At 60.4% G+C, this 55915-nt stretch carries 55 protein-coding genes, 1 tRNA gene and 3 pseudogenes (2 of these 59 cut by a window edge); 16 read left to right on the top strand and 43 right to left on the bottom strand.

All coding sequences use genetic code 11. From position 1 onward, the window contains the following. Nucleotides 1–256 carry the 3' portion of an HlyU family transcriptional regulator gene (locus NKH50_RS12015; RefSeq protein ID WP_023678291.1) on the top strand. The gene continues 35 nt to the left of window position 1, outside the view, so the window shows 256 of its 291 coding nt (coding positions 36–291); the start codon falls outside the window, past its left edge; it ends in the stop codon at nucleotides 254–256. 5 nt (nucleotides 257–261) lie between these two features. Here the strand turns inward: NKH50_RS12015 and NKH50_RS12010 are convergent, their stop codons facing one another. Together NKH50_RS12010 and NKH50_RS12005 are read right to left on the bottom strand one after the other, a co-directional pair. After that, a complete protein-coding gene (locus tag NKH50_RS12010; protein ID WP_352704224.1) occupies nucleotides 262–483 on the bottom strand; it encodes a hypothetical protein in 222 nt (73 codons plus the stop codon). A 166-nt stretch (nucleotides 484–649) separates the two neighbouring features. Further along, nucleotides 650–1294, bottom strand: coding sequence for an FMN-dependent NADH-azoreductase (locus NKH50_RS12005; protein ID WP_254820355.1), 645 nt, complete (start codon nucleotides 1292–1294; stop codon nucleotides 650–652). A 110-nt stretch (nucleotides 1295–1404) separates the two neighbouring features. Here NKH50_RS12005 and NKH50_RS12000 point away from each other — a divergent pair, with 110 nt between their 5' ends. Further along, nucleotides 1405–2361 carry a LysR family transcriptional regulator gene (locus NKH50_RS12000; protein ID WP_352738983.1) on the top strand — a complete coding sequence of 319 codons (957 nt, stop codon included), beginning with the start codon at nucleotides 1405–1407 and terminating at the stop codon, nucleotides 2359–2361. Here the strand turns inward: NKH50_RS12000 and NKH50_RS11995 are convergent. After that, nucleotides 2294–2920: a TetR/AcrR family transcriptional regulator gene (locus NKH50_RS11995; protein WP_352704228.1), complete on the bottom strand. Its 627-nt coding sequence runs from the start codon at nucleotides 2918–2920 to the stop codon at nucleotides 2294–2296. The genes NKH50_RS12000 and NKH50_RS11995 overlap by 68 nt on opposite strands. 66 nt (nucleotides 2921–2986) lie before the next feature. Here NKH50_RS11995 and NKH50_RS11990 point away from each other — a divergent pair, with 66 nt between their 5' ends. Together NKH50_RS11990 and NKH50_RS11985 are read left to right on the top strand one after the other, a co-directional pair. Further along, nucleotides 2987–3409 (top strand): VOC family protein, encoded by a 423-nt coding sequence (locus NKH50_RS11990; protein WP_352704230.1) that lies wholly within the window; start codon nucleotides 2987–2989, stop codon nucleotides 3407–3409. Nucleotides 3410–3527: 118 nt separating this feature from the next. Further along, entirely contained in the window at nucleotides 3528–4439 is a 912-nt protein-coding gene (locus NKH50_RS11985; protein WP_352477778.1) for an arginase family protein, read from the top strand. Nucleotides 4440–4558: 119 nt separating this feature from the next. On the opposite strand, the gene NKH50_RS11980 is transcribed toward NKH50_RS11985, so the two are convergent. Next, a complete protein-coding gene (locus NKH50_RS11980; protein WP_352506773.1) occupies nucleotides 4559–5506 on the bottom strand; it encodes a S1C family serine protease in 948 nt (315 codons plus the stop codon). Nucleotides 5507–5674: 168 nt separating this feature from the next. Here NKH50_RS11980 and NKH50_RS11975 point away from each other — a divergent pair, with 168 nt between their 5' ends. Beyond that, on the top strand, nucleotides 5675–6544 hold the full coding sequence (locus NKH50_RS11975; protein ID WP_352506774.1) for a S1C family serine protease: 870 nt from the start codon (nucleotides 5675–5677) through the stop codon (nucleotides 6542–6544). A 7-nt stretch (nucleotides 6545–6551) separates the two neighbouring features. Continuing rightward, nucleotides 6552–7187: a helix-turn-helix transcriptional regulator gene (locus tag NKH50_RS11970; protein ID WP_352506775.1), complete on the top strand. Its 636-nt coding sequence runs from the start codon at nucleotides 6552–6554 to the stop codon at nucleotides 7185–7187. A gap of 6 nt (nucleotides 7188–7193) precedes the next feature. Here the strand turns inward: NKH50_RS11970 and NKH50_RS11965 are convergent, their stop codons facing one another. Continuing rightward, nucleotides 7194–7583 (bottom strand): type II toxin-antitoxin system VapC family toxin, encoded by a 390-nt coding sequence (locus NKH50_RS11965; RefSeq protein WP_352506776.1) that lies wholly within the window; start codon nucleotides 7581–7583, stop codon nucleotides 7194–7196. Further along, nucleotides 7580–7846, bottom strand: coding sequence for a type II toxin-antitoxin system VapB family antitoxin (locus tag NKH50_RS11960; protein WP_352506777.1), 267 nt, complete (start codon nucleotides 7844–7846; stop codon nucleotides 7580–7582). Before NKH50_RS11960 ends, NKH50_RS11965 begins: the two co-directional genes overlap by 4 nt. 189 nt (nucleotides 7847–8035) lie before the next feature. Here NKH50_RS11960 and NKH50_RS11955 point away from each other — a divergent pair, with 189 nt between their 5' ends. Continuing rightward, entirely contained in the window at nucleotides 8036–8902 is an 867-nt protein-coding gene (locus NKH50_RS11955) for an SDR family oxidoreductase (RefSeq protein ID WP_352878878.1), read from the top strand. Between the two features lie 52 nt (nucleotides 8903–8954). On the opposite strand, the gene NKH50_RS11950 is transcribed toward NKH50_RS11955, so the two are convergent. Both NKH50_RS11950 and NKH50_RS11945 read right to left on the bottom strand, forming a co-directional pair. Further along, nucleotides 8955–9470 carry a TIGR00645 family protein gene (locus tag NKH50_RS11950; protein ID WP_254820365.1) on the bottom strand — a complete coding sequence of 172 codons (516 nt, stop codon included), beginning with the start codon at nucleotides 9468–9470 and terminating at the stop codon, nucleotides 8955–8957. A gap of 236 nt (nucleotides 9471–9706) precedes the next feature. Further along, nucleotides 9707–11839 (bottom strand): OmpA family protein, encoded by a 2133-nt coding sequence (locus NKH50_RS11945; protein ID WP_352879127.1) that lies wholly within the window; start codon nucleotides 11837–11839, stop codon nucleotides 9707–9709. Between the two features lie 210 nt (nucleotides 11840–12049). On the opposite strand from NKH50_RS11945, the gene NKH50_RS11940 reads away from it, so the two are divergent. Beyond that, nucleotides 12050–12496 (top strand): YcgN family cysteine cluster protein, encoded by a 447-nt coding sequence (locus tag NKH50_RS11940; protein ID WP_352879125.1) that lies wholly within the window; start codon nucleotides 12050–12052, stop codon nucleotides 12494–12496. 245 nt (nucleotides 12497–12741) lie between these two features. Beyond that, nucleotides 12742–13101 carry a hypothetical protein gene (locus NKH50_RS11935; protein ID WP_023678277.1) on the top strand — a complete coding sequence of 120 codons (360 nt, stop codon included), beginning with the start codon at nucleotides 12742–12744 and terminating at the stop codon, nucleotides 13099–13101. A 130-nt stretch (nucleotides 13102–13231) separates the two neighbouring features. Here NKH50_RS11935 and NKH50_RS11930 read toward each other — a convergent pair whose 3' ends face one another. Next, a complete protein-coding gene (locus NKH50_RS11930; protein WP_352506781.1) occupies nucleotides 13232–13942 on the bottom strand; it encodes an SIMPL domain-containing protein in 711 nt (236 codons plus the stop codon). 180 nt (nucleotides 13943–14122) lie between these two features. Between NKH50_RS11930 and NKH50_RS11925 the strand changes: the two genes are divergently transcribed. Further along, a tRNA-Ile gene (locus NKH50_RS11925) sits at nucleotides 14123–14198 on the top strand. A 21-nt stretch (nucleotides 14199–14219) separates the two neighbouring features. Here NKH50_RS11925 and NKH50_RS11920 read toward each other — a convergent pair. The 4 genes from NKH50_RS11920 to NKH50_RS11905 form a co-directional block, all read right to left on the bottom strand. Beyond that, complete coding sequence (locus tag NKH50_RS11920) at nucleotides 14220–15452, bottom strand: tyrosine-type recombinase/integrase (RefSeq protein ID WP_352878875.1); 1233 nt, start codon at nucleotides 15450–15452, stop codon at nucleotides 14220–14222. 655 nt (nucleotides 15453–16107) lie between these two features. Beyond that, the gene (locus NKH50_RS11915; RefSeq protein WP_352548197.1) at nucleotides 16108–17421 is read right to left on the bottom strand and encodes an HlyD family type I secretion periplasmic adaptor subunit; all 1314 of its coding nucleotides are present in this window, start codon (nucleotides 17419–17421) and stop codon (nucleotides 16108–16110) included. Next, nucleotides 17396–19165, bottom strand: a complete 1770-nt coding sequence (locus tag NKH50_RS11910; RefSeq protein WP_352753399.1) for a type I secretion system permease/ATPase — start codon at nucleotides 19163–19165, stop codon at nucleotides 17396–17398. The genes NKH50_RS11915 and NKH50_RS11910 overlap by 26 nt, the downstream gene beginning before the upstream one ends. Nucleotides 19166–19549: 384 nt before the next feature. After that, nucleotides 19550–20350 carry a calcium-binding protein gene (locus NKH50_RS11905; protein ID WP_352753910.1) on the bottom strand — a complete coding sequence of 267 codons (801 nt, stop codon included), beginning with the start codon at nucleotides 20348–20350 and terminating at the stop codon, nucleotides 19550–19552. A gap of 447 nt (nucleotides 20351–20797) precedes the next feature. Here NKH50_RS11905 and NKH50_RS11900 point away from each other — a divergent pair. Next, a pseudogene (locus NKH50_RS11900) lies at nucleotides 20798–21223 on the top strand (transposase domain-containing protein); the annotation flags it as partial. 29 nt (nucleotides 21224–21252) lie between these two features. Here NKH50_RS11900 and NKH50_RS11895 read toward each other — a convergent pair. From NKH50_RS11895 to NKH50_RS11855, 9 genes and pseudogenes are all read right to left on the bottom strand, one after another. After that, a pseudogene (locus NKH50_RS11895) lies at nucleotides 21253–21514 on the bottom strand (hypothetical protein); the annotation flags it as partial. 8 nt (nucleotides 21515–21522) lie between these two features. Then, the gene (locus NKH50_RS11890; protein ID WP_352684243.1) at nucleotides 21523–22485 is read right to left on the bottom strand and encodes a LysR family transcriptional regulator; all 963 of its coding nucleotides are present in this window, start codon (nucleotides 22483–22485) and stop codon (nucleotides 21523–21525) included. Nucleotides 22486–22552: 67 nt separating this feature from the next. After that, the gene (locus tag NKH50_RS11885) at nucleotides 22553–23341 is read right to left on the bottom strand and encodes an ABC transporter permease (protein ID WP_352450738.1); all 789 of its coding nucleotides are present in this window, start codon (nucleotides 23339–23341) and stop codon (nucleotides 22553–22555) included. A 3-nt stretch (nucleotides 23342–23344) separates the two neighbouring features. Next, nucleotides 23345–24256, bottom strand: coding sequence for a nodulation factor ABC transporter ATP-binding protein NodI (gene nodI, locus NKH50_RS11880; protein WP_352609809.1), 912 nt, complete (start codon nucleotides 24254–24256; stop codon nucleotides 23345–23347). A gap of 38 nt (nucleotides 24257–24294) precedes the next feature. Further along, nucleotides 24295–24543, bottom strand: a pseudogene (locus tag NKH50_RS11875) (carbamoyltransferase N-terminal domain-containing protein); the annotation flags it as partial. 35 nt (nucleotides 24544–24578) lie between these two features. Continuing rightward, nucleotides 24579–25175, bottom strand: coding sequence for a nodulation methyltransferase NodS (nodS, locus tag NKH50_RS11870; protein ID WP_352609840.1), 597 nt, complete (start codon nucleotides 25173–25175; stop codon nucleotides 24579–24581). An 80-nt stretch (nucleotides 25176–25255) separates the two neighbouring features. Next, a complete protein-coding gene (gene nodC, locus NKH50_RS11865) occupies nucleotides 25256–26581 on the bottom strand; it encodes a chitooligosaccharide synthase NodC (protein ID WP_352609807.1) in 1326 nt (441 codons plus the stop codon). A gap of 14 nt (nucleotides 26582–26595) precedes the next feature. After that, nucleotides 26596–27255 carry a chitooligosaccharide deacetylase NodB gene (gene nodB / locus NKH50_RS11860; protein ID WP_352457035.1) on the bottom strand — a complete coding sequence of 220 codons (660 nt, stop codon included), beginning with the start codon at nucleotides 27253–27255 and terminating at the stop codon, nucleotides 26596–26598. After that, nucleotides 27252–27845: a NodA family N-acyltransferase gene (locus NKH50_RS11855; protein WP_352483781.1), complete on the bottom strand. Its 594-nt coding sequence runs from the start codon at nucleotides 27843–27845 to the stop codon at nucleotides 27252–27254. Before NKH50_RS11855 ends, nodB begins: the two co-directional genes overlap by 4 nt. A 265-nt stretch (nucleotides 27846–28110) precedes the next feature. Between NKH50_RS11855 and NKH50_RS11850 the strand changes: the two genes are divergently transcribed. Continuing rightward, nucleotides 28111–29040: a LysR family transcriptional regulator gene (locus NKH50_RS11850; protein WP_352591353.1), complete on the top strand. Its 930-nt coding sequence runs from the start codon at nucleotides 28111–28113 to the stop codon at nucleotides 29038–29040. A gap of 553 nt (nucleotides 29041–29593) precedes the next feature. Here NKH50_RS11850 and NKH50_RS11845 read toward each other — a convergent pair. From NKH50_RS11845 to NKH50_RS11835, 3 genes are all read right to left on the bottom strand, one after another. Continuing rightward, nucleotides 29594–30625: a LacI family DNA-binding transcriptional regulator gene (locus NKH50_RS11845; protein WP_352878869.1), complete on the bottom strand. Its 1032-nt coding sequence runs from the start codon at nucleotides 30623–30625 to the stop codon at nucleotides 29594–29596. Nucleotides 30626–30927: 302 nt separating this feature from the next. Further along, nucleotides 30928–32256: a dicarboxylate/amino acid:cation symporter gene (locus NKH50_RS11840; protein WP_352615322.1), complete on the bottom strand. Its 1329-nt coding sequence runs from the start codon at nucleotides 32254–32256 to the stop codon at nucleotides 30928–30930. 54 nt (nucleotides 32257–32310) lie between these two features. Further along, entirely contained in the window at nucleotides 32311–32520 is a 210-nt protein-coding gene (locus NKH50_RS11835) for a hypothetical protein (RefSeq protein ID WP_352878866.1), read from the bottom strand. A gap of 735 nt (nucleotides 32521–33255) precedes the next feature. Between NKH50_RS11835 and nifA (NKH50_RS11830) the strand changes: the two genes are divergently transcribed. The 3 genes from nifA (NKH50_RS11830) to NKH50_RS11820 all read left to right on the top strand — a co-directional run bounded on the left by nifA (NKH50_RS11830) (nucleotide 33256) and on the right by NKH50_RS11820 (nucleotide 37535). Next, nucleotides 33256–35028 (top strand): nif-specific transcriptional activator NifA, encoded by a 1773-nt coding sequence (gene nifA / locus NKH50_RS11830; RefSeq protein WP_502906857.1) that lies wholly within the window; start codon nucleotides 33256–33258, stop codon nucleotides 35026–35028. A 235-nt stretch (nucleotides 35029–35263) separates the two neighbouring features. Next, the gene (hisC, locus tag NKH50_RS11825) at nucleotides 35264–36403 is read left to right on the top strand and encodes a histidinol-phosphate transaminase (RefSeq protein ID WP_023678255.1); all 1140 of its coding nucleotides are present in this window, start codon (nucleotides 35264–35266) and stop codon (nucleotides 36401–36403) included. Nucleotides 36404–36494: 91 nt separating this feature from the next. After that, entirely contained in the window at nucleotides 36495–37535 is a 1041-nt protein-coding gene (locus tag NKH50_RS11820; RefSeq protein WP_023678254.1) for an LLM class flavin-dependent oxidoreductase, read from the top strand. 246 nt (nucleotides 37536–37781) lie between these two features. On the opposite strand, the gene NKH50_RS11815 is transcribed toward NKH50_RS11820, so the two are convergent. From NKH50_RS11815 to NKH50_RS11730, 18 genes are all read right to left on the bottom strand, one after another. Beyond that, on the bottom strand, nucleotides 37782–37985 hold the full coding sequence (locus tag NKH50_RS11815) for a hypothetical protein (RefSeq protein WP_352457028.1): 204 nt from the start codon (nucleotides 37983–37985) through the stop codon (nucleotides 37782–37784). A 159-nt stretch (nucleotides 37986–38144) separates the two neighbouring features. Then, nucleotides 38145–40040, bottom strand: coding sequence for an ABC transporter ATP-binding protein (locus tag NKH50_RS11810; RefSeq protein ID WP_352878863.1), 1896 nt, complete (start codon nucleotides 40038–40040; stop codon nucleotides 38145–38147). After that, a complete protein-coding gene (locus NKH50_RS11805) occupies nucleotides 40040–41908 on the bottom strand; it encodes an ABC transporter ATP-binding protein (protein WP_352566033.1) in 1869 nt (622 codons plus the stop codon). Before NKH50_RS11805 ends, NKH50_RS11810 begins: the two co-directional genes overlap by 1 nt. A 72-nt stretch (nucleotides 41909–41980) precedes the next feature. After that, nucleotides 41981–42886 (bottom strand): SIR2 family NAD-dependent protein deacylase, encoded by a 906-nt coding sequence (locus NKH50_RS11800; protein WP_352878860.1) that lies wholly within the window; start codon nucleotides 42884–42886, stop codon nucleotides 41981–41983. Between the two features lie 38 nt (nucleotides 42887–42924). Beyond that, nucleotides 42925–43137, bottom strand: coding sequence for a putative nitrogen fixation protein NifT (nifT, locus tag NKH50_RS11795; RefSeq protein WP_023678250.1), 213 nt, complete (start codon nucleotides 43135–43137; stop codon nucleotides 42925–42927). Next, entirely contained in the window at nucleotides 43134–43454 is a 321-nt protein-coding gene (locus NKH50_RS11790) for a nitrogen fixation protein NifZ (protein WP_352516056.1), read from the bottom strand. The genes nifT and NKH50_RS11790 overlap by 4 nt, the downstream gene beginning before the upstream one ends. A 98-nt stretch (nucleotides 43455–43552) precedes the next feature. Continuing rightward, nucleotides 43553–43747, bottom strand: a complete 195-nt coding sequence (locus NKH50_RS11785) for a 4Fe-4S dicluster domain-containing protein (RefSeq protein WP_352457023.1) — start codon at nucleotides 43745–43747, stop codon at nucleotides 43553–43555. 31 nt (nucleotides 43748–43778) lie between these two features. Then, nucleotides 43779–45257, bottom strand: a complete 1479-nt coding sequence (gene nifB, locus NKH50_RS11780; protein ID WP_352566029.1) for a nitrogenase cofactor biosynthesis protein NifB — start codon at nucleotides 45255–45257, stop codon at nucleotides 43779–43781. 237 nt (nucleotides 45258–45494) lie between these two features. Further along, nucleotides 45495–47258, bottom strand: coding sequence for a nif-specific transcriptional activator NifA (gene nifA / locus NKH50_RS11775; RefSeq protein WP_352878856.1), 1764 nt, complete (start codon nucleotides 47256–47258; stop codon nucleotides 45495–45497). Nucleotides 47259–47430: 172 nt separating this feature from the next. Beyond that, the gene (locus tag NKH50_RS11770) at nucleotides 47431–47730 is read right to left on the bottom strand and encodes a ferredoxin family protein (RefSeq protein ID WP_352480510.1); all 300 of its coding nucleotides are present in this window, start codon (nucleotides 47728–47730) and stop codon (nucleotides 47431–47433) included. 11 nt (nucleotides 47731–47741) lie between these two features. Further along, nucleotides 47742–49049, bottom strand: a complete 1308-nt coding sequence (locus NKH50_RS11765; RefSeq protein ID WP_352566085.1) for an FAD-binding protein — start codon at nucleotides 49047–49049, stop codon at nucleotides 47742–47744. A gap of 9 nt (nucleotides 49050–49058) precedes the next feature. Then, nucleotides 49059–50168: an electron transfer flavoprotein subunit alpha/FixB family protein gene (locus NKH50_RS11760; protein ID WP_352857064.1), complete on the bottom strand. Its 1110-nt coding sequence runs from the start codon at nucleotides 50166–50168 to the stop codon at nucleotides 49059–49061. 18 nt (nucleotides 50169–50186) lie between these two features. After that, nucleotides 50187–51038 (bottom strand): electron transfer flavoprotein subunit beta/FixA family protein, encoded by an 852-nt coding sequence (locus NKH50_RS11755; protein WP_352752958.1) that lies wholly within the window; start codon nucleotides 51036–51038, stop codon nucleotides 50187–50189. 187 nt (nucleotides 51039–51225) lie between these two features. Next, the gene (nifW, locus tag NKH50_RS11750; protein WP_352752956.1) at nucleotides 51226–51606 is read right to left on the bottom strand and encodes a nitrogenase stabilizing/protective protein NifW; all 381 of its coding nucleotides are present in this window, start codon (nucleotides 51604–51606) and stop codon (nucleotides 51226–51228) included. Continuing rightward, a complete protein-coding gene (nifV, locus tag NKH50_RS11745) occupies nucleotides 51590–52810 on the bottom strand; it encodes a homocitrate synthase (protein ID WP_352878851.1) in 1221 nt (406 codons plus the stop codon). Before nifV ends, nifW begins: the two co-directional genes overlap by 17 nt. Then, on the bottom strand, nucleotides 52807–54024 hold the full coding sequence (nifS, locus tag NKH50_RS11740) for a cysteine desulfurase NifS (RefSeq protein ID WP_352878848.1): 1218 nt from the start codon (nucleotides 54022–54024) through the stop codon (nucleotides 52807–52809). Before nifS ends, nifV begins: the two co-directional genes overlap by 4 nt. Further along, nucleotides 53975–54220: a NifU family protein gene (locus tag NKH50_RS11735; protein ID WP_352878845.1), complete on the bottom strand. Its 246-nt coding sequence runs from the start codon at nucleotides 54218–54220 to the stop codon at nucleotides 53975–53977. Before NKH50_RS11735 ends, nifS begins: the two co-directional genes overlap by 50 nt. A gap of 264 nt (nucleotides 54221–54484) precedes the next feature. Then, a complete protein-coding gene (locus NKH50_RS11730; protein WP_023678237.1) occupies nucleotides 54485–54805 on the bottom strand; it encodes a HesB/IscA family protein in 321 nt (106 codons plus the stop codon). A 725-nt stretch (nucleotides 54806–55530) separates the two neighbouring features. Here NKH50_RS11730 and NKH50_RS11725 point away from each other — a divergent pair. After that, nucleotides 55531–55915, top strand: partial view of a hemin-degrading factor gene (locus NKH50_RS11725; RefSeq protein WP_352494970.1) — the 5' end (the start) only. 683 nt of this gene lie beyond the right edge of the window; only the first 385 of its 1068 coding nucleotides appear in the window; it begins with the start codon at nucleotides 55531–55533; the stop codon falls past the right edge of the window.

The following is a 55915-nucleotide window of genomic DNA, read 5'->3' as shown; positions in this document are numbered from 1 at the left end:
CGAAGCCGCCGAGCCAAAGACAGCGGCGCCGGCAAAGCAGATCGAGCACAAGGGATTTTTAATCAGCGCCACGCCCTACAAGGCGGAGGGCCAGTACCAGACCTGCGGCGTGGTTTCGAAGGAGATCGACGGCGTGATGAAGGAGCACAAATTCATCCGCGCCGACCGCTTTGCCGGGCTTGACGACGCTGTCGACATCTCGATCAAAAAGGGCATCCAACTGGTCGACGAGCAAGGCGAAAAGATCTTCGGGTAGATCGGCTACGACAGCCTTGGGTCGATTGGCCCGCTTTCCAACGCCAGCACGGCGAAGACACACTCGTGAACCCGGCGTAGCGGCTGCTTGGCGACAAATCGCGTCAGTGCTTCGTGACCGAGCGCGAACTCCCGGAGCGTCAGGCTGCGCTTGCCGGCCAGGCCGCGTTCTCGGAGGCGGACGAGATTGTCGGGCGCGTCATATTCGGGACCATAGATGATGGGCAATATTCCGGGCCGCGGACCTTCAGCGCCGGCTGGATGAGCCCCTTCTTGCCACGGCTGACGAATAACCAATGGCAGTTGTGTGGCCCACCACAATAGGTTGTCGCCAACGAAAACAAGGGCAGGCGCCGGGCGCCTGCCCTTGTACAATTCAGATTATGCTGACGCTTTACGCCGCGGTGGCGACGCGCTCGGCATTGCCGGTCGCGGCCACAATGGCGTCGACCTTGGCCGAGGCCTTGGCCAGCGCTGCTGCTACCGCATCGGCGCCCATCCCGACTCCTTCGATGCGGATGACCTCGACATCGTTCATGCCGAGAAAGCCGAGTACGCTGCGCAGGTAGGGAATGGCGTGATCGAACTGCACGGCCGCACCTTCGGAATAGATGCCGCCCGAAGCCAGTACGATATAGACCTTCTTGCCGGTGACGAGGCCCTTGGGGCCGTTCTCGCCATAAGCAAAGCTCTTGCCGGAACGGGCAATGTGATCGACCCAGGACTTCAGCGTCGAGGAGATGTTGAAGTTGATGAAGCCGGTGGCGAGAATGACGGTGTCGGCCGCAAACAGCTCGTCCAGTACCGTGTCGGAAACGCCGACGACCTCAGCCTGGCGCTGGCTGCGCGCTTCGACCGGCATATATATGCCGGTCGAATAGTCGGGGTCGATATGCGGCAGCGGGTTGGCTACGAGGTCGCGGGCGACAAGCCTGGCCGAGGGATTGGCGGCAAGCAGCTTCTCGGCGAGTTCGGTGGCGATGCGGGTCGAGTGCGAGGCGGCGCCGCGTGGGCTGGATGTGACAAGAAGGATCGACATGATGGGTCTCCAGGGTTGGACTTAAAATCTCCCGGCAAATATGTGTGCGCAGACCCATTTGAAAAACTGGTATATTTTTTATATGATCCATCTAAATTGTGGATTGAACGATGCAACCGAACCCGACGCTTGACCAACTGCAGATACTGGTTGCGGTGGCCGAGACCGGCAGCTTCTCGGCCGCCGGGCGCAAATTGAATCGCGCGCAATCGGTGATCAGCTACGCTATCGCCAACCTCGAAGCGCAGCTCGGGCTGAAGCTGTTCGAGCGCGAGGGCACGCGTGAACCGCAACTGACCGATGTCGGCAAGGCGACGCTGGAAGATGCGCGACGCATGGTCGGCGTGCTGCAACGCATCCGCTCGCGTGTCGACGGATACCGGCAGGGATTGGAGGCGGAAGTTACGCTGTCGGTCGACGTGACACTACCGTCGCCGGTGCTGGTTCGGGTGCTAAAGGCATTCGAGGCGCAGTTCCCGGCAGTGACGCTGCGTCTGCATATCGGCTCGCTTGGCCTGATCCTCGATCATGTTGTCGGCGGACAGGCCGATCTCGGCATCGGGGGGCTTCTGGGTGAGACGGACGTGAATCTGCTTCGCATCGGCTTCATCTCCCTGGTGCCAGCTGCAGCGCCTGAACACCCGCTGGCGCTGCTGCCGAGACCAGTGGCGCTAGAGGATGTCCGCGAACACATCCAACTGGTCGTCTCGGACCAATCCGAGCGTACGCGCGGGCGTGACTATGGCGTCTTCGCCTACCGCACCTGGCGGCTGACGGATGTGCGCACCAAGCACGTGCTGATGCGCGAGGGGCTGGGCTGGGGCGGGCTGCCGCGATGGCTGATTGCCGATGATCTGGCGAACGGCCGGCTCGTCGAACTCGATCTCGAGCCTTACAGCGAAGTCCGCTCGCCGCTCTATGCCATGCATCGCGCCGATCGCAGCCCGAAACCGGCGGCCGCCTGGCTGATCGACCAGTTCAAGCGCCAGCTCGGCTGTTTCAACGAGTTCGAGCCGGGTGAGATGCCTGCGAAGGAGCCCGAGACAGGCCGTCGATCAGGGCCATGAGAACGGCGCGGTAATCCTCGATCGAAGCTCCAGCTTCAATGGCGAGCGCTGCGCGGTCGAAGGCAGCGGCGAGCAAAGCGGTCAGTGCTTCCACAGGCAATCTCTTCGTGGAGTGCGACCGCATCGCGGCGATAAGGCCCTCGCGCAGCGAACGGTTGCCATGGCGATTGTCGATCGCATCCATGGCGGCGCGGCCGAGCACGGCCGGGCCATCAAGCAGCAAGAGTCGGGTGCGGCCGGGGGCACGCATGGCAGCCAGATAGGCATCCGAGCCGGCAATCAGCGCATCGTGGGCAAATAGCGAAGGCGGCGACGCGCGTTCGATCTCTTCCGCGATGGCTTGCGCCTCCTGTTCGACCACAGCGGCAAACAGCGCCTGCTTGTCGGCAAAGTGATGATAGAGCGCGCCGCGCGTTACGCCAGCAGCGGCGACGATCTCGGGTGTGCTGGTCTCGGCATAGGACTTTTCGGTGAACAGTTTTCGCGCTGCGGCGATGAGCTCGGCGCGTGTCGCCTCGGTGCGATCACGATTGGAGCGACGAGCGAATCCCTGTTGCATGCATGCAGCCTGTATGTTAGTTCAATTTACATGCAGACTGTATGTTATTCGCCGGGAGAAGGAAAGATGAGGACGACGAGCTATTATCCGGTGCTGATGACGGGCGATGTTGCCGGCACTGCAGCCTTTTATATCGCGCATTTCGGCTTCAAGCCGCTGTTCGAGGCCGACTGGTACGTCCATCTGCGCTCGGCAGAAGATCGTCGCGTCAACCTCGGCATCGTCCAGGGCGATCATGAGACGATCCCGAAGGAGGGGCGGGGCCGCACCTCCGGCCTGCTGATCAATTTCGAGGTCAGGGATGCGGATGCCGTCTATGAGCGGATCACCGCCGCCGGGCTACCGATCCTGCGAACGCTGTGCGACGAACCCTTCGGCCAGCGCCACTTTATCACCAGGGATCCCAACGGCGTGCTGATCGACGTGATCAAGCCGATCCCGCCGAGCCCGGAATTCCTAGCGCAATATGCCGATGGCGCGGCGGGCTGAGCGAGACAGCGGCCGCTGGCAGGAACTGTCCGCAGACGCGACGTGAGGGCTTTAGCCGCGTGGCCGGTCACGCCTTTGCGGTTTATGCTTTGGGGTTAATCAACCCTGGGCCTTCTCCATGCGTGAAATCTGCCTTGTCCGCGCACCCTCCAACCTTGGCCTCCGCCCGCTCCGGCCGGGGCATATTCCGGGGACCTGGCGCGCGCCGCAGGCGCTTACCGAAGCCGGCTTGGTCGAGATGCTTTCGCCCGCCAAAGTGGTTGATCTTGATCGGCCCGCCTATAGCACCGAGCCACAGCCGGGCACCCGGCTGCGCAACGGCAACGCCATACGCAGCTTCAATCTCGCACTCGCCGAAATCGTTGCCGGCGCGCTGGGACGAGGCGAGTTTCCGCTGGTTGTGGGCGGCGACTGCGCTGTCCTGCTTGGCGCGCTGGCCGCAGCACGGCGATCTGGTCCGGTTGCGCTGGTCCATGTCGATGGCCACAGCGATTTCCGCCATCCGGGCAATTACGACGTCAACGCCTCGCTCGGCTCGGCCGCCGGCATGGACCTTGCGCTCGCAACCGGACGTGGTGAGCCGTTGCTGACCGACTGGCCCGGCATCGCAAGACCGCTTGTCGCGGACGAACAGGTGATACAGATCGGCGAACGCGAGAACCGCAACGCCAACTTCGCCTGGCCGGACATCCATTCGACCGCGATGACGTTGATCGACGTCTTTGCCGTGCGCGAGCTTGGCGCGGCGAAGGTCCTGGACAAGACCTGGAGCACGTTGGCGCGAACCGGCTGGCCCCACTGGGTGCATTTTGACGTCGATGCGCTCGATCAGACAGTGATGCCGGCAGTGGATTCACCGGGCAGCCCCGGCATCGATCCTGACGATCTCGTCGACATTCTCACGGCGCTGGTGGCGGATCCGCGCTGCACCGGAATGGATATGACCATTTTCGATCCGGATCTCGATCCGACCGGCGAATTGGCCGCGCTGCTGGTGTCGCTGCTTGGCCGGATCTATGCGCCGCGATAGAGCCTGCCCATCCCGATAGGTTCGGGATGGGCTCTATCTTGTTTGACCATGATGTTGTCCGAAAAACCGGTTCCCACTTTTGCTGCGCTGACCTTCGGTTCGGGATCAAGGTCGAGCACTCAGCTTCGCGCCACTGGCATCACCGTGACCTGAGTAATGCCGGAGCGGCGCACCACCGTGCACAGCGTCTCGTGGCCGATGCGCTCGGCGTCGAGCATGCGCACCAGATCGTCGACACCGGTGACCGGGCGGCCGTCGATGGCGGCAATGATGTCGCCTTCCCTGAGGCCGGCCTTGTCCGACGGGCTGTTCTTTTCGACGGTGCGCAGGCGCACCGCCGTGCGGCTCGATACTTGCGACAAAAGGGCTGCGCGGCGCGGCAGGTTGGTGGTGTCGGCTGAAACGCCGATGAAGGCACGGCGCACGCGGCCGAAGCGGATGATTTCCGAGATGACGAAATTGGCCGTGTTGGAGGCAACCGCGAAGGCGATGCCTTGCGCACCATGGATCATCGCGGTGTTAACGCCTATCACCTCGCCGGCCGAGGACACCAGTGGTCCGCCGGAATTGCCGGGGTTGAGCGCGGCGTCGGTCTGGATGACGTCGTCGATCAGCCGGCCGGTGGAGGCACGCATCGAGCGGCCGAGTGCCGAGACGACGCCAGTGGTGACGGTCCATTCGAAGCCGAGCGGGTTGCCGATGGCAATTGCAATCTGGCCGCGCCTCAAACGCTTGGAATCGCCGAGCGGCGCAACGTCGGCAAAGTCACCGTCGGCGCGCACCAGCGCAATGTCGGTGTCGGGGTCGCGGCCGAGCACGCGGCCTTCCCTGGAAGCGCCGTCCGGCATTGATACGCGCACGCTGCGCGCATCGCCGACGACGTGGAAGTTGGTGACGACCAGCCCGTCCGGCGCGATGACGAAGCCGGAACCATGGCCGCCCGGGCCACCGATGCGCTCGATGCGGCAGACGGCAGGCCCGATGCGGTCGACGGCATCGGCGACCGTCGCCGAATAGGCATCGAGAAGGGCATCGTCATATTGCAATTGCTGAGCGGGCAGGGCCACCTGAGGACTCCGTTTGGAACAAGATGAACAATGCCTATATGTGCGGAGCAGCCGGACCGGCCGCGACCTGACCAGATGGCCAGTCAAATGCTCAACTAGCCGTCAGGCGAGTATCCGCCAACCCCCGCCGGGCGATATCTGGGTCACGAAGAACCCAGGAGACAAATCATGAGCGATTTCAATCTGAGCATGTTATCCGACGCCATTGCCGACATCGCGGCAGCTGCGGCACCAGCGACGGCCAGCTTCGCGACGCACCAGCGGACGTCAACTGCTTTCCACTGGCGGGACGGCTATTTCGTCACTGCCGAGGAGGCGGTCGAGGCCGGCGAGGAGATCGAGCTGACGTTTTCTTCGGGCCAAGCCGTCAAGGCCGAACTGGTCGGCCGCGACCCGTCCACCGGCACGGCCGTTTTGAAACCGGCCGGCGCGCCGAGCGCCCCGTCATTGGTAAAGGCGGAGGCGGTGCGGCCGGGCAATCTGGCAATCATCGCGGGCAATAGTGACGGTACGTCACTCGCCACCTGCGGCACGGTCGGCGAGGTCGGTCCGGCCTGGCGCTCGATGCGGGGCGGCACGATCGACCGGCGCATCAACCTTGCCGTCAATGCCGGCGGCCGTTTCGAGGGCGGCCCTGTGCTCGACGCCAAGGGCGGACTGATCGGCATGCTGCTGTTCGGGCCACGCCGGCGGGCACTGGTCATGCCTTACGAAACGATCGAACGGGCAGTCACGACACTGCGCGAGAAGGGTCATGTGGCGCGCGGCTATCTTGGCGCCGGCCTGCATCCGGTCCGCAATGGTGATACACAGGGCGCCATGGTGATGAGCCTGGACGATAACGGCCCGGCGAAAGCAGCCGGTCTCAGCCTCGGCGACATCATCGTGTCGTGGAACGCAGAGGCGGTGCATGGCCCGCGCGAGCTGATCCGCAAGCTCGGGCCAGACAGTGCCGGTGCCCTGGTGACACTCGGCGTGGTGCGCGGCGGCGAGAATCGTGAGGTTTCCCTGACCATCGGTGAAAAACCACTGAGCTGAGGGATAGATGGTAAGCGGTGAGGTCGCTGGCAGACGGCTGACGGTGCTGATCGCGCTCGCTGACGCCGAGCGCGCACGAAGTCTGTCCGCGGCTCTCGCCGCGACCGATGATCTGCGGCCGGTTCTGGCGGGCGATGTCGACGGGCACGGGGCGGCGGATGTCGCCATCGTCGATGACCATGGAGTACAAGGCGGTCTCTTCGACGCGGCTATGCCTCGCGTGCTGCTATTATCGCGAGCGGCCCGTGAACGGCCGGCCGATACAGTGTTTGCCGTGCTGCCGGTGCAAGCGGACGAGTTGCTGATCGCCGCCGCCGCGCGGCTGGCGGCGGCGGGCTACCGGATTTCGCGCGACAGCCATGCTCTATCCGATCTGCATCACGATTTGACCTTCCACGACAGCGGCCGGTTCGAGGAAGAACCAACTGACGAGCATATCGTCCGGCCGACGCTTTCGCCGCGCGAAAGCGAGGTGCTGGCGCTGCTGGCCGAAGGCGCGCCCAACAAGGTTATCGCGCGACGACTGGACATCTCCGTGCACACGGCGAAGTTCCACGTCGCGGCTATCTTGACCAAGCTCGGTGCCGTCAACCGCACCGATGCGATCGCCATCGCCATGCGGCAAGGCTTGGTGCTGGTCTAACGTGGATCAAAGGGCCGGTTCGATGTCGGTCAGCCGGAAGTCGTCACCCTTGAACAGCAATGGCATGGCTTCGAGACGGGCCGTAGCATAAGCAATGCAGTCGCCGAAGTTCAGAGCGGCAGGATGCCGGCCTTTGCCGTAGCGCAGGAAAGCCTGACGGGCGACAGCGGCGTGGTCGGCCGTGAAGGGTATCGTTTCGATCGAGGCAGTGCGCAAAAAGGCTTCGAAACGATCGATAATCTGATCCTGCCAGCGACCGACAAGCACCATTGTCGTTTCGAGCAATGTCGGTGCCGCAAGCAAACGTCTTTCAGCCTGGGCGATTGCCAAAACGAATCGATCGTAGCCCGGTTCCGCGCGCAAGATGGCGACCAGCGCCGAGGAATCGATGATCATCGCGTCGGGATGCCCAGCTCATCGTAACCGAGAATTTCATCTTCGCTCATCGCGTCTTCGCGCTCCGGTATTCGTGCGGCCCGTTCGGCAATGGCCATCAGACGTTGAAAGAGATCACCGGTCTCCTCGCGGGGCACAAGCCGTTCGCGCGCAACTTCCCGCTCAAGGCTTTGACGGATGGCCTCCGTCACCGATACCCGGCGGCGGCGGGCGAGCTCACGCGCCAATTGCTCGACCTTGGTATTCTTGATAGACAAAGCCACTTATATATTCTTCCTGTTTAGGTAGAATATAACAATTTTGCTCGGCGATTCAACGCGTCTCACGAAATCCACAACCCTCCGTGGCGTCACACCGTTACGGCCGCAGGCCCTTGTATCCGTCGTTGGTGCGGGCAAGGATCGCAAAGAGAAAAGATAGCGGAAAAGAGCGTAGCACAAGGAGACGCAACGATGTCGCTCAAGGGAAAGACGCTATTCATCTCCGGCGGGTCGCGCGGCATCGGACTGGCGATTGCGTTGCGCGCGGCGCGCGACGGCGCCAACGTGACGATCGCGGCCAAGACCGCCGAGCCGCATCCGAAGCTGCCGGGGACGATCTACACGGCGGCGCAAGAGATCGAGCAGGCCGGCGGCAAGGGGCTGCCAGCGCCGTGCGACATCCGTGATGAAGCGCAGGTCGCCGAAGCCGTCGCCAAGACCGTGGAGAGGTTCGGCGGCATCGATATTTGTATCAACAATGCCAGCGCCATCCAACTCACCGGCACGCTGGAGACCGACATGAAACGCTACGACCTGATGCACCAGATCAATACGCGCGGCACTTTTCTCGTCTCCAAAATGTGCATTCCATACTTAAGGTTGGCGGAAAATCCTCACATTTTGAATCTGGCACCGCCGCTCGACATGAAGGCCAAATGGTTCAAGAACCATGTCGCCTACACGATGGCGAAGTTCGGCATGTCGATGTGCACGCTGGGCATGAGCGCCGAGTTCGCCAGGGATGGCATCGCGGTCAATTCGCTATGGCCGATCTCTACCATCAACACGGCGGCGGTGCGCAACCTCTTGGGCGGAGCGACGGTGGCAGCGATGAGCCGTTCGCCCGACATCATGGCCGATGCGGCATACGCCATCCTGGTCAGGCCGTCGCGCGAGGCGACCGGCAATTTCTACATCGACGAAGAAGTGCTGCGTGCCGAGGGCGTCAGCGATTTCTCGACCTATGCGCCGGGCGCGACAGGCCCGCTCGCCGGCGACTTTTTTGTGCCGGACGAGGTGTTCGGGCGGACTGATACCAAAATCAAAGCTATCTACTGACGGAAGTATCTACCTACAGAAGTATCCTCAAAAGACCGGCACAGACGCATGCTCACTCCCCGGCTTTCTTGGCTTTGCCCAGGCCCATCAGCCGGTCGATATAAGCAAGCATGAATGCCGAGGCGACGAAGGCCAGATGAATGATGGTCAGCCACATCAGCTGGTCGGTCGTGTAGGAGACCGAGTTCAGGAACACCTGCAAGAGGTGGATCGAGGAGATCGCTACGATTGTCGAGGCGACCTTGACCTTCAGCGAGCCGACATCGATCGTGCCCAGCCAATGCACCTTGCCGTCATTTTCATCGAAGCGGCTGACGAAGTTTTCGTAGCCCGAGATGATCACCATCACCACCAGTGAGGCGACCAGCGCGGCATCGATGAGGCCGAGCATTTTCAGGATGGTGTCGGTGTCATCGAGCGTGAAGGCGACAGGAACGAACTCGAACAGCTTCTTGCCGAAGGACACGGCATAGATGGCAAGTGCCGCGCCCAGTCCGAGATAGAAGGCGACCAGCAGCCAGCGCGAGGCGAGAATGATCGATTCGATGGCAAGTTCGATGCGCTTCATGTGACGGTTCCGGGCTTCTTTGCGGAGCGCCGTATTTCGGGCAGGCTGCGGCGGTTTGCAAGGTCCTAAAAAAACGAAACCCCGCCGGGAGGGGACCGGCGGGGCTCGCGTGTCCCGCTGGAGTCGGGACAGGGCAGGGAAGCCCTGTCCAGAATTTGGGATTGGTAGCCGCGCGTTTCAAGATTGATGACCGCGCGACTCAATGGTTGATCAAATCGCGCGGTTCACATTGCGGTTTATTGGGCGCTGGCCACCGGCGCCACTAGGGGGGTAATCCGGCGGATGGCGACGCGCCGGTTCTCGCGATTGGGTCCCGACGTGTTTACCTTGAGATACTCCTCGCCATAACCCTGCGTCGTCAGGTTCTCCGGCGGGATGCCAAAGGCGTTGGTCAAGGCTTCGGCGACCGCCTCGGCGCGGCGGTCGGACAGAGCGAGGTTCGCTTCCGGCGTGCCGACTGCATCGGTATGGCCTTCGATCAGGAAGGTCTCGGCCGGGTTTTTCTTGAGCAGCTTCTCCATAGCGTTGGCAACACCCTCCAGCTTCTGGACCTCGGTGTCGGAAATCGAAGCCGAACCGAACTCGAAGTTGAGCGTATCGAGGTCGATCCGGCGGGCGATGTCACGCACGCGGGCTGAGCGCTTGACCTCGTCGACCGAATAGAGGCGCTGGACCCTCTCCACCGGCGGCCGTTCGAGGAAGGTGTAATAGTCGTCCGGATCCTCGACCTCTTCGGAATCCAGAATGTACTCCTCTTGCGGAATGGCAAGGCGCATCGGCGGCAGGTCGTCGCCCGGGTCGCGCCAGTCTGCATCATCGTCATAGTAGCGCTCGTCGACATAGCTCAGCACATATTCGCGCCCGTCAGGCGCGATGCGTGAACGCTGGATGACGTCGCCGTAGCGGTTGCGGATAGTGACGATCCGGACACCATTGTCACGCTCGACGATTTCCCGGGTGCGATCGCCCGACAGGTCCTCATAATAGACATTCCTGGCGCCGCGGTGCATGCGCGGGGCATCGCTGCTTTCCACGAAGGTCTGGTTGTTGAACTGCAGGATGACGCGGTCGCCGAATTCCCTTACGACGTTGGCGCCCTGCGGGCGCGGACGGCGGCGAACATCCTCGATGTCGGGCGCACGCTCGACGCGCTTGCCTTTTTCCTCGGTCACCGGAACGATCTTTTCAGGCTTGATCTCCTGCTGGGCTGCCTTGTCGTCGGTAGGTGGCGGTCCCTCCTCGATCGGAGCAGGCTTCGGGGCTTCCACCTGGTTCTCGCCCTGCTGGGCTGGCTGGTTGCCCTGCTGCTTACCGGCATTTTGGCCGCGCTCCTTGCCGCCCTTGCGCTTGCGCAAGACATCCTTCTGGCTGTCCAGTATGGGCGCCTCGTTCGGGTTGGCGGCGGCTTCGCCCTGAGCAGGGAGCCCACCCTCGGCGGGTGCTGCCTGTTCGCCCGTCGTCGTGGGCTGCTCACCGGTTGCGGGCTGCTGTTCGCCGGTCACCGGCTCTTCCACAACGGGCTTCTTGCCACGCTTTTTCGCCTGGTTCTCGGGCTGTTCGCCTCGAGCAGGAGCCGCTTGCTTCTCGGTTGGAAGTGGCTCGGCCTGTGGGAGAGGCTCACCGGCGGGGCGTTCCTTCTTGCGCGGCGCCTGTTCGGCCGGTGCCGCCTCGATCTGCTGGTCTTGCTTGTTCTTCTTCTTGCGCGGATTGACTTGCTCGTTGTTGTCGTTCGCGGGTGCAGCCTGCTCGGCCGGCTGTTCGGCAGGCGCGGCCTCCTGCTGTTGCTGGTCGCGCTTCTTTCTCCGCGGCTTGAGCTGCTGCTGATCGTCGTTCGCGGGCGCAACCTGCCTGGCGGGTTGCTCAGCAGGTGCAGCTTCCTGCTGCTGGTCGCGCTTCTTCCTGCGCGGTTTGAGTTGCTGTTGATCGTCGTTCGCAGGCGCGGCCTGCTGGTCAGCCGGAGCGGCTTCGATCTGCTGCTGCCTCTTCTTCCTTCGTTGATTTCCTTGCTGCTCTTCGCCGGAAGGGGCGAGCTGTTCGGCAGGCGCGGATTCACTCTGTTTTTGCTGCTCGCGCTTGTTCCTGCGCGGCTTCTGCTCGGGCTCGCTCGATTGTTCGGCGGGCGCCGCTTCGGTTTGCTTTTGCCGGTCGCGCCTCTTGCCGGGCTTCTGTTCCGGCTCTGACTTTCCGCCCTGAGCGCAGGCTTCGGCCGATTCGCCCTCGGCACAATTCGACTGCGCCGGGATAAACATTGCGCTGTTTTGGGCGGGGCCGAATGCGGTATTGCCTTGCAGCGGGAACGCGCCTAACGGCGCGGACGCCATCAACAGGCCAAGCGCCGTGCCTGCCAGAATCCGTGGTTGGCGTTTCATCATAAACACTCCTTGTGGCGTCCCATCCGTGCCCAAACTTTCAGTAACCATGTTTGGTTCCTGTTTGTAGGTCTTAGCGGTGGCACAGGGCGATTGACCGGCGTTTTGAAGGCGACTTCGTGTCATTCGTATGTTCCTGGCGTATCGTTCGGACGAGGCGCAAGGGTTGCCGTGCTTGACCTTGAGGCGTCCGAGGGCCACATGCCGACAATGGACAAGCCGTTCTGGAAGACCAAGACGCTCGAGGCGATGACCCCGGCCGAGTGGGAATCACTCTGCGACGGCTGCGGCAAATGCTGCCTGTCCAAACTCGAAGACGAGGACACCGGAGAAATCTACTGGACCAGCGTCGGGTGCCGGCTGTTCGACGCTGGAAGCTGCCGCTGCTCCGACTATGCCAACCGGCTGGCGCGTGTTCCGGATTGTGTCGGGCTGACGCCGCAGAATGTGCGCACCATCAGCTGGCTGCCCAAGACTTGCGCTTACCGGCTGGTCGCCGAGGGCCGCGATCTCTATTGGTGGCACAGGCTGGTGTCTGGAAGCGACGAGACCGTGCACGAGGCAGGCATCTCGATGCGCGGCCGAGTCAGCGCCAGCGAGACCGACGTTGCCGAGCCGGACGACTATTTCGACCATATTCTCGCGGACGAGCCTTAGGATTTTATCGCAAAATCGAGAATCCGGAATCGACGGCAAAACGGACGTTGTCCATCCACCATGCTATCCACCCTATGTAGCACCGCCGTCCATAGCACCGCCTTCAGAAGCGAGAGACTATTCCGGTTCTGCCTCATGAACTGGAGATGAATGGCCGGTTCGCAAAAAATTCAGACAGGCGGGTGCATTCTCCTCCCATAGGTTCGACGAAAACGGGTGGAAACCCTCAACAAGGAGAGAAGACAATGTTCAACACCATCAAGACCGCGGCTCTTTCGGCTCTTGTCGGTCTTGGCACGCTTGCTGCCATCCCCGCCCATGCGGACAGCATCTATCTCGGCTTCGGCAACAACCAGGACCCGCGCGTCGGCGTCTATACCGGCGACGAAGATGATGGTTACTATCGCGAACACCGCCGTCATGGCGGCTGGCGCCGGTCCTGTTCGCCGGAGCGTGCCATCGACAAGGCCGAACGCATGGGCCTGCACCGCGCCCGCATCATCGACATCAACCGCCGCACGGTCAAGGTCGCCGGCCGCCAGTATGGCGACCGTGTCGTGATCGTATTTGCCAACGAGCGCGGCTGTCCGATCATCTATCGCTAAGGTCTTCGGGCGTGCGGCCGGTTGACTTGCAGCCGGTAGAGTAGCGGAGCCCTTTCCGCCAGGACGGAAAGCGCGGCTCAAAAACCCCGGAGGATCGATCCTCCGGGGTTTTGCATGCTGCAAGCGATGATCATTTCAATTCGAAAGTCACCGTCACCTGTGCGGTATAGGAATTCTCGCCGGCTTGCACCGGGACGGACGCGCCAGCGGCATCGAATGCCTTGGCGTTGATCGGCATCGGCGGTGGTGCGAAATTCTGGTCGGTGATTTCCAGGACCCGGCCGATGCCGACGCCGGCCGCTTCGGCCAGCGTCTTGGCCTTGGCCATGGCATTGGCGACGGCCTTCTTGCGCGCCTCGGTGACGGCTGCCGCCGGATCGTCGTTGGAGAAGGAGATGCCGCCGCCCTGGTTGACGCCGAGCGACACCGCCTTGTCGAGAATGTCGCCGGTCTTGTCGATGTCGCGGATGCGCACCGACAGCGTGTTGGTCACCTGATAGGCGACAAGCTCGGCCTCCTGGCTGCCGTCGGGCTTGTTGGTGTAGTTATAGCGCGGGTTGATCTGGATGCCCGCGGTCTGCAGGTCGCGCTCCTTGATGCCGGATGATTTCATTGCAGCGATCACCGCGGCCATGGCGTCGTTATTGGCATCGAGCGCTGCACGTGCCGTCTTGGCTTCGCGCATGACGCTGAGCGTCAGCAGAGCCAGATCGGGTGCTATCGCCGCCTCGCCTTCACCGGTGACGACGATACGCGGCGGCGGTGGTGAATCGGCGGCGGCCGCGATCGCCGGAAATGCGACTGCGGCGGCGATCGCCAGGGGCAAAATACGTCTGGTCATAAAATCTCCTCGATCTGGGATCCCAAGGCCGCCGAGTAGGCCGCGTCCAATGGGCGACGTGCAATAGGTTATCAATATGGGCTGATTTGGGCGATCTCTGCCAGCCCCTTGGAACGCCTGCTCGGAAAGCCGTTGGAAAGCCTTGTGCGGTTCAGGGAAAAACACTAATCCAGCGCCGTGGGGCCTGTAGCTCAATGGTTAGAGCCGGCGGCTCATAACCGCTTGGTTGGGGGTTCGAGTCCCTCCGGGCCCACCATTGGCTTTTGTGGCCGTTGATTTAATTGGATTTTTTGGCCATTTTTGTCCCACCTCTTTCAACCCCCTCAGAAAGTGGGACAATTTTGTTCTCTTTTCGATCGATAACCAGCAGGTATTTCGCCGCTCTCGCTACCTTCCGGCGACGCGCTTTCTTGATGTAGTGGTCGGGCTGCTGGTACGTAGTCCACCCATATATCGCCTTCAGCTGCTCGTGCGTCGCGCCGTTCTCAGCGGCGATCGTCGCGCCGGCCTTGCGAATTCCATGAGCACTGCAGTGCGGCAGCTCAGCTTGATCACACCACTGGCGCATCTTGTTGCCCAGACCGTTCTCCGAGAACGGGCGACCATACTCATTGACCAGGAAGGTCATCTGGTCGGAGGGCGTGTGCTCAAGTTCCGCCTCTAGTTCGGGCAGAAGCGGGAGCTCCACCAACACCGCATCCTTGTTACGACTGGTCTTCCCAGGCTTAATTCTGATCCACTTCTCCCACTGCTCGGTCTCCTCGTTGTAGACGAGCGTGATGTGCTGTCGACCGAAGATCGCGACGTCGGACAACCGCAGGCCAGTAAACATGAAGATCGAGAGCGCACGTCTGGCTGCGGTACCCAGCGGATGCCGCTTCTCATATTGAACGATCTCCGACACGTCCCATGGGTGCCAGCCGTCGCCGCTCTTTAGCCGTCTGATGCCGCGGGCGGGATTGGAGTCGACGCCCGGAATCTCTGTGTCCTTTGCCCACTCAAACATCGCGCTGATGGCTTTTACGATATTGTTTGCCGCGCCAAGGGCGTCGAGCCTGGTGTCCCTGATCTCCTTAACATGAGACCGTTTCATACCGGCGAATGGCAGAGATCCCTTGGTGGGATACTGAGGATCCGGGTCACCTTCGAGGGGATGAGGTAATTCGCATACGCGCTCCAGAATTGCTCGTCGGCGCGCCATAGTGTCTTGGGTGATTTCCGTGCCGCCCCGACGGTAATACTCCTGGCAAAGCCACAGCAACGTGCCTTTCTTCGCTGGCTCGGAAGGCTTGGGGAGGCGCCGGCAAATCTCGGGAAGAGTGCCGGGCCGAACATAAGTGACCTCGGCGCGCGCGCACCGCAGTTCCTCGAGGAACTCGTCGCTGCCGGTCGGTTCACGGAGCCGGACCTTCTTCCGACCCGGTGCGCGAAAATAGTACCGATCATTGCCGTGGCGATCAGTGTCCTTCACTACGCCCTTAAGATCGATTTTCACGGGCTCATCCGTCATGTTCGTGGTTTTCGATCCCAAGGATTGTCTAGTGGCGGCGAATCTTCGTCAAGCTTTGGTGCTCCTCCGATTTGGCGGTGAGGGAGCTTTCGAAAGGCCAATACAAGTTCCTCGACGTCCCAAACAATGCGCCCCTTGCTCGGCATTCGTGGCTGGGGCATCCGGCCGTCCTGGACCATTTCATCAAAGGTCGTTGAGCTTACGCCGATGAACGTCGCAGCCTGCTCGCGATTGATTCCTACCGGCGGGAGCGAGGGCGGCAAGACGCTCGGGGTGCGTAGCATCGGTTTAGCGCGTTGAAAGCGCGTTTTTGACGCCTGCCTGTCTTCCTATGTACCTGTCCGAATATTGCAGACGCTCAATCATGTCCTAGCCCTGTGCTTGCAGGCTCACCCTAGGTCTCCAGACCTCAGGATCGCTCAAGACACCGGACTCTTTTCCAGCCTTTGTGTACGATGATGGGTATCTTAATGCGCTCGAGGCCAAGAACTGAATGGTCGGCGACTTGGAAGGGCAAAATGACCGTGGAACCACGAATCTGAGTCAGAGGCGGAATCCAACTGAGGAAAGTATGGCTGTGTTTTCAGACGGTTATGACTCTCATGCATGCGTAACAACCAACAAGAATACCAACAAAATGTTTCTGTGGTTACTTTCATTCCTCATGGAATGCGCGACTGATTTGGTCCGACAGCGGCTTCACAAAATAAGAAAGCGCCGTACGCTCGCCCGTCTGGATCATCGCTTCGGCCGGCATGCCGGGCACGAGCGTCAGGTCCTTGAGCTTCGTCAGTTCCGCATGCGGAACCGACAGACGCACCAGGTAATACGAAACGCCGTTTTTTTCGTCCGTCGCCAGATCGGCTGCGATCCGGCTGACATATCCGTTCAATACCGGCGTGGTCCTCAGATTGAAGGCTGACATCCGCAGCACGGCCTTGTGACCAAGCTGGATTTGGTCGATGTCCTTCGGGGTGATTCGTGCTTCAAGCGCAAGATCGTCGCCTTCCGGCACGATTAGCATAATCGGATCGGCGGGCGTGATCACTCCTCCGACCGTATGAACTGCGAGTTGTTGAATGGCGCCTGACTGCGGCGCGACAATATCGATCCGTCGCAGTTCCTGTTCAGCCGCCACCTTGCGCTCAACATATTCCCCAACCTGCGCCTGAACCTCTCTGAGCTCCTGGCCGACTTCCGTCTTGAAATCCGGATCGATCTGCAGGATCTGCAGGCGCGTTTCGGCTATGCGGGCTGCCGTCTGTGCCTGATGTGCAATCTTCTCACCGCGTTCGCCGCCGAAAGTGGCAACCTGCGTCTTCAGACTGTTCAAGCGTTGGTCCGAGACAATGCCTTGGTCGCGCAGCCCACTCAGGGCAGCAATTTCCTTTTGGAGGATCTCGGTGCTTTTCTCACAAGCGATTGCCTGCGCCTTGAGCCCCTCGATCTCGTGCTCATATTGAGTGATGCGTTCCGCTAGCTGCGCCTGCCTTCCGTCGCGGGATTGTCTGCGGAATTCGAACAGCCGCGTCTCGCCATGTACTGCCGAAGCTACGTCCGGAACATCTCTGCGGGCGAGCAGCCAGTCCGGGAAGGCGATCTCCGCCAGATCGTCACGCTCAGCTTCGAGTCGTGCCAGGTTGGCGGCCAGCTCATCGAGCCGCTTGGTGACTACAGCGAGAGTGGCGCGCGTCTGGGTGGCGTCGAGCCGCATGAGGATGTCGCCGGCTTTTACTTTATCACCTTCGCTCACCAGGATTTCTCCCACCACCCCGCCGGTCGGGTGCTGCACCTTCTTCACATAGGAATCGACGACAAAGTGTCCGGACGCGACAACCGCGCCGGAGAGATTCGTGAAGGCCGCCCAGGCTCCGGCTCCTCCCACAAAGATCACGCTCGCCAGCAGGCCCGCCACCAGGTGCCGGCGAATGGACCTGGAAACGTCATTGTTCTGATGAATGCCGGACACCGGGATCCTCCATGTCAGCGCGCTCGTTATCCTGTGTAGACTCGATGGCCTTGACCCCAGCGCCTGATGCCATCGCTGCCCCCTTAAGGACTTTGGAAAGCGCCTCATCACGCGCACCGAATGCTCGCTGCCGTCCACCTTCCATCACCAACACCAAATCCACGGCGCGGATGGCGCTCGGCCGATGGGCAACGACAACCGCAATGCCCTTGCGCTCGCGCACGGAGGCGATCGCCTTGACAACCGCAGCCTCGCCTTCCGCATCGAGATTGGCATTGGGTTCATCCAGCACAACAAGGAAAGGGTCTCGATAAAGAGCACGGGCAAGACCGATACGCTGGCGCTGCCCGGCGGAAAGTGCCGATCCGGCCTCACCAATCGGAGTTTCGTAGCCGTGCTCAAATCGGAGGATCAGTTCGTGCGTGCCCGCTGCTTTCGCCGCGGTGACAATAGCCTCAGGGTCAGGATTATCTTCAAAACGAGCGATGTTTTCGGCAATGGTGCCGTCGAATAGTTCAACACCTTGCGGCAAATAGCCGATATGACGGCCTAGCGCTTCCCGGTCCCATTGATCGAGGCTTGCGCTGTCGATGCGAACCTTTCCGGCGACCGGCGCCCATGCGCCGACGATGGCGCGCGAGAGTGTCGACTTGCCCGAACCCGATGCACCGATGATCCCGAGTGCGCTTCCCGCCTGAACGGCAAACGCAAGGCCGGTCACGGTCGGCTTCCTTTCGCCGGGCGGAACGATTGTCACGCCTTCGAGGCGGAGTTCGCGTTCAGGTGCAGGCATTGGCATAACAGGAGCGGTTTCAGGAACCGTTCCCAGGAGGTCCTCCAGCCGCGCCCAACCCTGGCGCGCCATGAGGAAGGGTTTCCAGCTTGAAATGGCCAGATCGACCGGAGCCAGCGCACGCCCCATCATGATCGAACTGGCAATCATGACCCCGGCCGTAGCCTCCTGCCTGATGACAAGGTACGCGCCGACGGCAAGAATGGCCGATTGCAGCAGCACGCGCAACGACTTTGCAATGCCACCCAGCCCACCTGCCACGTCCCCAGCTTTCCGGTTGGCGGCCAGATACTCGGCATTGGCCTTGTGCCATCGGGCAGCGATCCGCTTTCCGAGACCGAGAGCTTGCACGACCTCGGCATTGCAACGCGCTGCTTGCAGTAGGCCATTGCGCACCATGTCGTGGGCAATGGTCTCGCGTATCGGCCGTTGCGAGAGAGTGTTGGTAAGAAGTGTCAGAGATGTGAGACCGATCGCCCCGATAAGTGCCGTCATGCCGATCCAGAAATGAAGGAGGAAGCAAATGGCAAGATAAAGCAGCATCCATGGCAGATCGAAGAACGCTGTCGGACCGTTTCCACCTAAGAATCCGCGAATATTGTCGAGGTCGCGAAGCGGCTGCAAGCCGTCGCCCGGCATGCGCGTTAAAAGCGGAAGGCGAACGATCGCATCGTGAACGCGTCCGGAAAACTGTTCATCGAAACGCTCGCCAATCCGCAGCAGCACGCGGGCGCGCAAAACGTCCAGCAGGCATTGGAACGCATAAAGCCCTGCAGCAAGCACGACGAGCCCCACTAGCGTCGATACGCTGCCACTTGCCAGAACGCGGTCGTAGACCTGAAGCATGAACAGCGGCGAGATCAGCGCAAGCACGTTGACCACGCCGCTGATCAACAGAATTCCCCAAATAGCGGAAGTCAGAGGGAAAGGTCTCAAAGCTGAATCCTTCAAGGAATGGTTACTCACGTAGGTCTCCGTGAGGATCTGGCGACCCAGCTCCCTATATTGCTCCCCGAGCGGCAACCGACTCGCTGATTCAGGATCAGTGCTCCCGCCGAATATGTTTGGTTTGGCATCTAATGGAGCGGGTCAACAACAACACCGTCCGGCTGAAGGTTTGGAAGGGCAACGTCATCGTGGCCGGCCGCAAGGGCCCGAACAGGCTTCCGCCTCCACGCGTTCAGGGAGATTTCGGTGTACGACCAGCGCGACGTGCAGGGCTTCGTCAAGCTGTACACGCTGCGACTGCTCCCGGGCGCCCCGGCCCATCGCAAGTAGCGGAGACGGAAAGCGCCCGCCCAGGGGCGGGGCGCTGTTCCGTATGGGTTTTCTGGATCAAACGAAGGTGAAGTCCGACGCGGTCAGGCCTAGGTCGGCCACGGTGACCACACCGCCCAGGTGGGCGAACTCATGCCCGTTGTTCTCGGCGGTGACATAGGCCAGAGTTGCGACTCTGTCGCTGTAGCTGCTTTGGTAGACAATGATGTCGCCGGCGTGCTCGCCGGAGATCGCACTCGCGGCTTCAGAAGCAGAGTTGAAAGATTCGCCAGTGATCACCACGACGTGTTCGCCGTTCGCACCCGAGGCCGCACCACTGTAGAAGCTGCTCACCGGGTAGCCGGACTGTATGCTGGCGTTGTTGACGAAGTTCGCGCCAAAACCGTCGTTGTAGAGGCCCACCGCATCGAAGGCGAACTTGTCCTCCGCCGGGTTGAAATCGGTGATAGTGGTAATGTCCGGCTTCGACCCGACACTCGGGTCGACCCCAGGCACCGGATTGTGGAACTGGAACACGAAGGTGTCATTGTCGGTGCCCCCGGTCAACGTATCCTGGCCGTCACCCACGTAGAGGACATCCTGGCCGGGACCGCCGCTGAGCCTGTCATTGTCCTCACCGGAGATGCGCGCGTTGAAGCGGCCGTTGTCGCCGGAGAGATCGTCCCAGCCATCTCCGCCGAAGATGCGGTCGTTACCCTCGCCGCCAATGGCTCGGTCACTGCCCGGGCCAGCCGAGATCTCGTCGTTGCCGGCACGACCGTCAATCCAGTCATTGCCCTGGAAACCCTCCATCCAATCTTCAAGCTCGGTGCCGAGGAGTGTTTCGGAACCCGGGCCACCCTCGATAATCTTTGCCATCGAAAATACTCCTAATGATGCACCCTGCCTGACGCGTTCATATTCCTCGTCGGATAATTAGAGAAATCGATTGCTTGGATAGACACACATTTACGAAATGGATGCACTCACGTTCACTTCGCCCTTCTGCTGAGCAGTTGCGGGCTCGCTGGCGGCGGGGACGCTGGTCGCCCAAGCAATCGATCTGAAGATTCGACACTCAAACCACCAGGACAACACTTCGTAACGGGGCCGTCCTGGGTCGGCCCCAAACTTCTCTCTGTTTGCTCGACGCCGGCATACCCGCACCGTAAGCGCTGGACGAGGACAAGTTCCGCTGGCCGCGGGTGGAGAACGGCGTGATCCGGCTTGCCGCGCCGAACTGATGGCGCTCGTCGAAGGCATGGACTGGCGCGTTTGAGCCGAACGGAGACGGCGTCCGACGTCGGCCGGATAGGCCGTGGCGAAGTGACTCAGGCGCAAAAGGCGGGCCTCAGGCCGTGCAACATAAGCTCCTGTCGGCGTCATGACGAGAAGCGCTTCGGCCCGTCCCCACGAAATCGATCCGCTCAAGGCGATGTTCGTCGCCATGGCGGCGGAGAAGGCCGAACTGCAACAACTCCGGAGCGAAACACTCAAGGCCGAGATCGTCCGGATGGCGACACTCAACGAGCGTGCCCAGGAGAGGATCGCCGACCTTCATGGGATCGTCAAGCAGCTGGAGCGCGCCGCTTCGGTCGCAGCTCCGAGAAGCTCGAACGTGCCCAGCAGGCCTTCGCCTTCGAAATCCAGACCGGGCTCGGCGCGATTGAGTCCGAGCTCGAGGCCGCAAGACCGACAGGCGAGCCGCGACGTGCTGCGCGACCGCGCAAGGCGTTCCCGGCGCATCTGGAGCGGGTCGAGATCGTCATCCAGCCCGAGCCATGGGGGAAGAAGCGCTCCCGCAGCCAATCGTCCAGTCCGTCAAACGAGTCGGCCGCACAGGCTTGCGAAACGGAACAGTCCCGCCCTCGCTTAGATACCGAGGCACCGTGTTGCGAGCGCACCCGAATTCGTTCGCCCGTCGGTTCCCCAGCCAAGCTCATGCAGCGGCAGCATCGCTGCCACCTCTTCAGGCTGAAGGAGCTGCTCTCCCTGCATCGTTCTCGACAATGCAGGAATCGCCCAATCCCAATCGCCATCCATGCCTCCTCTCATAACCGAGGGGTCGTCGGCCGACAACTGAGACGTCCGGTGCTCTTAGGCGGGGTAATCATACGAGATGCCTCCTGCAACATCATTTCCCGCATCCATAGGCTTGCCGGATCATTATTGTGAAGCGCAGGCCATTGGACGGCCTCCGTGAATGCGGCAGGAAGTGGCGGCGGAAGTTCGACAATCCGCAGGGGTGTTAATTTTGCGAAATGCTGCGCCAACCGTAAGGGCATTGTCCCGATGCGGTTGGTGCCTGATATAAGGGGCGGGATCATGCTAAAGCCCTGTACGACGACCTCGATACGTCTCTCGAAACCGTTCTCGAGCAAATACCATTCCTCGATGGAGGGCTGCCGGGTGTCCCCGAATTTAAGCACAACCTGCCCCATCGACAAGTATCGGTCGAATGTAAGTGGCTCTGACAGCTGCTTGTTCGTGCCGCAGCCTACGCATACGAGTATATCTTCGAACAGGGCTGCGCGAGGATGTTTCGACATGAACACTTCCGGCATAATCAGAAAATCAACGTCGCCGCGCCGGAGAAGCTCCTCGGGGTCGTCGGAAATAAGCAGACATTCGAAGCGGACGGCGGGAGCTTCCCGCGCAGCACGCTTTACGATCTTCTTAAAAAATACGAGCGTGAGGTAATCGGAAAGGATGATGCGGAAGCGACGATCCGATCGGGCCGGGTTAAAGGCGTCCCAGGAAATAATCGACAGCTGGATGTGCAGCAATGCCTCCCGGACTGCTGTGGCGAGCCCCTCCGCGCGCGGTGTCAAAATGAGTTCGCGGCCGTTCATCGTAAATAGCTCATCGCTGAAATAGGCGCGTAACCGACCGACGGCGGCGCTCATGGCCGGCTGACTCAGGTTAATACTGCGGGCCGCGGCGGTGACTTTACGCTCCCTGATCAAAGCGTCCAGCACAACGAGGAGATTTAGATCAAGTCCCTTAAAACGCATGTATTGACCTATCCGACGCGTGGATGGGTATCGCCCAAAGAATCAATTTTACGAATGGTGAGTAGCGTCAACGCATCAGCCGACGACGAAATAGAGCAACCGATAGGAAGAACGGCAAAACCGTGTATATGCAAAGCGCGCCGATATGCAGGCCCATGCTGCCGGCCGGACGGCCAAGCATCGCCGGACGAATGAGGTCAATTGCATGTGCGAGCGGCAACAAGGAGGCGACGTCCTGAAAAGCGCCGGGCAATTGGTTGACCGGAAACATCGCGCCGCAAAGGAACAGCATGGGTGTTATAACAAGCGTATTATAAAATATGAAATATTCATAACTGGGCGCAAGCGCCGTGACGACCATCGCTAGACTCGCGAAGGCGAGGCCACTGAGAGCGATGACTGGCAGCAAGCAGAGGATGGATGGCCACGATGTGTAGCCGAGCGTGGTGGCAACAATAGTGATTGCTGTGCCCGCCATCAGGGCCTTGGTGGCTGCCCACGCCAATTCGCCGAGTAAGATATCGCCGAGCGTCAGCTGAGTGCATAGCATTCCTTCCCAGGTGCGCTGGTTGTCCATGCGGCCGAAACTCCCGTAAACCGTTTCAGCAGTCGCCGATGCCATCGCGCTTGTGGCAACCATGCCAGCCGCGAGAAACGCAATGTACGAAGTGCCCTCAACAGGACCTATCATTGTTCCGATGCCAAAGCCGAGACCGAACAGATAGATCATCGGATCGGCGAGGTTGCCGAGAACCGATGCAAGCCCGATTTTCTTCCATCCAAGATAGTTGCGGCGCCAAACCGCGACCCAATTCCATGCATTGGCGGGCATGGCCGCCGCATAACGTTCGCCCATTGTTCAGTCCTCCATCTCGCGCCCGGTTAGCCGCAAGAACACATCCTCGAGATTGGGGGGACGCTGCAGAAGGCGCAGACCCGCGCGCCCGCGTAGCTGCACCAGCACCTGCTCCGGATCGGGTGCATAGCAAAAAAGCGTCTCACCGCTCACCTCGATGCGCTGTGCGTACGGCCGGATCAGCGCACCCAGTTCATGCGGATTGCCGCCGTAGACCTCGACCACGTCACAGCCGATCTGCTCGTCAATGAGTGCGGACGGGCGGCCTTCGGCGATCTTGCGCCCCTCCTCCATAACGCACAGCCGATCGCACAGCCGCTCGGCCTCTTCCATGAAATGGGTAGTCAAAAGAATAGTCTTGCCCCGCGCCAGCAGCGATCGCAGCCGTTCCCAGATCAGGTGGCGGGCCTGCGGATCGAGGCCGGTGGTCGGCTCGTCCATCACTAGCAAGTGCGGGTCATTGATCAGCGCACGCGCGAGCGTCAGGCGCCGCTTCATGCCGCCGGACAGTTCGGCGACGCGCGCATCCGCTTTGTTCTCGAGGCGGGCGAACTCAAGCAGCGACGGTATGACCGCTTCGATCTGGCGTCTGCTCATCCGGAAGTAGCGCCCGAACACCAACAGGTTCTCGCGTACAGTGAACGCGTTATCAAGATTGTCGAACTGCGGCACCACGCCGATGCGCATACGTGCCAAACGCGCGCGCGCCGGCACTGGAGCGCCGAGCACAGTAATCTTCCCCGCATCAGGCGATGTCATGCCGAGGACCATACGCGCAATCGTGCTTTTGCCCGCGCCGTTCGGTCCCAAGAGCCCGAAGCATTCCCCCGCCGTAACGCGGAACGACAGTCTGTCGACAACGAGCTTGTCATAAGTTTTGCTTACGTCAGTAAGATCGATCGTTACCGTGGACATGGGTTCATTTTACCGAGAGCGTCGCCACGACTGGCGGTTGCTGTTGCCTGCCGGACCTGAAACTGTGACTCGTCTTCGCCATCCCAGCCGTCGATAACGAACTGATCGACATCACAAGGATTTAGCCCCTGTTCCGCCAAAGCGGCGACAATTGCGTCGAGATTATCGATGGTTTGATAACGCGGATTGTTGTGCCGCTTTTCCTGCTCAACGCAGAAGACGAGCCGTCCATCCTCGACAAGGGCGATCGCCCCATCATGGGTCAGCTTGGTACCACAGATGCGCATAGTGTCTCCACGTTAACGGCGATAGATTCGATTCATCAGGAAGTGGAAAGCGGGTTCCGGAAACGGACGAGCAAGCAGTCTTCGTTGACCGACTCGCCCCGACACTCAAGACGCTCTACCTCGATCAACGTTTCGTTCAGCATGGCGATGACCGGCTCAGCACCAGCGGCGTGACCCCAGCGACGGCAATTAGCATCCCTTGCCGATCCGAAGATCAGATGCCCGCCTGGCGCAAGCACCCGCACCAGGTTTTTGACGGCCGCGCGCATCTCGGCTATGTCTTCGAGGTAGTATAGGACCTCCGCCACAACGATCAGGTCAAACAACTCGTCGGTCGAAAACTGTTGAACATCGGAGACTATCCAGTTGATGCGCGGCGGCTTCTTTATCCGTTGACGTGCTCGAGCTATCGCTTGCGCCACGACATCGATGACGGTGAGCCCTTGGCAGTAGGGGGCTAGTTTTTCCGTGAATGCGCCGGCAGCGCACCCGACTTCGAGGGCATTTGTAATGGAGCCTTGGGCAAGCGCCAGCTGGAGCATTTGCGTGTGGCGCTCCCGCTCGAACGGATTGCCGTCGAGGCGCCACGGATCGTCTGCGGCCAATTCCCGATCGAGCAACTGATGATTCATGTTCTGGGTCAAACTCGTCCACCTCTCGTCCACCTAGGTAATTAGCGATCACTCGTCGCCGCAGATGTTGCTCGACAGCGCTAATCCCGAAGAATCCGCGCAAGATTGAGCCTGCGAAGCGGAGCCGCATGCGGTGAGAATTCTGCCCTGCTTGATCCAGTGATCGGAGTTTGGGTGGGGGCCTGTTTTCCCCCAGTGTTCGATGTAGCGACAGCAGAGCTTCGCGACAGCCAATCGCTATTGCTCAATGTACACAGCGCGTAGGCCTTCAAGGGAAGTAAGAGAAAGATGTTGATGAACGTGTGCAGGGAAAAGCCCAGAAATCGAAACTGTCGAGCACGAAATGCTACCACGCTGCATCGGAGCATGGTCATGGACACAATCATCAGTCCTGTCCACCAAGGCACAGTGCCTGTCAGTGCGAAATGTGCGAGGCCCGTTAGTACCGATAGGGCGAGGAGTAGCGGCCCGAGATTCTGTCCGACCACGTCCAACGTGAGATAGCTATTGAGGCCGGGCAGCAAGCGCAGCCCAAGCAGCGTGTCCCGGAATGTGCTTCGTGCCCAACGGAGTTGTTGGCGCAGATACGGTCCGAGTCTGTTCGGAACGACTGTGGCCGCGATGGCGCCCGGAACGTACTCGGTTCGAAAGCCTGCTTTCAGCATGAGGATAGTGAGATGGCGATCCTCCCCGAAGTCGCTTGGCTTGCCCCGAAAAAATTGCGACTCGTACTGGTCCAGTAACAAAAGGAGCGCAGACCGGCGGTACATGGCACATGGGCCGCAACAGCACATAACGGCACCGAAGCGAGCCTGTGCCGCGCGCTCCTCGTTGCAAGCCAGCCAGTACTCCATGTCTATCAGCCTTGTCAGCCAGCTCTCGCTCCGGTTACTGGCAATCAACTGACCCATGACTGCGCCGACCGCTGGATCTCGCATCTTCGGTACAAGCTTGGTGATGACGTCGGACGCGAGTATCGTGTCTGAATCAACGTTAAGCACCAAATCCCCGGATGAGCGGCGTATCGCGGCGATCTGCGCCTTGCGCTTTCCAACATTCTCGGGAAGCAAAATGATGTCGAACCTAGGGTCGCGCGCGTAGGTTTCGTGGACAGTTCGTACGGCTTCGCGATTTCCAGAACCGTCATCAACCACATAGACCCGAAGTCTTCCGGCGTATTCTTGGTCTGCAATGGACGCCAGGCACTCTGAAAGCGTGCGCGGATCCTCGTTGAAGCAGGGGACGATGACATCCACGCTGGGCAGTTGATCGGAGCCGACGAGATCCTCCAACGCCGATGAGTCGTTTGTCGGCAGAGCATAAATCCCCTGCATGCTCTTATAAGCAGTCGAGAGCAGTGCATAAAGCGAAATGGCCACAGTGCTGGTTGTACCAAGAAGAGTCATGGGATCTCGTTTGTTCAGTGATGTTGAGGAAGTGAGCGGATTACAAATCCGCGCTCATGAAGTGCTGGAATCAGCCGGGACAGCGCCGTGACCGTCTGGTCGCGCAGACCGGCGTGAGCGCCCTGGCTCAACTCGCCGGGAGGGCATCCGTCGTGCAAGAGTACGATTGCGCCCGGCCGGACAGAGGCGAGCACGGTATCGATAATCGCGTCGACCCCAGGGCGAGACCAATCTCGAGGGTCGACGGACCAATGGAGGGCCGTCAGCCCGGCGATCTGTGACGCTGTGAAGACTTCTTCGCTCCAGGCCCCGTAGGGCGCGCGAATATAGCGCACCGAGGCCTGAGGGCACGCCCTCATGATGGCGCCGTTCGCTTCAAAGATCTCACGTTGCACTTCGCCGAAGCCGCATTTGTACAGATCCGGATGAGTCATCGTGTGGTTGCCTAGCTCGTGCCCTTCTGCAAACATTCGTTGGATTAGATCCGGGTGCTCTAAGGCGTAGGCGCCGATGACGAAGAAAGTGGCCGGCACCCGCTGCTCTGCCAGCACATCCAGAATCTCCGGTGTGAAAAGTGGATTGGGACCGTCGTCAAACGTCAGATAAACGCTGCGACGGCCGGTGCCGTCAGAGCACTCACGGCGCACTTCGTACAAGCAATCGGGACGGCTCATAGCTCTGGTCCGTTCCGATCGATCATCGTGCCCGTGGGCCATTCGCTGATCGGCCGTCCAACTGGCAGAACAATGGTGAGTGCGTCATCAATGCGTGTGGGCGGCAGGTCGAGGCGCGCCTCTGGTCGGGTGGAGCGCACGCGAATTCCCGACAAGACGGCCAAAGGGCTGTATCGCCGCCCGAACCTCTCAACATGATTCCGCAGCGCGTGCCGGACGGTTCCGAAAGCGAATGGAACGCCAAGCTCCTGCAGTATTGGAAGCACGACATGGATTGAATGGGCGATTCCGAGACTCTCAAGATCCGGACGTACCCCGTACAGGCCCAGCTCAGCCACCAACAGATCGACCGCGTCAACCTTGATGAAACGGCGCAGTATGCCCATGTGAGCCGCTACACCGTTCGAATCATAGGCGATTGCGCGGAGTTCAGGCCTGGCGCCGGCCCAGCTTCGACTACCTTCGAACGGTTCTGCGTTGGACGCCCCAGTCGGCCCGTAGGTATTACGAAAGAACTGGGCGAGCTCGACGTGGTCCGAGAGCTGCAACTCGTTTTCCCAGCACAATTTCCACTGCACCTGAGGGCGCATTCAGGACCTCTCTTCAAAATAGTTTCTTGCGGGCCGCATTACCCGGCCAAAGCGGCGGCGTTGTTGGCTGCACTCAACCGTTGTCGTTAGCGAAGGTGAGCCAGCCGGTGGGGCTCGCCATGAGCTCTCTCGATGTTCCCGCCCGTCGCGGCGCCGTCGATTTGAGCTTGACGTCGGTCATTTACGTTCCTCTAATGCATGGTTCGTAAATTCGTAAAATTGATTGTTTAGATGATGCCCATCCACACGCTGGATAGATCAGGATATGCGGTTTAAGGGGCTGGATCTGAATCTCCTCGTTGTGCTGGACGCTCTGATCAGGGAGCGTAAAGTCACTGCCGCGGCCAACAGTATTAACCTGAGCCAGCCGGCCATGAGCGCCGCCGTCGCTCGGTTACGCGCCTACTTCAGCAATGAGCTATTTACGATGAACGGCCGCGAGCTCATTTTGACACCGCGCGCGGAGGGGCTTGCCCCAGCAGTCCGGGACGCATTGCTGCACATCCAGCTATCGATTATTTCCTCCGACGCCTTTAACCCAGCCCAATCGGATCGTCTCTTCCGAATCATGCTTTCCGATTACCTCACGCTCGTGCTTTTTAAGAGGATCGTAGAGCGTACTGCGCGGGAAGCTCCCGCCGTCCGCTTCGAATGTCTGCCTATTTGCGACGACCCCGAGGAGCTTCTCCGGCGCGGCGACGTTGATTTTCTGATTATGCCGGAAGTGTTCATGTCGAAACATCCTCGCGCAGCCCTGTTCGAAGATATGCTCGTATGCGTAGGCTGCGGCACGAACAAGCAGCTGTCAGAGCCACTTACATTCGAGCGATACTTGTCGATGGGGCATGTCGTGCTCAAATTCAGGCACACCCGGCAGCCCACCATGGAGGAGTGGTATTTGCTCGAGCACGGTTTCGAGAGACGTATCGAGGTCGTCGTACAGGGCTTTAGCCTGATCGCGCCCGTCCTATCAGGCACCAACCGCATCGGGACCATGCCCTTACGGCTGGCGCAGCATTTCGCAAAAACAACACCCCTGCGGATCGTCGAACTTCCGCCGCCACTTCCTCATCCCGCATTCACGGAGGCCGTCCAATGGCCCGCGCTTCACAATACTGATCCGGCAAGCCTGTGGATGCGGGAAATGATGTTGCAGGAGGCATCTCGCCTGGCGCCTTTGCTTGAAAGCTATTGAGCGTCTCGGGCTTCCTGGAGGCGGTCGCGATCGCGTAGGAGCGGTTGCCATTCGGGCGTCAGGCCTTTGGCTCGGCAGAGCGGCGCAGTTCCTTGCTGAGTACGAGGGCCAGGAACGAGCAGAACACATGCCCGGGTTGGTGCTGAGTTGACTGCCGCCTCCGATTTCGCGTGCGAAGTCCCAGAAGATGTCTAGCCCCACTCAAATGCCAACTTTGCCGGCCTTGCCGCGGCTTTTCACGCGCGGCCAGGCGAGGAGATGCCGGTCGACGAGGTCAATCCCAACGGACTGTGCCGGCCTCGCTCGGCTACTGGCGTGAGGCATCCTTGACGACACCGCCCTGGACCGACAACGTCGAGATGTTGGCAATGAAGCCGGTCGCGACCTCGCGCTTCCGCCTGAACGCGTGGCCGATCCGTTCACCCAATTGGCTTCATCCTGGGCCGCGGCTGAGGCCTGTGGGGTGCGGCTACCCCGCGTGGATGGGATCATCAATCAACTTTCTCTCATTTATGAAAGGAAACTTCCCCGCTTACGATAGAAGCCATCAGTTTCATATATTTTCCGGCAGATGAATGTCGAACGGCAGAAATGTCTGTCCTGGTGTTTCAGCAGTGCCGGTCTCGATAGCCCGCGTCATCAGCGTTATCAGCTCCTGGGAAAGCCGGCGCATTGGCGTGGCGACCGCCATCGTGATGATGTTATCAGCGAGTGCCGCCCGAGATTCCGGCGTGATTTCATTCACGATCGCGACGAGATCGCGACTTTTACCCTCTTCCCGGACCGCGGAGATGGCGCCCTCCATGCCGCCCCCGGCGACATAGAAGCCGACGAGCTCGGGTTCCCGCTGCATGAGATCAAGCGTTGCCTCGTAGGTGACCTGCCGTTTCTCCAGGTTCACAAGCGGATCGAGCACCTCGAACGTCGGCGCGTTCTCACGGCAATAGGAGCGAAAGCCGACGTCACGGAGCTCGTGCCCCTGGAAACGATGGCTACCGACAAACACCGCCACCTTGCCGGGCCGTTTTGCGACCTTCGACACCATCCAAGCGGCCGTGCGCCCCACCTTGCGGTTGTTGAGGCCGATATAGCCCTGTCGCACGCCGGCGGCGAAGTCGGAAAGCAGCGAGAAAACCGGAATGCCTTTGGCCTTGAGGTCCTCAACCGCTGCTGTAATTTTTGGGTGCTCCGGTGCCACCATCGCGATCGCATGGCAGCGTGCGCCCAAATCCTTGAGCGGTGCGATTAGGTCGCTCGGCATATGTGACGGGGCGAATTGGATGAGCGGAATGCCGTGGAAGGACTGGGCCAAATTGACCGACGCTTCGACCTCGCGCGCAAAGTCTTGGTAGAAATGCTGGGCCGGTTTTCTCAAGATGAAGCCCAGACGGTAGCACGGTAGGTCTCGCCGCAAGCGCTGCTTGATGAGCCCGGCAGCATGATAGCCGATCGCGTGGGCGGCGTCGTGGACCCGCCGCGCGGTCTCCTCGCGCACCGGATGGCGGGCGTTCAGAACCCGATCGACCGTTGCTACGCTGACTCGGGCTTCGCGGGCGAGATCGGTAATTGTGGGGCGCTTGGTCATGGGTCCTATTCTGATTGGTTTTTGACGCAGGCTGGCTCTCTGTCACCTAGCGCGATTCGACAATGCTTTCGGGTGGGCAAAGTGAAGACGCCCGCATACTGAATGATCGACAGCGTATTGGACTACTCCAGACGTAGACCGGCCGGGTATAACGGAAGGTTCATTCGCTTAGGGCGGCGATGATTTGCACTCACACATTTAGCGCTTCTGATACATGGTCCGTGAGGCGCCGTTTAGAGCCTGCGAGTCGATCGTTCAGGTCATGTGAACAGCTTGGCGAAACCGGTCGCGGTGCGTCGCCCTTACTCGGCGGAGGATAGCCGGTTTGATGCCTCGGCAAGCTGATGACCGCAGAAGGCGGCTTTCATCTGCGCTTGGTCCAATTCTCCTTCCCAGCGGGCGACGACGAGGGATGCCACTGCGTTACCAACGCAATTCGTCAACGCCCGGCATTCGGACATGAAGCGGTCGATGCCGAGTATCAGGGCCATCCCAGCAACGGGAACACTCGGAACTACGGCGAGCGTAGCAGCCAGGGTGATGAAGCCCGCACCTGTCACACCTGCAGCGCCCTTGGAGGAAAGCATCGCAACGAGCAGCAGCAGCACCTGATCGCCGATTGACAGATCGGTGTTCGTCGCCTGCGCGATGAAGAGGGCCGCCAGGGTCATGTAGATATTCGTGCCGTCCAGATTGAACGAATATCCGGCCGGGATGACGAGACCCACAACCGAACGCCTGGCGCCCGCCTTCTCCATCTTCTGCATGAGCGAGGGGAGCGCGGCCTCCGAGGAGGACGTTGCGAGGACAAGCAGCAGCTCTTCCTTGATGTAGCGAATGAGAGAACAGATCGAAAAGCCGTTGTAGCGGCAGACCGCGCCGAGAACCCCGAACACGAAGAGGAAGGCGGTGAAATAGAACGTCGCGACCAGCATCGCGAGGTTGACGACCGAACCGATGCCATATCTGCCGATGGTGAAGGCCATTGCGCCGAAAGCGCCGATCGGCGCGGCTTTCATCAGAATGCCGACGAGCTTGAAGACAGGCGCGATGAGCGCCTGAAGGAAGGAAACGACAGGCTTGCCCGTCTCTCCGGCCATCGCGAGCGCCATGCCGAACAGAACCGAGAAGAACAGCACCTGCAGGATGTCGCCTTCCGCGAAGGCGCCGACTATCGTTGGCGGGATGATGTTCATCAGGAAGCCGGTGACCGACTGCTCGTGGGCCTTTGCGGCATAGGTATTCACGGCCTGGACATCGAGCGAGGCCGGATCGATGTTGAGGCCGGCGCCAGGCTGGACGACATTGGCGACGATGAGGCCGACGATCAGCGCCAGCGTCGAGAAGGTGAGGAAATAGACCATTGCCTTGCCGGCGACCCGGCCGACCTTGTGAAGATCGTTCATGCCGGCAATGCCGGTCGCAATTGTCAGGAAGATGACAGGCGCGATGATCATCTTGACCAGCTTGATGAAGGCATCACCCAGCGGCTTCAGGCTCTCGCCGGTCCCCGGATAGAAATAGCCAATTGCGACGCCGAGGGCGATGGCGGCAAGCACCTGCGCGTAAAGCTTGGCATAGAAGGGTTTGCGGGGCGCGGGACTCGCGCCGCGGACTTGTGCAGCTGACACTGTTTCTCTCTCCCTGACCGGATCGAGGTGGCGTGACTTCTCCCGGGCTTCTCCCTATCGCGGCGCTCCGGTCGAACGCTGCACCAACGCCGCCGCAATACCCATGCCAAATGGATCCGCATGACCTGAACTGACGTTGGGCTCGCCAATGATGGGATGAATGCGGTGGCACAAGACGGGAATGACAAGGCCGCCGTCCAGCACGCGCTTGATGTTCTCCGGCAGATTGCCGGTCGATCTATCTGGCTTGCGGTTTTGCTGCACATCGTGGCGGGCTCCTCGGTTTGCCGACTTTGGGAAGGGCCGCATCGCTGGCACCAGGGCGCAGAATTGCCGTGTTCTTTGCCGCGCTCCCGCTGCAGCGACAGCTTGAAAGCGACGTCGAGACGTAGGGATTGACGCCGCTAGTGCTGACCGCGACGATGCGGTTCAGAAGTTCCGAGCACCGCCGAGAAAGCCGCGCTCGACCGCCACCTTCGCGCCTTCACACGCGACGCCGCCGCCTTATCTGCGTCATCAATATCGAGGAAATGGCGATTGCCGCGACCGACCAGTGTCGTCGGCAGTGATTATCGCTCCCGCCCCTGGTTCGCAGGCGCTGGTGACTGGCACGGCCCGGCAACTCGGCGCGGTCAGCCGCTCGGGCACCGCATCGCCGGCGCCGTATTTCTGTCGTTCAACATCGCCGACAAAAATTAGAACTGATGAATTCTATCATAGGCCGCGAGGTTTCCTTTCACGAATGAAAGAAAGCTCGATTGACTATCCCGCCTCGCTCCAGTCTTTTGAAAATCAACGTGTGGTTGCCCCCGTGCAAGCCGAGAACGTGGCCAAGCTTCGTGGAGGGAGAGCCAAGCGATGCGTCAGGGGTCGACCCGCTTTGCACTCGACCACACGGCGGTGGCACGAGTTCACGTCAGAGCATTTTCGCGCTTGCCCGCGACGTCGCGGGCGCACATGCCGCCGGCATGCATTTCATGGCGCGAGATCGAGGATCATATGCACCACAACATTCCCAAATCAGAACAAAATGCGAGCGAGTGCCGCATTTCGCTTCCGGATGCGAAAAGGGCTTACCCAAAGTCCGAGATGAACACCGCGGTCCCTTTTGTGCCATCGCACGAGCACGCGCTTACCGGCATCTTCGAAATATCGAAAGTACTCACCGACCCCGCCCGGCTCGAAGTCACGTTGGCCAAGGTCGTCGATCTCCTGCCCTCGTTTGTGCAGATGCGGCACGGCATCATCGCTCTCTTCGACGCTGAGGGCGTACTGGACATCACCGTAGTCACCGGCTGCGACGAGAACAGCGATGAGCGCTCCCGGATGCGCCTGCCGCGCAAGGCAATCGATCTGATTGTGACGACGGACACGCCGCTCGTCGCCGAGAACATAGCGGTGCATTCGGCCTTCACTGCCGCTGACATAGAGGTGCTTGGGGCCTCCGACACCGTGTCGTTCATCGGCGTTCCCATTCGTGTTGATGGGAACGCCGTAGGCACGCTGACTATCGACCGCGCCTTGGACAGCAGGTCAACGTATCGGCTCGATTATGATGTCCGGCTGCTCACCATGATAGCCAACATGGTGGGACAGACAGTCAAGTTGCACCGCTTCTCCGCGGGCGACCGCGAACTACCGACAGAGGTGGAAGATCGGCTGCAAACGCAATTCTCTGATGTCAAGCACCCTGCACCGCAGCGCAAGAAGGTTCACGTCAAGGGAATGATTGGCGACAGTCCGGCGCTAAGCGCGCTGCTCGAGAAGATCGCAGTGGTAGCTAAGGCAAAGACCACGGTTCTGTTGCGAGGCGAATCCGGTACCGGGAAGGAGCTGGTCGCCAAGGCAATTCACGAGTTGTCGCCGCGCGCCAAGCGGCCCTTCATCAAACTCAATTGTGCAGCGCTGCCAGAGACAGTCCTGGAATCCGAATTGTTCGGTCATGAGAAGGGTGCCTTCACAAGCGCGTTCAATTCCCGCAAGGGTCGCTTTGAGCTCGCCGACAAGGGGACGTTGTTTCTGGATGAGATCGGCGAGATCTCGGCCTCCTTCCAGGCAAAGCTACTGCGCGTGCTGCAGGAGCAGGAGTTTGAGCGCGTCGGCAGCAACCAGACCATCAAGGTCGACGTTCGCGTGATTGCCGCCACGAACAGGAACCTTGAAGAGGCGGTTGCAAGGAATGAGTTCCGCGCCGACCTATATTATCGCATCAACGTGGTTCCCTTGCTGGTGCCGGCATTACGCCAAAGGCGCAGCGATATTCCGCTCCTCGCAGCTGAGTTTCTCAAGAATTTCAACGATGAGAACGGCCGTACGCTGACCTTCGATGCGCGTGCGATTGAAGTACTGATGAAATGTGAATTTCCCGGCAACATTCGCGAGCTTGAAAATTGCGTGCACCGGACAGCGATCCTGGCGGAGGGACGATCAATCGGGAGAAACGACTTTGCGTGCTCCCACGACCAATGCTTTGCCGAGGCGCTGCGGAAGAGCAGATCGGGCAAGGCCGCGCTGCAACCAGCGCCAATCCTCCCAGAGGCAGTGAATCCGGCCACGCCGCCGGATGCGGCCGCTCGTTCGGCCGCCACCACAGTCCCGCCTGCCGGAGCAACCCACTCATTGGGCGCGAGGACCACCGACGCCGAGCGCGTCATTGCTGCCATGGAAAGATGTGGCTGGGTGCAGGCAAAGGCGGCGCGCCTGCTTGGACTGACCCCGCGCCAGATTGGCTACGTGCTGAGGAAATACGGCATCGAGGTCAAGCGTCTGTGAAAGCATGACTCAGGCGGATTAGCTGAGACCGCTTAGCGGCTTGGCCCGCGCAGGGATGCAGATCCGCGTCCGCGTCAAGTCGATTCGACCGAGGACAGCCTGGCCGAATTCCCGTGGCAGCCGGCGTTGCGACCATCTTGTGAAAGGCGACGCTGCCATCGTCAATCCGTCCGCCATGTTGCTCTCGTTGCGAGCTCATACGGATGCCCCTGTGCGACTGAAACGGAGATAAAATATGTCCGATGCAAAACTGCAAGCTGTGCTTTCGTCTCTTCCGCAAGGGACGCGACAGTTAGATGCTCTGCCGTCCAACGGACCAGCGCCGGACAAAAGTTTTGTCAAGCTGAATACGAATGAGAACCCGTTTCCGTTGCCGCCAATTATAATGCAAAGTGCAGTGGCGGCCCTAAATCGCCAGTATCTGTATCCGGACGACGATAACATCAGCTTGAGGGAAGCAGCGTCCAATACCTATGGGGTATCCACGGATCAGGTCATCGCAGGCAACGGGTCGTCTGAACTGCTCGGACTCATCTACAGAGCTTTCCTCGCCCCTGGCGACAAGGTGGCGATGATATCGCCAGGGTTTTCGTTCAACCGCAAACTTGCCATGTTGCATGGTGCTGAGTTTCTCGAGATCGGATGTCAAACTCATTCGCTGCCAATGGAGCAATTGCTTTCCGGTCCGGCAAAAGACGCCAAGTTCATTCTGGTGGCCAATCCAAACAATCCGACCGGAACATTCCTCTCGATAAGCAATATCGAACGCCTCGTGGCACAATCGGATCGCCTGGTCGTCCTTGATGAGGCCTATGTCGACTTTGCACCCGATCACGGGCTGCGCCTCATCAACCGTTATTCGAACCTTCTGATCTTGAGAACATTTTCGAAGAGCTATGCCGCCGCCGGCATTCGCGTCGGTTTCGGTTTCGGTCACCCTGAGATTATTGGCAGGCTGCGCAACATCCAGAACGTCTTCAACATGAACGTGATCGGGCATGCGGTTGGTATCAGCGTGCTTGCGCATCGCGGCGCCTACGCAGAGAACCACAAGCACATCAGACATGAACGACAGCGAGTGACAGCCGCACTGTCGCAACTTGGATTTTCCGTAACGCCCTCCCACGCAAATTTCTTGCTAGCCCGTGTGCCAGCGGGACAGGACGGCTCATGGTGGCAAGCAGCCTTGGAAAGGCAAAAGATACTCGTTGCCTACTTTCCGGACAATGGTTTGGAACATTGCATCCGCGTCAGCATCGGCACAAAAGAGCAATTGGATGCATTTCTTGCTGCCGCTCGCGATATAGTTGGAAGCTTAAACATACCAAGCACCACGGGCAGGGGAGCGTCAGGCTCTGCTCGTTCGGTACGCTGACGCTAATCCGATATCACACATTGCTATCTTTAGGCTTGCTTGGTCACCCAAGCACGACAACATTTTTCTTTAAAATCGGGGACAATATCGAGTGACAAACGTCTTTCCTTCAAACCTAGCCTTCGGCATCTTCGATCATCTGGACGAGGACGGCCTCGATATCGCCCGGCAGTACGAAGATCGCCTGATATTAGCAGAGGCGTGCGATCAGCTAGGGTTCTATGCCTATCATCTCGCAGAGCACCACTGTACCCCCCATGGGAGAGGTCCATCGCCGAATCTGTTCTTATCGAGCGTCGCCCAGCGCACCCGGCGCCTGCGTCTCGGACCCTTGGTGATGCTGCTTGCGCTTTATCATCCGCTGCGTGCGTTCGAAGAGATCTGTATGCTGGACCAGTTGAGCGGTGGCAGGCTCGAACTGGGCATAGGGCGCGGTGCTCTCCCGATCGAATTGGGTTACTTCGGGATTGGTGCGGACGCGGTGCCGGGCCGCTATGCGGAAGCCAGCGAAATTCTTGTTGAAATACTTGTTAATGCCATGAAGGTTGGCACGCTGTGCTATCAAGGCCGCCATTTTGAGCTCAATGACGTTCCTTTGACGCTAAGACCTCATCAGCGTCCACATCCGCCGACATGGGTCGCCGCCAATCGACCCGAGTCCGCAGCCTGGGCCGCTGCGAATGGAGCAAATATCGCGTGTGTAGGACCTTCCTCTTCTGTTCGCAAAACTACTGATGCGTTCCGCGCCTATCAAGAGGACAACACTGGCGCGGGCGATCGAGCGCCATTTATTGGATTGCTCCGCATGGTCGTGGTTGGGCGTTGTGACACACATGCCTATTCGCTCGCGGCACCTGCTTACGAACGATGGCTCAAGAGCTTCCAATTCCTTTACGAGCTTAACGCTATCCCCACTCCACCCAACCTGCCGCTGACCTTCGATGCGGCAGTCGAGAGTGAATTGTGCGTTGTAGGATCAGCAGCGTCTGTGCGAGAAGCTCTGCTCAGTCAGTTGGAAGAGGCAGGTGCTAACTACCTTCTTTGTCAACTGGCATTTGGGAATCTGCCGCTCGATGCTTCCCTATACACCGCGACGACCATTCAATCCGAAATCATGGCTCGACTTGGCTGACCATGAAATTCGCGGTCTGATCCGAAGGTAAATCGTTGTAACAGCGCTCCCTCACATTGCTCGAGCGTGCACGTGGTGGGGATTGGGAAATCGTGAGGGAGGCCAAACTGACGACGAGCCGGCGGCACAGATTACCAGGTTTGTGCGTTGGCCGGCATCTGGGCACGGTGTGAGACTGCACGATCCTAAGGAGATGATGGCCGAGCGCGTCACGATGCCGGCACGCATCTGCTCGTCGCGCTCGCGCTAGTCGTTGCCCATAGCCCGCCGCAAGAGGTTCTTCTCGACCGGGGCGGCGCCGGTGGCCGCTCCCGCATCCAGCTTCATCAGCGGCTCGGCGGTAGCAAAGCCGTCACTCGCTACGGCGCTGTTGAGGGCGCGCTCGCGAGCGGCTTTGCTACGCCGAGCGACACCACCTGGAGCGAGTTCGCCCGATGTCGCGGCGTGCACCGCGGTCGGATAACGACGCTGGAGGAAATCGTTCGCAGCCGGTCTTCACGATCCGCGCGAGTGCTTTGCATGAATGCTGCCTGCTTCCTCGTCTGCGGCGGCCTGAGTGTCCGCCGGCACGCCCGAAGTCAATGTCAGTACCACAAGGCCGCCAAGACGTCAGGTCTGGGAGCCGGCTTGTACGGTCGTATCGTGTTCTGGAATATCGTCAAAGGAGGCGTAGTTGAGATTGTAGAGTTTGGAATACAGGCCCCCCATGGCTATTAGCTGATCGTGGTTGCCAGTCGCAATAACTTGGCCATTCTGAAGCACGATGATGCGGTCGGCACCCCGGATCGTGGCAAGACGGTGGGCGATGACGAGGCCAGTGCGCCCTTCAAGCAGCTTTATCAGAGCCTTCTGAATCTGCATTTCCGTGTAGCTGTCGATGTTGGCGGTAGCTTCGTCGAGCACGAGGATCTTGGCGTCGGCGACGAGGGCGCGGGCGAAACTGATAAGCTGGCGCTGGCCGAGAGATAAGTTGTCGCCGCGTTCGCCAAGTTGGGTCTCATACTCGTCGGCGAGGCTCATTATGAAGTCGTGGGCGCCGACCGCCTTGGCGGCCTCGATCACCTTGTCGCGCGTGGCTTCCGTCTCGTGGTATCGAATGTTCTCGAAGACCGTCCCGGTGAACAGGAACGGCTCCTGCAGCACCATGGCGACCTGGCGGCCGAGCGATTCCTGGGTGAGATCGCGCACATCATGTCCGCCGACCAGCACTTGGCCCTGCTGAACATCATAGAAGCGGTGGACCAGGGCCATCGCGCTCGATTTGCCAGAACCGCTCGGCCCGACCAGTGCGACCGTCTCGCCGGGATTGACCCGGAAGGAGACATTTTTCAGCACCGAACGGTTCGGATTGTAGCCGAAGGTGACGTCCCTGAACTCGACCGAGCCGTCCATTTCGGGCGAAAGCACCTCGGCATTGGGTTTGTCCTGAACATCGATCTTGACGTCGAGCACATCGGTCAGGCGCTTGCCTGAGGCCATGGCGCGCTGCATGACCGAATATTGCAGGGTGAGTGAGCGGATCGGGTCAAAGAAGCGCTGGATGTAAAATAGGTAGGCAACCAATACGCCCACATCTATGCGGCCATTCATGACCATCGAGCCGCCGACCACAATAACGGCGGCCATGGCGAGGCCGGTGAGGCCATCGACGATAGGCACCATGACCAGTGCATATTTGGCAGCGATCAGGTGGGTCCTGAGGTTGGCATGGGCCTTGTCGTCAAAAAGGATGAAATTCACCTGCTGGCGGTCCATTGACTGGACGGTGCGCACGCCGTGAATGGCTTCGGCCAGCGCGCCGTTGACGACGGAATTAGTCTCGTGTGCGGCCATGAAGGCGTCGCGGGCACGCGGCAGCCAGACAATGCGGACGATCACCAGGACCGGCAGAACCGAGAGCGTCAGGAGGCCGAGGCGGAAGTCGAGCCACAGCATTACGAAAACGATGCCGAAGAGAAGCGCAACATCGCCTACGGAATATACCGAGGTTTCGAGGAATTCCTGTATGGAGTTGACGTCGCCTTGCAGGCGCGACATGAGGCGTCCGACCTCGGTCTTGTCCATGAAGGAGAGCGAAACCTTCTGCAGATGGCCAAACATGGCGCGGCGGATGTCGAACAGGACAGTTTCGGCCACTTTCCCAACCACGGTTTCCTGCATGTAGCCGGCAGCGAAATTGACCAAAATCGCCAAAACGAACGCGCCGACGGCCGCGAGCTGGGCTGAGCGATCGGTCCTTGCCGGGTTCATGCCCTGGTCGAGCGCGTAGCGGATGATCAACGGGATGAGAAGCTGCGTCCCGGTGAAGATCAGCATTGCTGCAATCGTGATGACTACCCTGGCCCGATAGGGACGGACGAAAGCCCAGATGCGCCGGAGGATGCTCTTGTCGAAAGCCCGGCCGAACATCTCCTCCTCGATGCGGTGCGAGCCGACAACCGCGCGCGGAGGGCGTCTACCGTCGTCACGTTCGGCTTCGACTTCGCCGGCGCGGCCCTGCGTCATCAGCGGGCGCCCCCATACTGGGTCATATTGTCATCACCCGGGCGCGTCTGGAGATCGTAAAGGGCCCTGTAGCGTCCCCGCTTCGCCAAAAGCTCTTGATGCGTGCCGCGTTCTACGATTTCGCCGTTATCGACAAAAAGGATCTGATCGGCATGCACAAGCGCACTCAGCCGGTGCGCGATGATGATCGTCACCCGATCCTTGGCGAAGCGCCGCATCGCCGCGCGGATGCGCTGCTCGGTGCCGGCATCGATCGCGGCCGTTGAGTCGTCGAAAACGACGACGGAGGGGCGCAGCATCATGGTGCGAGCAATCGTGAGACGCTGGCGCTGGCCGCCAGAGAGAGAGACGCCGCGTTCGCCCACGACCGTCTCGTAGCCCGCTGGGAGCCCGAGGATGTAGTTGTGGAGCTGGGCGAATTCGCCAGCGCGTTCGATTCGCTGTCTCTTCGCCCAGGGATCGCCATAAGCGATGTTGTTCTCGATCGTAGTGGTGAATAGGAATGCATCCTGCTGTACGACGGCGACCGCCTTGCGAAGCGTCGCGAGGGTGACATTGCGTATGTCCTGGCCGTCCAGCGTGATGGCGCCACCGGTCACGTCATAAAAGCGGGGGACCAGATGAGCTATCGTCGATTTGCCCGAACCCGGCGGACCGACGATCGCGATCGTCTCGCCTCTACGGGCCTCAAAGCTGAGGTTCTTCAGAATGGCGCGGTTTTCGGCGCTGGGGTACGCAAACGAGACATTGTGGAAGCGCAGAGTGCCGTCGCTTATCTCGAGCGGTCTGGCCTCGAGAGCATCCCTGATTGTGATCTCCTGGTCGAGGAGACCGAAAAGCCGCGAACCGCAGCTAGAAGCGCGGGCAAAGGCATTGACCATGAGGCCGATCTGGCGGACTGGCATTTGCAGGATTGTCATGAAGGTCAGGAAGGTCGCCACCGTTCCGACGCTTATCTCGCCAGCGACGAGCTTGCTGCCACCGATCCAGAGCACCAATCCCATTGCGAAAAAGAAGGACAAGGTCATCGCCGACGTGCTGGGCACGTAGATGTCAACTCGGTCGTGGGCGAGGTCGAGCGCGTTCTTGGAAGCGCCGTCGAACTTCAGCATCTCATAGGCTTGAGCCGCAAAAGCGCGGACCACGCGGATGCCTGCGAGATTTTCCTCCATCACGCGGCTTAGTACTGAAAGCCGCTCATGCAGGTCGAGCCAGGTGGCGCGCAGCCTAAGCTGTGTGGCCGATGAGCGCCAGGCGACAAAAGGCACGAAGCTCAGCGCGACCAGGCCGAGCATGGGATCGGTCGAGATCATCATGTAGGCGCCGATCCCGATCAGCATGGTGAGCAGGAGCACGCGAACGAGCGCGGTGGAAAAATACATCCGCACGCCTTGGAGATCGAGCATTCCGATGGTGATCAGATCGCCTGAATGGACCCGGTCGTGAAAGGAAAAGCTGAGACGCTGGATCTTGTCGTAGTAGGCGAGCCGCAGTTCGTACGCGACATGATGCCCGACGGCTTCGGCAAAATAGTTCTGCGCCATCGTGAAAAGGCCGCGTAGCGCGCTGACGGCGAGCAGCAGGAGAGCCGGGATCCAGAGCGCTTGTCCTGCCGCGGTCCCCGCGACACCGCCCCCGATGGCTGTCTGGGTCAGGTCGACGGCCCGGCCGAGAAGCTGGGGAATGAGCAACTGGAGGATTGCCGCCAGGACCGTCGAGCCCATAGCGAAGGCGACCTGCCAGGGATGCCGCAAATTCATACGCGTGATGCGCAACAGCGTACTCAAATCCCGGCCCCAGCGCGCCACTTCCACATGGGTCAACGAATTTAGAGCGTTCGTTGCGCTGCCGATAGCATCACTGCTCACGGGTGTATTCCCGACTGCATTTTTCGCCTTCGAGGCAAGCCGAAGGACCAATCATCAAAGGGGCCGCCATTGTTAATCCTGTCCACCACCTGCAGCAGTGCCCGTTCCTATAAGCCGAGCCGCGGCTTCACTTACTGGCATGTCGATCACCGTGATTCCGCTTGCCGCAAGGAAACGCGCTTCGTTTCTGGTCAGCGTTTCCGCGTCCATTACCGCGCAATGTGGACCTCGGGAGCGCTTCATGATCTGCCTGGCGTAGGTGCGCAGCATCTGATCGTTGAAGCGGCAGCCAACGAAGAAAAATCCACGGGTGATGCGCCGTTCCTTCACCACGTCTGGGATCGGTGTCTGGATATCGATTTCGGTCAGGACTTCGACATAGTCGGAATCTGCGACGAGAAAGTTTTGCGCCGGCCTAATACTCCCGTGAGGTGTATAGAGAACCGTCTTTGCCCCCGATCGGGGGTCGAGTTCCCTCCCGGACAAATCGTAGGTTTTCGTCCAAATGTTACCGATTTCGTTCGCCCGCGTGACGCCTTGTATCTCAACGACGTCCGTTCGGCCGGTCTCTACGAGAGCCGTGCGCATCGCGCCGTCGTACCAGCTGTCGACGATGAGGGAGAGCGGCAGCCTTGCGAGCCAGGCGTGGAGGAGGGTAGGCGCCACCGGCGCTGCGAATATGTCGGTCATCCAAGCTTGAAGCGTCCGGCGATGCCGGCGCTGTTCGATGAACTGCGCAACCGACCACATATTGGTGCGGATCCTGGAAGGGGCTGGCGCCCGTGCATTGAGTGCCGCGGCAACGACCTCGGGCGTATGCGGCACAGGCGGTTCCGCACAGTTGAACCCAAGAAGACCCGGACCGAGATAGGGGATCACCTGATCGGCGGCGAGCGCTTCCTTCGCCAGGTCAAGCAGCTTTTCGGCAAAACTGTCCCGCACGATGACCAGGTGGCCCGATGTCAGGATCGTGTTCATGCTCGTTTCCTCGCGACGCACCTTATGAACGGGCAGCATCAGTCCTCTTCGGAAACCTTCCTTGCCTCGACGGTGATCGGCAGACGCGTATCCCGTGGAAGATCGGGTAGGAGGAGCCGCCACCCGTTCCTGAGCGTCACAGTTCCGCCCCACAACTCTTCCTTCTCGAGCTTGATGATCGGCTCTTCGAGGTCCTTCTTCGGGACATACGCCGACAAGCCAGCATCGGTCCTGCGGATCATGACTTTCATCTGGCCGTCCCTTCATTGGTATTGCTATCAGCACTGCAGGGCGCCTCGGCTTTGTCGAGGCTCATCAGTTCACGCGCTCGCATGCCGACGACGGTGCCACGGTCGATCCATTCGACCGCATAGATGAAGAACTGCTGGAGAAAGGTGCCAATGTCGCGCACATATCCCTCGTCGCCCTTCCGCACGAGATTTTCGCCGATCTCCCTGCCAGGATAGGTGCCGTCATTTTTTATATGGCGAGTGGCACGTACCCGCTCTCCCGGCATGAATCGTGGAGGCCTGCGGATTTCGACCTCCTCTTCGCGTCCGAGCGACATGTCCGTTCCCTGATTTCCCTTGAGGCTGCAGATTGTGAACAAGGCGTTCCAGGCGTCCTGCGCAGGCAGCCCCGACCATGTCGGCAGCCCAATGTCCGTCACGCAGGAACGCAGGTCTTCGGCACCGGGCATACCGAGGCACATTGCTGCGCATCGAAGACCCCCTCGCACTCGGTGCACTTGTGGGGCTCGATCACGTAGCTCTCGCCTTTGAACTTGATCGCGCCGGAGGGACATTCGAATTCGCAGGCGCCGCATTGGGTGCATTGGGATGCGATGATCTTGAAAGCCATTTTAACTCCTGGTCCGAATGAATGAGACAGCTCAGGCCGTCGCCGCGAGTGCGGGGGTCCCACACGCGGCGGCGTAAATCGCGCTGATTGCGGTCTCGATATAGTCATGGGCATAAGTGTCGGTGGCTCGGATTCCAGCGTCCGCGAGCTGATCCTGCGGGCAGTTTCCGATCTTGGCGCACAGCACGATATCTATGCCTTCAAGCGCTGCGATGACGCCATCGAGGGCGGCTTCTCCGCCCCAGCCGCCGAGGCAATACTGCTCGACCTTCCGATGCCCGACAAAACTGATCCCTCTCGGCGAGGCTTGATAAACCTGGAATTCCTTCGCATGGCCGAAATGTTCATTGACGCGGCCGCCGCCCTTGGTCGCCACCGCGAAGAGAAGGGACTTGCCGGGGCTCGCTGCCTTGACCAATCCGATCGCTTCTCTCCTAGCCGCCATGTGATCACGGCGCTCCTCCGCGACCAGCTCCCGATAGGCCTTGCGATTGCTGGCATCGTAGGTGACCTCGCCGGGAATCCGCTCGAGTGTGAATTCCTGGCCACGATCCTCACCGAGCAGGCCGACGGCATCTGCCCGGCACTGCCGGCAGTGGCGCATCAACTGGGCGCCGCCTTCGACACGATCCTGAAGAGCCTTCATCTCCATTGCGTTTGGGCCGCGTTGCCCGCTCAGTCCGTAGTGCGTGCCGTGCGCCGGGTCCGAAATCAGCGGCATGAGGTTGTGCAGGAACGCGCCTCGCTCCTTGACCCATCTATTCACCTTGATCAGATGCTCATCGTTCACGCCGGGGATCATCACCGAATTGATTTTGGTGAGGATGCCGCGCGCCGTCAGCATCTCCAGACCCAACATCTGCCGCTCGTGCAGGATCCGGGCGGCTTCGATGCCGACGTAGCGGCGATGGTCGTAAAAGATCCAAGGATAGATCTTTGCACCGATCTCAGGGTCGACCATGTTGATGGTGATCGTCACGTGATCGACATTCATGTCGGCAAGCTCATCGACATGGTCCGGCAGCGCGAGCCCATTCGTGGAGATGCAAAACTTGATGTCTGGGATTTCCCTGGCGACTCGTTCGAACGTTGCCTTCGTCTTCTTCCAGTCGTAACAGGCATCGCCAGGTCCGGCGATGCCGAGCACGGAAAGCTGCGGCACCTCGTTGGCGACCGCGATCACCTTGCGTAGCGCCTGGTCGGGCGTCAGCTTTTCGGAGACCACCCCAGGCCGGCTTTCGTTGGCGCAGTTATATTTGCGATTGCAGTAGTTGCACTGGATATTGCAGCCGGGCGCGACCGCGACGTGCATGCGCGCGAAATAGTGATGCGCCTCTTCTGAAAAGCAGGGATGATCCTTGATCTTGTCCCAGACAGCCGGATCCATGTCGTCCGGCTTTATCGACGAGCCGCAGGACGAAGACGCGCAGCCACCGGCTTTCACGGTGGCAAGCAGCTGGTCATTGAATGTCGTGCTGAGGCTCTCAAGCGAAATTGCCGGTGCGGACATCGAACGGCTCCGTTGCTGGGTGAATGTCGCAGTTCAAACCGCAAGAGCTATGCCAGCTCAAAGAGCGGTTTTGGTTCACGAATTGGCTTTCCTGTCGGATTCCGTCCGATTGCTCCGACACACCTTTGTCGGGCTTCCGACAGTGGACAAGCAAATCGGGTCGCGAAGGCTACCAGCCTTGGGCGCGCAGAGTGTGAGGGAGACTACTCCGGGCTTACATTTGACGTCATCACAACGCTAGAATTTCTTCACCTCGATACCATGCCGGCGCAGGGCGTAGCCGATTTGCCGCGGCGTGAGGCCGAGGATACGAGCCGCCCTGGCCTGAACCCAACCGGCTTTGTCCATCGCGTCGATCAGCCGGTCGCGTTCCGTCAGACGCGGGGGACAAGCGGGATCGTTCGGATCGCCGGCCGTAAGGGGAGATACGTTGCCTGCGGAGGCACCGATGCGACTGGCCGGCAGCCGCAATCCGACCGGCACTGCGTTGACCCGTGTGAGATCGTCGATGGCATTGCCGCCATTCGAGCGGTCGGCTCGCTTCCAGAGGAGCCAGGAAAGGCACTGGCTCTTCTTACAGGCGAAATCGGATGGCGTGATCGTCCTTGAACGCGCAAGTGTGGCCGTCCTTTGGACGCAGTTCTCCAGCTCGCGGACGTTACCAGGGAAGTAGCATTGCGAGATCAGGTCAAACGCCGACGGCGCGAAGGCGAGTGCGCGATCGTTCTCCTTGTTGAATCGGTTGAGGAAGGCGTTCGCAAGGCGTGGAATATCGCCGGGTCGCTCTCTGAGCGGAGGCAGGATAATTGGCACCACATTGATGCGGTAATAAAGGTCGGCCCTGAACTCCCCTTTTATGACGGCCGTCTCGAGGTCCTTGTTGGTGGCGCATATGAGGCGCACGTCGACCTGTAGCGTTTTGGTGCCGCCGACTCGCTCCAACTCGCCTTCCTGCAAGACACGCAACAGCTTGGCTTGAAAGGCCGGCGAAATCTCGCCGATTTCATCAAGTAGCAGCGTTCCCTCATTTGCCAATTCAAAACGACCGGCGCGCTGGGAGATAGCACCCGTGAAAGCGCCCTTTTCATGCCCAAACAGTTCTGACTCCAGAACGCTTTCAGACAGTGCGGCGCAGTTCAATTTGACGAAAGACTTCTTCCTCCGACGTGAGAGCTTATGAATGGCTTGCGCAAAGAATTCCTTGCCGGTGCCGCTTTCACCCCGCAGAAGCACGGTGGAATTGGTCCCTGCTACGACCGAGACGGTTTCGAGCACCTGCTTGAGTGCGGGGCTTTCCCCGATGATCCCGTCGATTTTGGCATCCGCATGCCGGGCAGGGTCGTAGGTCCTCCCCTCGTTGGGCGATTTCTCCGGTCTCCATTGCTCATGGACACACCGCTGACGATCTGTACTCAGGGTGCGATGGAGACGGATGGTCCGGCCGACAAGGTTGGCGACCATCGTCAGGAAGTATGTGTCCTCGTCGTCGCGAAAGTCGGTGGCGCCGTCTCCGGCGCGGTCGATCGACAATGTCCCAAGGATCTTATGATCAGCCTTTAGCGGGATACCGATAAAGGCAATCGGGATGGTGCCGCTGCTCGAAGACGTTTGAAGGTCAGCCTGAAATAGTTGGGACTTGCGGACGTCCGGTATGAAGAGCGGCGTCCCCGTAGCGACGATTTGATCTGTTATGGCCTGTGGTATGACGCGGCGAGTGCCTGATTGAGGTGCGTGGGTGTTGCCGGCAGTTGCGGCAATCTCCGGCTCTCCTTCAGCGTCCAGGACGACGATTGCTCCGTGACGCATCTGCAGAAACGAAGGCAGGATGTTCACGACATTGGCGAGCGTAATCTCCAGCTCGCTGGGGGCGGTCAGCACCTTCGATATCTCGTAGAGTCCCCTGAGCGCGATATCTGCTTGGGGCATGCTTTTGATGGGCGGTTCAGGGCGGGTATCCCGAGGTGCTACCTCGTCGACCCGATCTTGCGGTACGTGAGCCATGGAAACACCTCAGGGGTTGTCGTCCAGAGTGCTCCTCCTTTTGTGTCTGAGTCTGAATTCTGAAAGCACAGTATTCACGAGCTTCTCTTCGTTGCGATTCAAGCAAAGATAGACTTGGCGTTGGTCGCGACCTCAGGGGGAGATTAACCCTCTTGATACGTGCGTGCGTCGGTCATCCGAATTTGAAGAGGACTCCGAAACCGCCGCGTGGATAGTTCCACTCGATCTCGCCACTGGTCTCACACAAAATCCGGCAGGTGCCGCACTCCATGCAGCCGTCGGCAGTGATCTCCACTTGACCTTTATCGTTCAACTCATAACATTTCGCCGGGCAGACGTGGGTCAGCGCGAGCAAGTTCGCGCTTGGCCTCTCGTGCGGTAGCACTTTGATATGCGGACGGCCGGAATCCACCAAGTAGCGGTTCTGGTAAAGCTTGTCCTCGACACGTGACTTCGTCACTGCGATCGTCATTTCGTCTCCCCTCAGCGCCACGCCAATGCAAGGCGGACCGCGTCGCTGACCAGCCCCCAGCGCGAGCGCGCCTTGATGAAGGCCGCCGTGGTCGCCTTTTCCTTCTCGATCTTCGGTGTGCCGTCGACACGCATGAAGTTCTGCGCGGCTTGCGACATCAACCGCGGATAAGCCGTGAAGTAATTGCAGGAATTGGTGTGGAGCAAGGCCGGCATGTCTTTGTATTTCCTTAGGTCCTTGACCACGAAGGACTTGTCCAGCATGGCTTTGTAAAGGGCGAGATTCCGTTTGGTCATAGGACCGTTGCGGCTCTTGACCTCGATGATTGCCTCAGCCGCGATGCGGCCGGAGGTCATGGCGAGGTTCGAGCCCTCGCGGTGAATGGCGTTGTTCAGTTGCGCGGCATCGCCGACCACGACCCAACCGTCGCCAAAGAGCTGCGGAATAGCCTTGTAGCCGCCTTCGGGAATGAGATGCGCGGAATATTCTTTCACTTCCGAGCCGGCGATCAGCGGCCGGATCGAAGGATGTTTTTTTAAGGCGTCGAGGAGGACGTAAGGGCTCTCGACCATCGCGGCGAAATCGGAGACGAGGCAGCCAATGCCCAGTGAGATCGACTCCTTGTTGGTGTAGAGGAAGCCGAGCCCGGCCATGCTGCGGGAGGTCGTGCCCACCGCCTCGATCACGCAGCCTTCATCGCCCTTGAGGCCGAACCGCTCCTCAATGACCTCTTCGGGCAGGAAATGCATTTCCTTGACGGCGAGCGCCACGGTTTGCGGCTTCGGCATCTCGCGCAGGCCGGCCCGCGTGCCAAGCAGCCCGGAAACACCTTCTGCGAGGACGACCACGTCCGCGTAGATGGCTCCGCCGGCCCGGTCTGTGCGGACGCCGATCACCCTGTCCTTGGCGTCACGGATGAGTTCCGTCACGGTCGTCTCGCACAGAACCGTCGCGCCGGCCTCGCGCACCTTACGCGAAAACCACTTATCGAACTGGGCACGAATGATCGTGTAGCGGTTGGGCTTCGCCTCATTGAAGTCGTCCGACCGATAGTGAATCCCGGTATGGGATGTGTCGTCCATCACCCAAAGCCGCTGTTCAACCAAATGCCGCTCGAGAGGCGCATCGTCCCGGAAATCCGGGATGATCTTCTCCAGCATGTTCGCGTACATGATGGCACCCTGGACATTCTTGGAGCCCGGATATTCACCCCGCTCCAACTGCAGCACCTTCAGGCCGTGGCTGGCCATGGTGTAAGCAGCTGCGTTTCCGGACATGCCGGCCCCAATAACAATGGCGTCGAATTGTTCCTCAATCATGTCCATCCCTTAGCTCGCAAGCTTGTCGCGACTGTGGGGCGACAGCCGCCGCGTGAAGGCTTCCGTCAGTGCGGGCAGGAAGCGGATCGCGTCGGTGACGATCCCGAGGTGAGCGAAATCGAAAATCGGCGCGTTCGGGTCGGTGTTGATGGCCACGATGAGATCCGCCCCCTCGACGCCAACCCGATGCTGGACGGCGCCGGAAATCCCGGCCGCTATGTAAAGCTTCGGCCGGATGGTCTTGCCAGTTTGGCCGATCTGCCGATCAGCTGGCATCCAGCTCTTCTGGACCAACGGGCGCGAACAGCCGTGCTCGGCGCCGATTGCTCGCGCGAGATTCTTCACAAGCTGCAGGTTCTCCGCCGCGCCCAGACCGAGGCCTCCGGCAACCACGACGTCGGCATAGGCAAGATTTGCCTTTGCCGACTGACTATCCGGCAGGAAGCCGAGGATTTTGGTAACGATCTCGTCCTCGGCTACCGAGAGCTTGTGCCGGATGACACGCCCGACCGGTTTATCCGCCCGCTGCGGCATGGGCATGACCCTCGGTCGCACTGTCGCCATCTGGGGGCGGAAATTGAGCGTATAGATCGTGCACAACAAGGAACCGCCGAAAGTCGGACGGGTGGCGGCGAGCGAACCGTCGGTATCCACATCAAGTTCGGTGCAGTCGGCCGTGAGCCCTGTCTGCAAGGTCGTCGCCACGGAGCCGGCAAGATCCCTGCCGAGTGTGGTGGCGCCGAGAAGAAGGATCTCGGGTTTGTGGGTATCGACCAGATCCGTCATCGCCTTGGTGAATGGCTCGTTCCGATAGTCGGCGAGCAGCGGCGCCTCGACGATGTAGACAAGGTCGGCGCCATAAGCGAACGCTTCGGCAACGGCGTTCCCGATGGCCTCTCCCGGCGGTCCAAGCACGACGCCCGCAAGCTGGACCTGAAGCTTGTCTGCTAACTTGCGGCCTTCGCCGAGCAGTTCGAATGATACGGGATGGACCTGGCCGCGTTCGAGCTCGATGAAAACCCAAACGTGCCGGTAGTCCTTGAAATGCGCGGGCAGCTCCTTCTTTATGCCGGCACGGCCGGCGGCAGGGCGAGGGGTTTCTCGGTTCGCGGTCGACATCGTCTGCTCCTTGCCCTCTCACGCGCCGCCGTTGAAGGCGAGCTCATGTTCCAATGCCGGCTGGCGGGTGAAAATTGCCGTGATGAGTTCGTCAGCGACATCGCGCAAGGCCATCTCGGCGGTGTCGATTTTTGCCGCCTTTTCCGCTCGCGCAGGAGGCGCGAAAACGCGCTTGACCACCGTCGGTGAACCGCGCAGGCCGCATTTGGTGAGATCCTCAATGCCGGCGTCGGCCGCACTCCATTTCAAGACCTGGCTGCGCGCGGCGCACAGGGCGTCCTGGATCGAGCCCCGGCGGATCTCGTTTGTGCCTTCCAGCATGGTGATGAGGCAAGGGAGCCTGCTCTTCAGCATCTGTGTGCCGCCTTCGGAGCGGCGCTCGACCTTGATCTCGCGTGCAGCAAGGTCAATAGAGGCGATCTTCGCGACATAGGTCAGTTGCAGGAGTCCGAGGCGCTTGGCGATGCCGGGCCCGACCTGGGCGGTGTCGCCATCGATCGTCTGCTTGCCGGTGAAGACGAGGTCTGGCGTGCCGAACGTCTCGCCAACCTTCGCGATTGCCTGGGAAAGGGCGAACGAGGTCGCCAGCGTGTCGGAGCCGGCAAAATAGCGGTCGGTCAAGAGCACCGCTCGGTCGGCGCCGTAACCGAGCGCCTTGCGCAGCGCGTCCTCTGCCATGGGCGGACCCATAGTGAGCACGGTGACTTCGCCACCATGCGCGTCGCGCAGTCTGAGGGCTTCTTCGAGGGCGAACAGGTCGTAAGGGTTGATGATAGTCGGAACACCCTGGCGCATGATCGTGTTCGTCACCGGATGGACCCTTATCTGTGCCGAGTCCGGCACCTGCTTGATGCAGATTACGATGTGCATTGGCGGTTTCTCTAGGCTCCTGTCCGGATGCGGGCTTGGCGGTTATCACTTTGGTGCGCATCATTCGTGCCAACTGTTTTGCGCTGCCCCTATTCCTAGAACTTCGCTTGGTTGCTTCTGAGGGCGCCGTGGTGATGACCGGATTTGTCGGCTTCTCGACATTGTCGCGTCGCAACTCGTGTCGCGGTCATTCCTGTCCGAACCGCTTCAGTACGGAGTCGAACGGGACAAAGGTGCGGCCCGGCGTGGCAGGTTTGTTCGGATCGTGGTCTTTGAGCACCTTGAAGACCCGATGGGTGAGCGGCGAGGAAACCGCGAAGTCCTCGTAAGCGCGTTCGAGCGTCGCGCGCACCCGCGCGGCAATCACCTGGTCGGGCAGACCGGAGAAATCTTCTTCGGCAAGATATTGGCCCACGCGCTTCATGATATGGAGCCGCGAGACATTCAGCACCTTCGGGTCATAGGAGACGCCAAGGACTGAGAAGAACTCCTCCGCAGCCGACAGGCGCTTCAGTCGTGCGAGGATGTCGGCGACATCAATGGGGCGGCTGTCAGCGGAACAATTCATTGCATTCTCCTTGGTCGCAAAACTGTGGCGTCGGTGCGCTCGCGCACGGCTGACCTGGACCCGCACAGCTCCGCGAGGGATGCCTCGCTGCACATTTATCGTAGAGCTCGATCAGTTGAGTTGCAGTGACGGTCGATTTGGTCTCGGCCGCCTCGCGCCGGACGCGGGCCACCATCGCGGCTGCCAGATCCGGGTCGAGATCGCGACCGCTTTCGCTCAGCACATGGGCAATCGCAGTGGCGCCGGAATGCTTGCCGATGACGATACGCCGGCAGCGGCCCACGAGAGCCGGATCGAGCCCTTGATAAGTACGCGAGTCCTTCAGCAGCCCTGCGACGTGAATGCCGGATTCGTGGGTGAAAACATCGGCGCCGACGACCGGCTTAATGGCCGCGGTCTGCCGGCGGGCGGCCCAAGCCACCTGGGCGGCGAGGTCGGGCAATGCGGTCAGCTCGATGCCGGTATCCGCGCCGTCGAGGACCGCCATCGCGGCGGCCACCTCTTCCAGCGCGGCATTGCCCGCACGCTCGCCGAGCCCCAGGACGGTGACGGAGGCATGGCGCGCGCCTGCGCGGATCGCGGCCAGCGTGTTGGCGGCAGCAAGTCCGAGATCGTTGTGCGCATGAAATTCGAGGTCGATTGGAGACTGCGCCACGAGCTGGGCGACAAGTTCGAAGGTCGAAAACGGGTCGAGAACGCCGACTGTGTCGGCTAGCCTGACGCGGCTTGCGCCGGCGCGTGCAGCCGTCTCGATGACGCGGGCGAGATGATCCCGATTGGCCCGCGAGGCATCCTCGCAGCCCACCGCGACGAAGAAGCCGGCGGCGGCTGCGCGCCTGACCATATGCTGGATGACCTGGAGCGCTCCCGCCTTATCGAGGCCGAGCTTGGCGGCAAGTTGGATGTCCGACGCAGGCAGCGATAGATTGACGGCGTGGACGCCGCTCTCGATCGCTGCATCGAGATCCAACGACGTCATCCGGCACCAGGCCATGAGCCGAACCGGGAGACGCCGCGCGACCGCGGCGCGAATTGTTTCGATCTCGTCGGCGCCCATGACCGGCGTGCCGATCTCGATCTCTGTGACGCCGGCCGCCGCAAGAGACTCGGCGATCTCCAGCTTTTCCGTCGTGGTAAAGGCGACGCCGGGCGCCTGCTCGCCATCGCGCAAGGTCGTATCGTTGAGAAAGACATGACGGGTCATGAACGGTAGCCTGTTCTGCTGCCGCTCAGGCATAGACCGGATTGAACGTCTTCGGAGCTTCGCTTACCCGGCCCAGAACTGGGAAAGCCACGCAGCTTCTCCACGATTGCCGGCATGACCTCGAGCACCCGGTCGACGTCCGCTTCGCCGTTGTCCCGCGCCAAGGAGAAGCGGACTGCCGCGTGTGGCGTTTTCATCGCGCTCAGGACATGGCTCGGTTCCAGAGAGCCGGAGGTGCAGGCGGAGCCGGAGGAACACGCGATGCCCACGCGGCTGAGGAGGAGTGGAATTCCATCACTTTCGACATGTTCGAAGGAGATGTTTGCGGTGTTGGGCAACCGTTCCAGGGGATCACCAGTGACACAGGTGCTTGGGATGCGCTGGAGAATTCCGTCCTCTAAACGGTCGCGGAGCGACTTTACCCGTGTGGTCTCGTCGTCCATGAATTTCAAGGCGAGTTCGGCCGCCATGCCGAGCCCGACTATGCCGGGCGTATTCTCGGTGCCAGCACGCCGGTTGTGTTCTTGGTGGCCCCCCTTGATCAGCGAGTGGAAATTGACGCCACGTTTTACGAAAAGCGCGCCGATCCCTTTCGGCCCGTGCAGCTTGTGGCCGGAGAGCGACAGCATGTCGATTGCGGTCGACTTCAGGTCCATCGGAAGCTTGCCGACCGTCTGCACAGCATCGGTATGGAAAAGGGCGCCCACTTCCTTGGCCAACTCGGCAAGCCTGGCCACGGGGAAGATCACACCAGTCTCATTGTTCGCCCACATTATCGAGACGATTGCCACCTGTGGGGTGAGGGCGGCCATATAGGCGTCGAGGTCGAGCCGGCCACGGCAATCCACCGGGATCCTGTGCACCTTGACGCGGCGGGTCTTCTCAAGATGCGCGCAGAGCGTCAGCACGGCGGGATGCTCGACCGCGGACGTCACGATTTCGGTTCGGTTGGGCGCCGCCTCGAGCGCCGAAAGAAGCGCTGCATTGTCGCTTTCTGTCCCACCCGAGGTGAAGGTGATCTCATCGTCGAACTCCGCGCCGATCAGAGCTTGCAACTGCCTCCGCGCCTTTCTCACCGCCGCACTGACTGAGGCGCCAAGAGCGTGCGCCGACGAAGGGTTGCCGAATTGATCCCTAAAGAACGGCAACATCGCTTGCACGACCTCAGGATCGACCCGTGTGGTTGCGTTGTTGTCGAGGTAGATAGGTTTCATGTGCGATCCTCAGTTGACCGGAATGACGCGAGCGCGCGACCGCCTCATTGAGCCTCTGGCGTATGCCGTTGATGATGATGGGCCCGAACTGGCAGCCGGCGCGGACGCCCGAGAGTTTGACGTAGACCGGATCGGCGTCGGCATGGCCAAGTCCGCAGTCGCCGCCGTCAGCCCGCAGGTAAGGACGCCCGAACACGACAACGTTATCGATAAGCCGAATTTGGCGCAGCGGCGCGATTTGGCCGCCAGCAGCTTGGGTGCCACCAGGAACCGAACTGTTTCGGGAGGCGACGTTCTTTGCATCCTACCTGAAGCGATTGCCGGTCCCAAGATCGGCTTCGACCTTGCCTTGTTCTTGAGGACAGGGACATCTGTTGTGCCGGCCATATAAGCCTCCTCTGCCGCAAATGAGTCCGTCGGCGGCAATCGCTTCATGGACCCGCACAGGCGCTTCGGGCGATCAACTGAAGGACTTGCCGCAGCCGCACTTCTCGCGCGCGTTGGGGTTATCGAAGACAAAGCCGGAAGATTCGAGCCCGGTGAGGAAGTCGACGGTCATGCCGGCGACATGCGGTTGGGAGCCCGCGTCCACGAACAGCTTGATCCCATCTGTCTCGGTGATCGCGTCGCCCTCGCGCGACACGCTCTCCAGGCCCATTAAGTATTTGAAGCCGGCGCAGCCGCCGGCCTGGACCATGATGCGAAAGCCTTCCGCCGGCTCGCTGGCGCGGGAAAGAGCAGTCTTGATGGCGGCAACAGCGTTGTCGGTGAGCGTAATCATGGCTCCATTCTCCTCAGTCCGGGACCTGCTTGCGCATCACGTTGCATGCACCGTGCCAAAGCGAAAAAATGTTTCAACACAGCGCGGCATCTCTGACCCTGCGGTGGTTCTTGTGAGTCCATTGCTGCGAAGGTGTCGGCCAACCGACACGTACTGTCGGGTTTGTCGGGTCCGCCACGCGGGATGTTGGGCCTGAGTTGTTGGCTGAACTCACATTAAACCAATGACCATTACAGAAGACTCCTTCTGGGCTTGCTTCGGCGCAATTGGCACAGTTTTTGAAGCTCCACTGGCGAGGCGGCAAGAGACTGCCGATCCACAATCGTGTCGTGGGTGCCCTCGCGATCGATGCGGCGAAGCAAGGGAGCAACATGTCAGGACTGGGTCAGACACGCTTTGTTTGGCGAAGCAGCGCCGCCCGTGGCATCCGAATGACCGATTGGCCGATTGCGACAACACCCACAATCGCTCACCACCGCCCGGTGGCCACCGACCGGCTCGATGAGATTCCATCGGCATGTGCCTGCACGTGTCACTCGGGTCTCGCCGCTCCGATAGCACCCCCGGTTTTCGCGCGGGTGCGACGACGTGCGCACGCTGTCCAGCGACACTTTGTTCACGGGCCAGCAGCAGATCAGGGTCGAGCATTACGGCGCGCCCGATCGGCTGAAGATTCACCGGCAGGGCAGCTGATCCTCACACGTAGGTGGAAGCAGGGGTAAGACATGGACCAGCGCGAGAAACCGTCGCCGGACGAAATCCGGCGGGCGTGCGAAGACAATCCGAAAATCCGGGAGCATGATCTCGCCGCTCGATTGGGCATTTCGGAAGCCGAATTGGTCGCGGCGCATTGTGGTCACGGCGCGGTGCGCATCGAGCCGCGCGTCGATGATCTGCTGACCGGCCTCGAAGCGGTCGGCGAGGTGATGGCGGTCACCCGCAACCAAAGTGCCGTGCACCAAAAGATCGGCGTCTACGACAAAGTGGTCACCGGCAACCCGCATGCCATGGTGCTCGGCGACGAGATCGACCTGCGCATCTTCCCGAAAGCGTGGGCGTATGGCTTCGCCGTCGAGAAGCGCGAGGGAGCCGAGATCCGCCGCAGCCTGC

This window comes from Mesorhizobium sp. M1027, from assembly GCF_040318745.1.
Lineage (GTDB): Bacteria > Pseudomonadota > Alphaproteobacteria > Rhizobiales > Rhizobiaceae > Mesorhizobium.
The sequence above is the reverse complement of the archived record's forward strand: the minus strand, read 5'-3'. Positions and strand labels throughout refer to the sequence as shown.

Excerpts from the sequence above, each read along its gene's own strand:
- NKH50_RS11955 (WP_352878878.1), top strand. The coding sequence starts at position 8,036 with ATGTCGCTCAAGGGAAAGACGCTATTCATCTCCGGCGGGTCGCGCGGC.
- NKH50_RS12005 (WP_254820355.1), bottom strand. The coding sequence starts at position 1,294 with ATGTCGATCCTTCTTGTCACATCCAGCCCACGCGGCGCCGCCTCGCAC.
- NKH50_RS11855 (WP_352483781.1), bottom strand. The coding sequence starts at position 27,845 with ATGCGCCCTCAGGTGCAGTGGAAATTGTGCTGGGAAAACGAGTTGCAG.
- NKH50_RS11800 (WP_352878860.1), bottom strand. The coding sequence starts at position 42,886 with ATGAACACGATCCTGACATCGGGCCACCTGGTCATCGTGCGGGACAGT.
- NKH50_RS11770 (WP_352480510.1), bottom strand. The coding sequence starts at position 47,730 with ATGACGATCGCAGTGACGAAGTCACGTGTCGAGGACAAGCTTTACCAG.
- nifS (WP_352878848.1), bottom strand. The coding sequence starts at position 54,024 with ATGAAACCTATCTACCTCGACAACAACGCAACCACACGGGTCGATCCT.
- nifT (WP_023678250.1), bottom strand. The coding sequence starts at position 43,137 with ATGAAAGTCATGATCCGCAGGACCGATGCTGGCTTGTCGGCGTATGTC.
- NKH50_RS11975 (WP_352506774.1), top strand. The coding sequence starts at position 5,675 with ATGAGCGATTTCAATCTGAGCATGTTATCCGACGCCATTGCCGACATC.
- nifA (WP_352878856.1), bottom strand. The coding sequence starts at position 47,258 with ATGGCTCACGTACCGCAAGATCGGGTCGACGAGGTAGCACCTCGGGAT.
- nodC (WP_352609807.1), bottom strand. The coding sequence starts at position 26,581 with ATGACTCTTCTTGGTACAACCAGCACTGTGGCCATTTCGCTTTATGCA.
- NKH50_RS11890 (WP_352684243.1), bottom strand. The coding sequence starts at position 22,485 with ATGCGTTTTAAGGGACTTGATCTAAATCTCCTCGTTGTGCTGGACGCT.
- nodB (WP_352457035.1), bottom strand. The coding sequence starts at position 27,255 with ATGAGCCGTCCCGATTGCTTGTACGAAGTGCGCCGTGAGTGCTCTGAC.
- NKH50_RS11940 (WP_352879125.1), top strand. The coding sequence starts at position 12,050 with ATGGACAAGCCGTTCTGGAAGACCAAGACGCTCGAGGCGATGACCCCG.
- hisC (WP_023678255.1), top strand. The coding sequence starts at position 35,264 with ATGTCCGATGCAAAACTGCAAGCTGTGCTTTCGTCTCTTCCGCAAGGG.
- NKH50_RS12000 (WP_352738983.1), top strand. The coding sequence starts at position 1,405 with ATGCAACCGAACCCGACGCTTGACCAACTGCAGATACTGGTTGCGGTG.
- NKH50_RS11850 (WP_352591353.1), top strand. The coding sequence starts at position 28,111 with ATGCGGTTTAAGGGGCTGGATCTGAATCTCCTCGTTGTGCTGGACGCT.
- NKH50_RS11785 (WP_352457023.1), bottom strand. The coding sequence starts at position 43,747 with ATGGCTTTCAAGATCATCGCATCCCAATGCACCCAATGCGGCGCCTGC.
- NKH50_RS11965 (WP_352506776.1), bottom strand. The coding sequence starts at position 7,583 with ATGATCATCGATTCCTCGGCGCTGGTCGCCATCTTGCGCGCGGAACCG.
- NKH50_RS11950 (WP_254820365.1), bottom strand. The coding sequence starts at position 9,470 with ATGAAGCGCATCGAACTTGCCATCGAATCGATCATTCTCGCCTCGCGC.
- NKH50_RS11755 (WP_352752958.1), bottom strand. The coding sequence starts at position 51,038 with ATGCACATCGTAATCTGCATCAAGCAGGTGCCGGACTCGGCACAGATA.
- NKH50_RS11985 (WP_352477778.1), top strand. The coding sequence starts at position 3,528 with ATGCGTGAAATCTGCCTTGTCCGCGCACCCTCCAACCTTGGCCTCCGC.
- nodI (WP_352609809.1), bottom strand. The coding sequence starts at position 24,256 with ATGTCCACGGTAACGATCGATCTTACTGACGTAAGCAAAACTTATGAC.
- NKH50_RS11885 (WP_352450738.1), bottom strand. The coding sequence starts at position 23,341 with ATGGGCGAACGTTATGCGGCGGCCATGCCCGCCAATGCATGGAATTGG.
- nifB (WP_352566029.1), bottom strand. The coding sequence starts at position 45,257 with ATGTCCGCACCGGCAATTTCGCTTGAGAGCCTCAGCACGACATTCAAT.
- NKH50_RS11990 (WP_352704230.1), top strand. The coding sequence starts at position 2,987 with ATGAGGACGACGAGCTATTATCCGGTGCTGATGACGGGCGATGTTGCC.
- NKH50_RS11810 (WP_352878863.1), bottom strand. The coding sequence starts at position 40,040 with ATGACGCAGGGCCGCGCCGGCGAAGTCGAAGCCGAACGTGACGACGGT.
- nifA (WP_502906857.1), top strand. The coding sequence starts at position 33,256 with ATGCACCACAACATTCCCAAATCAGAACAAAATGCGAGCGAGTGCCGC.
- NKH50_RS11730 (WP_023678237.1), bottom strand. The coding sequence starts at position 54,805 with ATGATTACGCTCACCGACAACGCTGTTGCCGCCATCAAGACTGCTCTT.
- NKH50_RS11845 (WP_352878869.1), bottom strand. The coding sequence starts at position 30,625 with ATGACCAAGCGCCCCACAATTACCGATCTCGCCCGCGAAGCCCGAGTC.
- NKH50_RS11945 (WP_352879127.1), bottom strand. The coding sequence starts at position 11,839 with ATGAAACGCCAACCACGGATTCTGGCAGGCACGGCGCTTGGCCTGTTG.
- nodS (WP_352609840.1), bottom strand. The coding sequence starts at position 25,175 with ATGAATCATCAGTTGCTCGATCGGGAATTGGCCGCAGACGATCCGTGG.
- NKH50_RS11760 (WP_352857064.1), bottom strand. The coding sequence starts at position 50,168 with ATGTCGACCGCGAACCGAGAAACCCCTCGCCCTGCCGCCGGCCGTGCC.
- NKH50_RS11790 (WP_352516056.1), bottom strand. The coding sequence starts at position 43,454 with ATGTCGCTCGGACGCGAAGAGGAGGTCGAAATCCGCAGGCCTCCACGA.
- NKH50_RS11920 (WP_352878875.1), bottom strand. The coding sequence starts at position 15,452 with ATGACGGATGAGCCCGTGAAAATCGATCTTAAGGGCGTAGTGAAGGAC.
- NKH50_RS11935 (WP_023678277.1), top strand. The coding sequence starts at position 12,742 with ATGTTCAACACCATCAAGACCGCGGCTCTTTCGGCTCTTGTCGGTCTT.
- nifV (WP_352878851.1), bottom strand. The coding sequence starts at position 52,810 with ATGACCCGTCATGTCTTTCTCAACGATACGACCTTGCGCGATGGCGAG.
- NKH50_RS11995 (WP_352704228.1), bottom strand. The coding sequence starts at position 2,920 with ATGCAACAGGGATTCGCTCGTCGCTCCAATCGTGATCGCACCGAGGCG.
- NKH50_RS11765 (WP_352566085.1), bottom strand. The coding sequence starts at position 49,049 with ATGATTGAGGAACAATTCGACGCCATTGTTATTGGGGCCGGCATGTCC.
- NKH50_RS11930 (WP_352506781.1), bottom strand. The coding sequence starts at position 13,942 with ATGACCAGACGTATTTTGCCCCTGGCGATCGCCGCCGCAGTCGCATTT.
- nifW (WP_352752956.1), bottom strand. The coding sequence starts at position 51,606 with ATGAATTGTTCCGCTGACAGCCGCCCCATTGATGTCGCCGACATCCTC.
- NKH50_RS11970 (WP_352506775.1), top strand. The coding sequence starts at position 6,552 with ATGGTAAGCGGTGAGGTCGCTGGCAGACGGCTGACGGTGCTGATCGCG.
- NKH50_RS11905 (WP_352753910.1), bottom strand. The coding sequence starts at position 20,350 with ATGGCAAAGATTATCGAGGGTGGCCCGGGTTCCGAAACACTCCTCGGC.